The 57671-nt window shown below is 39.4% G+C and carries 50 protein-coding genes and 4 tRNA genes (1 of these 54 running past the window's edge); 28 read left to right on the top strand and 26 right to left on the bottom strand.

What is annotated here, in order from left to right:
* The 3 genes in view from K5Q58_RS08770 to K5Q58_RS08760 are tightly spaced (at most 6 nt apart) and all read left to right on the top strand, a layout consistent with a single transcriptional unit that may run on beyond the window.
* Window positions 1-2502, top strand: partial view of a pilus assembly protein gene (locus K5Q58_RS08770; RefSeq protein WP_220753563.1) — the 3' portion only. Its footprint begins 1038 nt before the window's first position; the window shows 2502 of its 3540 coding nt (coding positions 1039-3540); the start codon falls outside the window, past its left edge; it ends in the stop codon at window positions 2500-2502.
* Window positions 2503-2508: 6 nt separating this feature from the next.
* On the top strand, window positions 2509-2904 hold the full coding sequence (locus K5Q58_RS08765) for a type IV pilin protein (protein WP_220753562.1): 396 nt from the start codon (window positions 2509-2511) through the stop codon (window positions 2902-2904).
* Complete coding sequence (locus K5Q58_RS08760) at window positions 2904-3200, top strand: TapY2 family type IVa secretion system protein (RefSeq protein ID WP_220753561.1); 297 nt, start codon at window positions 2904-2906, stop codon at window positions 3198-3200. Before K5Q58_RS08765 ends, K5Q58_RS08760 begins: the two co-directional genes overlap by 1 nt.
* Window positions 3201-3272: 72 nt before the next feature.
* Here K5Q58_RS08760 and K5Q58_RS08755 read toward each other — a convergent pair whose 3' ends face one another.
* Window positions 3273-3761, bottom strand: coding sequence for a GspH/FimT family pseudopilin (locus tag K5Q58_RS08755; RefSeq protein ID WP_220753560.1), 489 nt, complete (start codon window positions 3759-3761; stop codon window positions 3273-3275).
* A gap of 104 nt (window positions 3762-3865) precedes the next feature.
* Window positions 3866-4384, bottom strand: coding sequence for a GspH/FimT family protein (locus K5Q58_RS08750; protein ID WP_220753559.1), 519 nt, complete (start codon window positions 4382-4384; stop codon window positions 3866-3868).
* A 224-nt stretch (window positions 4385-4608) separates the two neighbouring features.
* Here K5Q58_RS08750 and K5Q58_RS08745 point away from each other — a divergent pair, with 224 nt between their 5' ends.
* Window positions 4609-4947, top strand: coding sequence for a P-II family nitrogen regulator (locus K5Q58_RS08745; RefSeq protein ID WP_220753558.1), 339 nt, complete (start codon window positions 4609-4611; stop codon window positions 4945-4947).
* A 113-nt stretch (window positions 4948-5060) separates the two neighbouring features.
* On the opposite strand, the gene K5Q58_RS08740 is transcribed toward K5Q58_RS08745, so the two are convergent.
* Window positions 5061-6071 carry a LacI family DNA-binding transcriptional regulator gene (locus K5Q58_RS08740; RefSeq protein ID WP_220753557.1) on the bottom strand — a complete coding sequence of 337 codons (1011 nt, stop codon included), beginning with the start codon at window positions 6069-6071 and terminating at the stop codon, window positions 5061-5063.
* 443 nt (window positions 6072-6514) lie between these two features.
* Here K5Q58_RS08740 and K5Q58_RS08735 point away from each other — a divergent pair, with 443 nt between their 5' ends.
* The 8 genes from K5Q58_RS08735 (at window position 6515) to nagX (ending at window position 20013) form a co-directional block, all read left to right on the top strand.
* Window positions 6515-9112 (top strand): TonB-dependent receptor, encoded by a 2598-nt coding sequence (locus tag K5Q58_RS08735; RefSeq protein WP_220753556.1) that lies wholly within the window; start codon window positions 6515-6517, stop codon window positions 9110-9112.
* A 113-nt stretch (window positions 9113-9225) separates the two neighbouring features.
* A complete protein-coding gene (locus K5Q58_RS08730; RefSeq protein ID WP_220753555.1) occupies window positions 9226-10794 on the top strand; it encodes a tryptophan halogenase family protein in 1569 nt (522 codons plus the stop codon).
* Window positions 10795-11040: 246 nt separating this feature from the next.
* Entirely contained in the window at window positions 11041-11745 is a 705-nt protein-coding gene (locus tag K5Q58_RS08725; RefSeq protein WP_220753554.1) for a SapC family protein, read from the top strand.
* 619 nt (window positions 11746-12364) lie between these two features.
* The gene (locus K5Q58_RS08720) at window positions 12365-15058 is read left to right on the top strand and encodes a family 20 glycosylhydrolase (protein WP_220753553.1); all 2694 of its coding nucleotides are present in this window, start codon (window positions 12365-12367) and stop codon (window positions 15056-15058) included.
* A gap of 370 nt (window positions 15059-15428) precedes the next feature.
* Complete coding sequence (nagK, locus tag K5Q58_RS08715; protein ID WP_220753552.1) at window positions 15429-16334, top strand: N-acetylglucosamine kinase; 906 nt, start codon at window positions 15429-15431, stop codon at window positions 16332-16334.
* 213 nt (window positions 16335-16547) lie between these two features.
* Window positions 16548-17546: a glucosamine-6-phosphate deaminase NagB-II gene (gene nagB-II / locus K5Q58_RS08710; protein WP_220753551.1), complete on the top strand. Its 999-nt coding sequence runs from the start codon at window positions 16548-16550 to the stop codon at window positions 17544-17546.
* A 66-nt stretch (window positions 17547-17612) separates the two neighbouring features.
* Entirely contained in the window at window positions 17613-18806 is a 1194-nt protein-coding gene (gene nagA, locus K5Q58_RS08705) for an N-acetylglucosamine-6-phosphate deacetylase (RefSeq protein ID WP_220753550.1), read from the top strand.
* Between the two features lie 34 nt (window positions 18807-18840).
* Window positions 18841-20013 carry a transmembrane glucosamine N-acetyltransferase NagX gene (gene nagX, locus K5Q58_RS08700; protein WP_220753613.1) on the top strand — a complete coding sequence of 391 codons (1173 nt, stop codon included), beginning with the start codon at window positions 18841-18843 and terminating at the stop codon, window positions 20011-20013.
* 277 nt (window positions 20014-20290) lie between these two features.
* On the opposite strand, the gene K5Q58_RS21135 is transcribed toward nagX, so the two are convergent.
* Window positions 20291-20425, bottom strand: a complete 135-nt coding sequence (locus K5Q58_RS21135) for a hypothetical protein (RefSeq protein WP_259651295.1) — start codon at window positions 20423-20425, stop codon at window positions 20291-20293.
* Window positions 20426-20561: 136 nt separating this feature from the next.
* Here K5Q58_RS21135 and nagP point away from each other — a divergent pair, with 136 nt between their 5' ends.
* Complete coding sequence (nagP, locus tag K5Q58_RS08695) at window positions 20562-21866, top strand: N-acetylglucosamine MFS transporter NagP (protein WP_220753549.1); 1305 nt, start codon at window positions 20562-20564, stop codon at window positions 21864-21866.
* A gap of 99 nt (window positions 21867-21965) precedes the next feature.
* Here nagP and K5Q58_RS08690 read toward each other — a convergent pair whose 3' ends face one another.
* The 5 genes from K5Q58_RS08690 to K5Q58_RS08670 all read right to left on the bottom strand — a co-directional run bounded on the left by K5Q58_RS08690 (window position 21966) and on the right by K5Q58_RS08670 (window position 24418).
* A complete protein-coding gene (locus K5Q58_RS08690) occupies window positions 21966-23507 on the bottom strand; it encodes an arylsulfatase (protein WP_220753548.1) in 1542 nt (513 codons plus the stop codon).
* A 323-nt stretch (window positions 23508-23830) separates the two neighbouring features.
* Window positions 23831-23906: transfer RNA gene (locus K5Q58_RS08685), tRNA-Thr, on the bottom strand.
* A 6-nt stretch (window positions 23907-23912) separates the two neighbouring features.
* Window positions 23913-23988 (bottom strand) — tRNA-Phe (locus K5Q58_RS08680).
* Between the two features lie 272 nt (window positions 23989-24260).
* Window positions 24261-24336 (bottom strand) — tRNA-Thr (locus tag K5Q58_RS08675).
* A 6-nt stretch (window positions 24337-24342) separates the two neighbouring features.
* Window positions 24343-24418 (bottom strand) — tRNA-Phe (locus K5Q58_RS08670).
* A 509-nt stretch (window positions 24419-24927) separates the two neighbouring features.
* Here K5Q58_RS08670 and K5Q58_RS08665 point away from each other — a divergent pair.
* Both K5Q58_RS08665 and K5Q58_RS08660 read left to right on the top strand, forming a co-directional pair.
* Window positions 24928-25479, top strand: a complete 552-nt coding sequence (locus K5Q58_RS08665; RefSeq protein WP_220753547.1) for a cytochrome b — start codon at window positions 24928-24930, stop codon at window positions 25477-25479.
* A gap of 111 nt (window positions 25480-25590) precedes the next feature.
* The gene (locus K5Q58_RS08660) at window positions 25591-26166 is read left to right on the top strand and encodes a YceI family protein (RefSeq protein WP_220753546.1); all 576 of its coding nucleotides are present in this window, start codon (window positions 25591-25593) and stop codon (window positions 26164-26166) included.
* 143 nt (window positions 26167-26309) lie between these two features.
* On the opposite strand, the gene K5Q58_RS08655 is transcribed toward K5Q58_RS08660, so the two are convergent.
* From K5Q58_RS08655 to mutY, 6 genes are all read right to left on the bottom strand, one after another.
* On the bottom strand, window positions 26310-27197 hold the full coding sequence (locus tag K5Q58_RS08655; RefSeq protein ID WP_259651294.1) for a CBM9 family sugar-binding protein: 888 nt from the start codon (window positions 27195-27197) through the stop codon (window positions 26310-26312).
* A gap of 267 nt (window positions 27198-27464) precedes the next feature.
* Entirely contained in the window at window positions 27465-29843 is a 2379-nt protein-coding gene (locus tag K5Q58_RS08650; RefSeq protein WP_259651293.1) for a GH36-type glycosyl hydrolase domain-containing protein, read from the bottom strand.
* Window positions 29844-29912: 69 nt separating this feature from the next.
* Entirely contained in the window at window positions 29913-31313 is a 1401-nt protein-coding gene (locus tag K5Q58_RS08645) for an MFS transporter (RefSeq protein WP_259651292.1), read from the bottom strand.
* A gap of 293 nt (window positions 31314-31606) precedes the next feature.
* Window positions 31607-33409, bottom strand: coding sequence for an aryl-sulfate sulfotransferase (locus K5Q58_RS08640; RefSeq protein WP_220753544.1), 1803 nt, complete (start codon window positions 33407-33409; stop codon window positions 31607-31609).
* A 334-nt stretch (window positions 33410-33743) separates the two neighbouring features.
* Window positions 33744-34022: an oxidative damage protection protein gene (locus K5Q58_RS08635; RefSeq protein ID WP_220753543.1), complete on the bottom strand. Its 279-nt coding sequence runs from the start codon at window positions 34020-34022 to the stop codon at window positions 33744-33746.
* Window positions 34023-34042: 20 nt separating this feature from the next.
* The gene (gene mutY, locus K5Q58_RS08630; RefSeq protein ID WP_220753542.1) at window positions 34043-35140 is read right to left on the bottom strand and encodes an A/G-specific adenine glycosylase; all 1098 of its coding nucleotides are present in this window, start codon (window positions 35138-35140) and stop codon (window positions 34043-34045) included.
* Between the two features lie 296 nt (window positions 35141-35436).
* Between mutY and trmB the strand changes: the two genes are divergently transcribed.
* The 5 genes from trmB (at window position 35437) to K5Q58_RS08605 (ending at window position 40144) form a co-directional block, all read left to right on the top strand.
* Window positions 35437-36153: a tRNA (guanosine(46)-N7)-methyltransferase TrmB gene (gene trmB / locus K5Q58_RS08625; protein ID WP_220753541.1), complete on the top strand. Its 717-nt coding sequence runs from the start codon at window positions 35437-35439 to the stop codon at window positions 36151-36153.
* A 62-nt stretch (window positions 36154-36215) separates the two neighbouring features.
* Entirely contained in the window at window positions 36216-36542 is a 327-nt protein-coding gene (locus K5Q58_RS08620) for a 50S ribosome-binding protein YggL (protein WP_220753540.1), read from the top strand.
* Between the two features lie 8 nt (window positions 36543-36550).
* The gene (glsB, locus tag K5Q58_RS08615; RefSeq protein ID WP_220753539.1) at window positions 36551-37465 is read left to right on the top strand and encodes a glutaminase B; all 915 of its coding nucleotides are present in this window, start codon (window positions 36551-36553) and stop codon (window positions 37463-37465) included.
* A gap of 370 nt (window positions 37466-37835) precedes the next feature.
* A complete protein-coding gene (locus tag K5Q58_RS08610; protein ID WP_220753538.1) occupies window positions 37836-38663 on the top strand; it encodes a YggN family protein in 828 nt (275 codons plus the stop codon).
* Window positions 38664-39202: 539 nt separating this feature from the next.
* A complete protein-coding gene (locus K5Q58_RS08605) occupies window positions 39203-40144 on the top strand; it encodes a LysR family transcriptional regulator (RefSeq protein WP_220753537.1) in 942 nt (313 codons plus the stop codon).
* 679 nt (window positions 40145-40823) lie between these two features.
* On the opposite strand, the gene K5Q58_RS08600 is transcribed toward K5Q58_RS08605, so the two are convergent.
* From K5Q58_RS08600 to K5Q58_RS08565, 8 genes are all read right to left on the bottom strand, one after another.
* A complete protein-coding gene (locus K5Q58_RS08600; RefSeq protein WP_220753536.1) occupies window positions 40824-42671 on the bottom strand; it encodes a DUF885 family protein in 1848 nt (615 codons plus the stop codon).
* Between the two features lie 249 nt (window positions 42672-42920).
* Window positions 42921-44060 carry a radical SAM family heme chaperone HemW gene (gene hemW, locus K5Q58_RS08595; protein WP_220753535.1) on the bottom strand — a complete coding sequence of 380 codons (1140 nt, stop codon included), beginning with the start codon at window positions 44058-44060 and terminating at the stop codon, window positions 42921-42923.
* Between the two features lie 5 nt (window positions 44061-44065).
* The gene (gene rdgB, locus K5Q58_RS08590; protein ID WP_220753534.1) at window positions 44066-44662 is read right to left on the bottom strand and encodes an RdgB/HAM1 family non-canonical purine NTP pyrophosphatase; all 597 of its coding nucleotides are present in this window, start codon (window positions 44660-44662) and stop codon (window positions 44066-44068) included.
* A 201-nt stretch (window positions 44663-44863) separates the two neighbouring features.
* The gene (locus K5Q58_RS08585) at window positions 44864-45310 is read right to left on the bottom strand and encodes a DUF4426 domain-containing protein (RefSeq protein WP_220753533.1); all 447 of its coding nucleotides are present in this window, start codon (window positions 45308-45310) and stop codon (window positions 44864-44866) included.
* Between the two features lie 142 nt (window positions 45311-45452).
* Complete coding sequence (gene yggU / locus K5Q58_RS08580) at window positions 45453-45755, bottom strand: DUF167 family protein YggU (protein WP_220753610.1); 303 nt, start codon at window positions 45753-45755, stop codon at window positions 45453-45455.
* 25 nt (window positions 45756-45780) lie between these two features.
* Window positions 45781-46347, bottom strand: coding sequence for a YggT family protein (locus K5Q58_RS08575; protein ID WP_220753532.1), 567 nt, complete (start codon window positions 46345-46347; stop codon window positions 45781-45783).
* A gap of 149 nt (window positions 46348-46496) precedes the next feature.
* Window positions 46497-47315 (bottom strand): pyrroline-5-carboxylate reductase, encoded by an 819-nt coding sequence (gene proC, locus K5Q58_RS08570; RefSeq protein ID WP_220753531.1) that lies wholly within the window; start codon window positions 47313-47315, stop codon window positions 46497-46499.
* 168 nt (window positions 47316-47483) lie between these two features.
* Window positions 47484-48173, bottom strand: coding sequence for a YggS family pyridoxal phosphate-dependent enzyme (locus tag K5Q58_RS08565; protein WP_220753530.1), 690 nt, complete (start codon window positions 48171-48173; stop codon window positions 47484-47486).
* 35 nt (window positions 48174-48208) lie between these two features.
* On the opposite strand from K5Q58_RS08565, the gene K5Q58_RS08560 reads away from it, so the two are divergent.
* The 4 genes from K5Q58_RS08560 to hemH all read left to right on the top strand — a co-directional run bounded on the left by K5Q58_RS08560 (window position 48209) and on the right by hemH (window position 52546).
* A complete protein-coding gene (locus K5Q58_RS08560) occupies window positions 48209-49246 on the top strand; it encodes a type IV pilus twitching motility protein PilT (protein WP_220753529.1) in 1038 nt (345 codons plus the stop codon).
* A gap of 11 nt (window positions 49247-49257) precedes the next feature.
* Window positions 49258-50370, top strand: coding sequence for a PilT/PilU family type 4a pilus ATPase (locus K5Q58_RS08555; RefSeq protein WP_220753528.1), 1113 nt, complete (start codon window positions 49258-49260; stop codon window positions 50368-50370).
* A 459-nt stretch (window positions 50371-50829) separates the two neighbouring features.
* Window positions 50830-51375, top strand: a complete 546-nt coding sequence (locus K5Q58_RS08550) for a glutathione peroxidase (protein ID WP_220753527.1) — start codon at window positions 50830-50832, stop codon at window positions 51373-51375.
* Window positions 51376-51532: 157 nt separating this feature from the next.
* Window positions 51533-52546 (top strand): ferrochelatase, encoded by a 1014-nt coding sequence (gene hemH / locus K5Q58_RS08545; protein WP_220753526.1) that lies wholly within the window; start codon window positions 51533-51535, stop codon window positions 52544-52546.
* Window positions 52547-52666: 120 nt separating this feature from the next.
* On the opposite strand, the gene ruvX is transcribed toward hemH, so the two are convergent.
* From ruvX to yciH, 3 genes are all read right to left on the bottom strand, one after another.
* Window positions 52667-53092: a Holliday junction resolvase RuvX gene (ruvX, locus tag K5Q58_RS08540; protein ID WP_220753525.1), complete on the bottom strand. Its 426-nt coding sequence runs from the start codon at window positions 53090-53092 to the stop codon at window positions 52667-52669.
* 190 nt (window positions 53093-53282) lie between these two features.
* Entirely contained in the window at window positions 53283-53843 is a 561-nt protein-coding gene (locus K5Q58_RS08535) for a YqgE/AlgH family protein (protein ID WP_220753524.1), read from the bottom strand.
* Between the two features lie 78 nt (window positions 53844-53921).
* Window positions 53922-54251, bottom strand: coding sequence for a stress response translation initiation inhibitor YciH (yciH, locus tag K5Q58_RS08530; protein ID WP_220753523.1), 330 nt, complete (start codon window positions 54249-54251; stop codon window positions 53922-53924).
* Between the two features lie 283 nt (window positions 54252-54534).
* On the opposite strand from yciH, the gene K5Q58_RS08525 reads away from it, so the two are divergent.
* From K5Q58_RS08525 to K5Q58_RS08510, 4 genes are all read left to right on the top strand, one after another.
* Window positions 54535-55095, top strand: a complete 561-nt coding sequence (locus tag K5Q58_RS08525; RefSeq protein WP_220753522.1) for a DUF4136 domain-containing protein — start codon at window positions 54535-54537, stop codon at window positions 55093-55095.
* 294 nt (window positions 55096-55389) lie between these two features.
* Window positions 55390-55881, top strand: a complete 492-nt coding sequence (gene rfaH / locus K5Q58_RS08520) for a transcription/translation regulatory transformer protein RfaH (protein ID WP_220753521.1) — start codon at window positions 55390-55392, stop codon at window positions 55879-55881.
* A 415-nt stretch (window positions 55882-56296) separates the two neighbouring features.
* Window positions 56297-57340, top strand: a complete 1044-nt coding sequence (gene wecA, locus K5Q58_RS08515) for a UDP-N-acetylglucosamine--undecaprenyl-phosphate N-acetylglucosaminephosphotransferase (protein WP_220753520.1) — start codon at window positions 56297-56299, stop codon at window positions 57338-57340.
* A gap of 51 nt (window positions 57341-57391) precedes the next feature.
* On the top strand, window positions 57392-57671 hold a 280-nt coding region (locus K5Q58_RS08510), incomplete at its 3' end, for a hypothetical protein (RefSeq protein ID WP_220753519.1).

Here is a 57671-nt window from a genome sequence, read left to right as displayed (position 1 = left end):
GGCGGAGCTGTAACCTTTGGTAATAAAGATAGTGCTGGCCAGGGACAAAGTAAACTTGATTGGTACACTCCAAATGACCCTCCTAGTATCATTAGTTCTGGAAATTACACTACGCCTTTGAAAAAGTGTCCAGATACAGCATATATTATCTATATTACAGATGGTGCTCCTACCCTAGACCACTCTGCTGATACTTTAATTACTTCGCTTACAGGTGCCGCTGAAGAAGCTGCTGATTATTCTGTATTTGAGTTTGGTAACTCTAAATCTAGTTATCTACCTGCACTAGCAGCATATATGGCAAATAATGATGTTGTTAAAGGTGTAGTGGATTCAAATGGTGTGGATAATAGGCAAACAGTGAAACTTTATACCATCGGTTTTTCTGATGGCGCTGACGCTGCGGCTGAATTATTAGAAGAAGCTGCGTTTAGAGCTGGTAGCCCTCGTGATGCTAATGGGGTATCAGAAGGATACTTTAAGGCATCAACGGGGTTGAGCTTATCAGCAGCAATCAGTTCTATTTTAAATAATATTTTAGAAATTAATTCATCATTTACTTCACCGAGTATTGCCAGTAATAACTTTGATAAAACAGAGACCTTTAACTCTGCTTATTTTGCAATGTTTTACCCTGGTGGCGGACCAAGATGGAGTGGTAATTTAAAGAAATTAAAAGTTAATTCAAGTGGTGAAATAGTAGGCCCTGGTGGTACCACAACAGCGATTGATTCTGATGGTAATATTGCCTCAACAACTTGTACTTATTGGAATACGTGTAGTGCTGGCAATATTGACGGTAATAAAGTCAATTCAGGTGGAGTTTTACCACACTTAAGGGACACCTTAAAAAATCGAAATATTAAAACAACTTCTGGAAGTAGTTTGATCGATATTGACGGTTCAAGTTTTGTTGGTAGTTACTCACAAGAGGATCTTGACTGGTTATATGGTGTCGATGTCGATGATGACAATAATAATAATTCTACGTCCGATGCTCGTGAAGATATTATGGGCGATCCACTTCATTCTAAGCCTCTTGCTATTAATTTCGGTGATAAACCCAATGAAAGTGGCACTGAAAATTTAGATGTACGAATATTAGTGGGAACAAACCAAGGTTTAGTTCATATGTTCAAAGATTCTGACTCTGGAAGCGATGATTTCTCAGTAGGGTCGGTACAAGAAACATGGGCATTTATTCCGCAAGAACTTTGGAGCAATATCCCTGTACTAAGAGAAAATCAACAAACTGGTGTTCACAGTATATATGGTATGGATTTATCTCCGGTAGCATATACCGAAACAAACTCAAGCGGCAAAGTTAATAAGGCTTGGGCATATATGGGGATGCGAAGAGGTGGAGCATCGTACTATGCACTAGATATAACAAATCCGGATTCACCTTCCTTCAAATGGTCTATCAACTCTACTACACCAGGTTTTGAAGACCTTGGTCAAACATGGTCTGAACCAACCGTTACGTTTGTACCTGGTGTGGATAGTCCTGTATTGATATTTGGTGGTGGTATGGCGTCCAGTGATGGTAACGGTGAAGCCATTTATATCGTTAATGCGGATACAGGACCTAATGACAGTATTATAAAAACGTTTACCGCTACGGCTATGAGCAGTGTGGCGACTAAAGTTGCTGTTCTTGATAGTAATAATGATGGCATTACCGACAGAATTTATGCTTCTGATGTTGGTGGTAAGGTTTGGCGGATGGATATGCCTTCTGCAGACAAATCGACTTGGAGCATTTTTGAATTTGCATCTATAAGTAGTGGTTCATCACCTGATGATCGAATGTTCTTCTCTGAGCCGACAGTAGCGCAGACTCAGTTTAATAATATTCATAGTACAAGTGGAGTATTGAGTTATCAAAATATTCCTTATGATGCAGTAGCAATTGGAACAGGTAACAGAACTAATCCTTTAGGTGAAACAACTAATGATATGTTCTACGTGTTCCAAGACAGAAATGTTGTGACCAAAACTTTCTCAGCAACGGATGCTCCTGCTAGTTTGGGCCTATCAGATTTATATGATGTGACTTCTGATTCTCCGACTACGGAAACAGAGAACATTTCCTTTGGTACGAAAAGAGGCTGGTACTATGATTTCGTTTCAACAGGTGAAAAGAGTTTATCATCTTCATTAATATTTGATGGGAATGTCTATTTTACCTCTTTCCTTCCCCCATCAGATCAAGAGATTGACTTAGGAGCAGGAGTTTGTGATTTTTCTGGGCAAGGCAGGTTATATGTTTTAGGTTTACATAAAGGTACCAGAACATACAGTGAACTTTACTATGAACTTGGAGAGCGTGTTCCAGATACACCACAAATTGTTATCCCATCACCGGAAGAAGGTGAAGAAGCGATTGCGTATATCATTGGTGTTGGTAAAGGGGAATGTGAGAATGGTGAATGTAAAGGTACTGCAACTTTAGGCTCAGGTTTGAGCACAAATAGAATTTATTATCATATTGAAGAGTAGCGCTTAATGAATACAGTGAAACGAAATGGATTTACGTTAATTGAAGTAATGATTGCCGTTGTGATTATAGGTATATTAGCTTCCATTGCTTATCCTAGCTATACAGACTTTGTGATAAAAAGTGCTCGTTCTGAAGGGGTTGCAGCAGTAATGCGAGTCGCAAACCTGCAAGAGCAGTTCTATATTGACAATCGCTCTTTTGCTGAAGATATGACTTCACTAGGCTTAAATGCAGACCCTTTTGTAACTGAATCGGCGTTCTATTCAGTTGACTCAGCTGGTACCAATGATTATTTAATTACTGCTACTGCAATAGGTGTTCAAGCGGCCAGAGATTCTACTTGTGCAACAATTACTCTTACAGCAGCCGGTGTAAAAGGTCCTTCAGAGGAGTGTTGGTAATGAAAAAATTATTTATAGTCATCCTATGTTTGATGCCGTTTTATTCTGTTGCTAAAGCAAACGAGAAGCAGGATTATAAATGTCATGTCACTACATCATCCGAAGACAGAGTTATTTTTTTCCGTTGGAAAGCAAGTGAAGCCGATAACAAAATGGCTAGATTAGCGGGTAGAAAAATGAAAGATTATCAAAAGAATAGAAAATATTTCATCCGAGAAGTTAATGAGTGCTTACCTCTAGATGCAATATTTTCTACCAGTTTAGGCCGGGAAATCGATAACCGAACACTCCGCTAAACTTGGTTAGCTTTATAGGTGTTAAATTTAACACCTATTTCTAGGTAAAGAAGCTGCTAATTATTTTTGTAATTAGCAGGTTTTTCCATCAGGCCCATAAGAAATTAATCCTCCACCACTCACGGTTATACTTCTAGAAGAGTCACTTTCTCCTGCAGGGCAATAAATAAACTCGCCAGCAGAAGATAAACCATCCGCAGAAAATGTCATTACTCCAGCAGGACCTTTTACTGAGTCATTGTCATTAAAGCCATCTATTGCTCTTAGTTCAGTATCAGCGCCATTTGCATTGATAAAAACTCTTACGCCATTGCTCCAGTCTGTTGTCGAACCACAGGAAGTAGCACTTGCAAAAGGGCATACACTTACAGTGGCACCATAGCTCACAGCTTGATTTCGAGCGAAAGAAACAATATTTTGAATGACTTCAATATTGCTTCTAACTCGCTGTTGTTCATAGAACGTTTTAAGAGAGGGTATAGCTACAGTTATTATTACTGCTGCGATAGTTACAGTTACCATTAACTCAATTAATGTAAATCCTTTTAAAGCTTGTTTCATGTTAAGTTCCTTGTACTTATTGATTTAAGTATAACCAAGGAAGCTGTTAAATTCAGTGATTAATTGATTTTAATTAACTCAATTAATGTACTTGTTAGTGCTGATTATTGTTTACAAGATATATTATTTTTTTTCGAAAACCTTATGCGTCCAGCTTGATTAATAATTACTGCTTTAGAGTGCTGACTATCAAATGTTACAGGGCAGTATGTAAGTGTGCCATTAGTGCCGGAGGCTAGGCCTGTGCTTTTAAATCGGATTGAACTACGGTTATATTGAACAATATCATCGTAATGGAATGGACTAACCTCATGTAAGATTAGATCTGCACCATCGATAACATTTTTTTGTCCAGTATCAGTAAAAATAGTAAACCCCGATTGCCAATTAGATGCGCATTGATTTTCTAAAACGGGGCAAACTGTTACGTTTACTCCGTAGTTGATAGCTAAATTTCTACCAAGCTGTATAGAAGATTGAATCGTTCTGATACTGCTAGCAGCGCGAATACTTTGGTTTAAAGAGGTAAGTTGAGGTGTTGCAATCAGTATTATTATGCTTGCTATTAATAATACTGTGACGAGTTCAATTAAATTGAACCCGTGAGTTGATCGGTAAGACATTACTATTCATCCATGTTGGTGTAAAAGTCACTTCCTGTGACAGTGGTATGAGTATAGTCATTAATTTATTTTTTGACTTTTTTAAGTTTAAAATAATAAATTATGTAAGTAAGTGAATGATGTTTCAGGTAAACTGTGTACTGAAATTTTAGTTGATAGCTGAATTAACTTACAAAGTAAGTTAGCGCAAGTTGTGCCCCGTCGAAATTTTACAGGAGTGATTGATGAAAAAAGTAGAAGCCATTATTAAACCATTCAAACTTGATGATGTGCGTGAGTCACTTGCGGAAATAGGTATCACTGGCATGACCGTGTCAGAAGTTAAAGGCTTTGGTCGTCAAAAAGGTCATACTGAGCTTTATCGTGGTGCAGAATATATGGTCGACTTTCTTCCTAAAGTTAAAATCGAATTGGTTATTCAGGATGAGCAATTAGATCAGGCTATTGAAGTGATTGTTGATACTGCACGAACAGGTAAAATTGGTGATGGTAAGATTTTCGTCACTGATATTGAACGCGTTATCCGTATTCGTACTGGTGAAGAGAATGAAGAAGCGGTGTAAAGCATTTCGTTTCTAGCCCCAAGCTAAACCCAGATAATAGAAAAGCCTCTAACATTTATTGTTTAGAGGCTTTTTTGTTGCAGTGTCACTTCAGTAAAAGCTTTGGCTTTTTGTTAACGATTCGCTGAAGAGTCCCGAATAACAGGCTCTGGGGTAAACACCATTGATTTCTGTTCTACAGTTGCTTTGCTATTTGCAATAAGCAACTCAGTTGCTACCTTGGCAATTTTAACATTGGGCTGATGCACTGTGGTGAGTTTTGGCCAAGTTTGGCGAGAGAAAGGGCTATCTTCGAAGCCAACGATTGAAAGGTCTTTAGGTATATCTAACCCAGCTAACCTTGCCGCAAACAAGGCTCCTGCAGCGATTTCATCGTTACATGCGACAATTGCAGTGGGGCGCTTAGATAAGTTAATTAATTTATTTGCACCTTCCACGCCAGATTCAAAAGAATACTGCCCGTCTAATATCCAGTCATTAACGACAGATAATTGGTTTTGAGTTAATGCGTCCTTAAAGCCTGTTAGACGTTCCTTGGTTGATTCATGGTGCTGATCACCACTAAGAAACCCTATGTCTGAATGCCCCATATCAATAAGGTGCTGGGTGATTTCTAGTGCGCCATGCTTATCATTAACTAAGACCGTTAAGCCGTTTTCTGATTCAGTGTTTTCACCTGCAATAATACGGACATAATTAGCATCAATTTTATCTAATGCAGCAAGAATTTTTGGATCTTCAGACATAGGTGGTGTCAGGACTAGGCCAGATAAACGTGAATGCTTGACCATTTGGGTGAGCTCTTCACAAATATCTATAGATTTTGCATCACAAGGGTGGATGAGCAGTTCATAACCTGTATCTTGGCAAGCTGACAAAATACCTTTTTGCATATCAATGACATAGTAAGCATTGGGATTATCATAGATAAAACCAATGACATATGATTTTGTACTCGCTAAATTTCTAGCAGCTAGATTAGGTTGGTAGTTGAGTTCGCTAATTGCAGCGTTAACTTTATCAATTGTTGCCTGTCTTACAGATGACTCTTTGTTGGTCACTCGTGAAACAGTTTTGATCGAAACGCCTGCATGCTTGGCGACATCATTGATGGTTACTTTCATTATAATTTTGCTCTTTGATTCAGGCGACTAACTTAGCAGATATTTATCTCTATTTGATGACATTTATCCCCCAATAAATTGTGATCAAAGCGTCTATTAGATGAAATCAGATAAGTTGAATATGACTAATAGTGCTTATTTTTGACGAAATAGGCAATGGCCGATTGTCTTTCTGGTTGGATGAGTACCTTTAGAAAAATAAATGTAGCAAAAATGATGCAGGAAAAGTTTTTTGGTAAACCACTGATTTTATTTATTTATGTGAAAAATGTAATACTAGTCATTACTGTTTTTTGAACAGAAATATCGCGCTTAAGTTATTTTGTTGTGGCAAGCCTGTTAATAATTGTGTAATGTTTGTTCTAGACATGACAGCGTTGTCATTCCGGTTGGAATGGTTATGTATCCAAAAACGATAATAAAGTTATGGAAGGGAAATGAAGATGCGACCTATTAATTTTAAGAAAAATGTTTTAGCAACTAACATTGCTATCTTACTTGGCAGTATGGTTTCAGTTGGTGCTTTAGCAGCCGATGCTGAAACTGCAGATGAAAACATCGAAAAAATTGAAGTTAAAGGCATGCGTGCCTCGATGAAGGCTTCAGTTAATGATAAACGTTTTTCTAACGCTGTAGTTGATGCCGTTACTGCTGAAGATATTGGTAAATTTCCTGATGGTGACGTGGGTGAGTCATTAGGACGTATACCTGGTGTTGCGGTTAGTCGTCAGTTTGGTCAAGGGCAAGGTGTTTCAATTCGTGGCGCTTCAAGCAGCTTGACTCGTACCTTATTAAATGGCCATTCAGTTGCTTCAACTGGTTGGTTTGACCAACAGTCTATTGACAGAAGCTTTAACTACAGTTTATTACCATCAGAAATGGTGGGTGGTATTGAGGTGTACAAATCGTCTCAGGCTGATTTACCTGAAGGCGGTATCGGTGGCACAGTCATCGTTAAAACGCGTAAACCATTAGATTTAGATGCAAACTCTGTATTCGTTAGTGCTAAAGCAGACTACGGAAGTGTTTCTGAAGAGACTGATCCTGAGTTGTCAGGCTTATATAGCTGGAAAAATGAGAACGAGAACTTTGGTTTCCTACTTTCAGCGGCAGTATCAGAAACAAGTTATCAACGTAATGGCATTGAGTCATTAGTTGGTTGGGGCGATATTGTTCCTACTACATTTGAACAAGACCGTGAACGAACTGCAATTAACGGTGCATTACAATATAGCCCAACAGATAACTTAAATTTTGGTCTAGATTTCATGAGTCTGGATATGAAAGCAAATAATGCCAATACGTCATTATTTGTTATGTTCCCAGATGATAAAGATGAAGCTTGTGAACAGCGTAATTCTTTAGGAACTTGTACTTTCTATCGTCGTGATGGCAATGGCGCAAATCCGGGTTGGGCACAAACTTGGGCTCGTCAAGCTAGCATGGACTCAAATACTTATGATTTTAATTTCGATTATGAAAATGATAACTTCAAAGTAGAAGGTCGTGTTGGTAATACTAAATCTGAAGGTGGTACAGAATTAACCTCTAACTACGGTTTCTGGTTAGGTACAGCTGCAGATTATGCCGGTACATATGATGCCACTGGTGAAGTGATTAATATTGATGTCGCTAATAAAAACTTCACCGCTGAAGACTTTGGCGGTCAATTGTCTCCTGCAGGTTGGGCGCTTAAAAAGCAACCTAACTCAGATGAAGAAACATATGCACAAGTCGACTTTACAATACCAACAGATTTAGGTGCAATCACCGCATTCAAAACGGGTATTCGTTATGCAGACCATGATGTTAGCATGCTGACTTTACCTGCTAATGTTAGATCTGATATCACTGCAAAAGATGCATCTGCTTACTACAGCGGTCAAATCTCATCAGGTGCGGGTTATACCTTACCTAAGCCTAATATGGATGCCATGCTAAAGGATGCAAAAGCAGCTATTGATGGTTTCTCAACTGAAGGTCCGGTATATAAGTCAGGTTACGGTACCATCAACGAAGAAAACTTATCTTTATATTTAATGGCTAATTTTGAAGCTGACGGCATGCGTGGTAACTTCGGTTTACGTTATATCTCGACTGATGCAACTTCTGATTACTTTGCATTACAAGCTGATGGTTCATATGCTGATAATTTAAGTACAGCAGATGCAAGCTACAGCGATGTACTACCAAGTGTGAACATTGCCTTTGACGTTGCACCAGACGTTATTATTCGTACTTCTGCATCGCAGGTGATTTCACGTCCTAATTATGCTGATATGTTTGCTTCATCTTCTTTAGTGGGTTATCAAGATGGCACAGCAGGTAACGAAGTCGTCAATACAGGTAATATTGCTCTTGAGCCATTTAAAGCCACTCAAGCAGATTTAGGTGTTGAATGGTACTTTAGTCCTGATGGATTAATGAGTGCAGCATACTTCATTAAAGATGTTAGCTCGTTTGTTACTTCTGAACAAAAGTTAGATGAAAGCATCGGCATTACTGACCCTGATTCAGGTGAAGATAGCTGGACTGTATCGAGTAAGAAAAATGGTACAGGTGGTCAAATCCAAGGTATCGAGTTGCAAATCCAAGATGGTTTCGATAACGGTTTCGGTTACTCTGCGAACTATACTTTTGCAGATTCAGATGCTTCTGCTGAGAACTATCCTGATGAAGTGAGTGTTTTCTCAGACTCTTCAAAGCACACTGTTAACTTAGTGGGTTATTACGAGATGGAAGACTTCTCTGCACGTGTTGCTTATAACTGGCGTAGTGAATACATGATGCGTGAATTACCAGGTTTCTACGGTAACCGTGAACATCAAGATTTTGGCACACTTGACTTAAGTGCAAATTACAACATCACAGAATACTTAGGTATCACTTTTGAAGTTGTAAATTTACTCGAAGAAGACAGTGTTCAATTAGGTGTAGCACCTGATGATGCTGAAGTTAAACCTGAACTTAAAGGTGGATACCCAGCATGGAGCTTCGAAGGTGAAGCACGTTACAAAGTGGGTTTAAACTTACGCTTCTAAACACTATTTAGTATTGATAAGTTGATAAAAAGCCTAGCTAATTGCTAGGCTTTTTAATGTAAGATGCTAAATAAACTAATAATAAAAATGAAAGCTAACAATTTGAGGTCGATATGATTGAGGTCGATAAGGTCAATAAAGAAGTACAGCGTATTGTCATTATTGGTGGCGGCACAGCTGGGTGGCTAGCGGCTAATCATATTGGCATAGCGGCTCAATTACTGCCTAATGTTACCGTGACACTAATCGAGTCTCCTGATATTCCAACCATTGGTGTAGGAGAGGGGACTGTTCCAGCGATTAAGCAATCTCTGCAAAGCTTTGGCATTCGTGAAACAGACTTTATTCGAGACTGTGATGTAAGTTTTAAGCAATCTATCAAATTCTGCAATTGGTTAGATAAAACCAAGCACGGAGAGAATAATAGTTATCATCACTTATTTGATGTGCCAAGCCCGTTAGGGGCTGATTTAACGCCACAGTGGCTTCATCAGCAAGCAACTCATTCAAACTCATCAACGTCCTATTCGCAAAATGTTTCCCCGCAACATTATATCTGTGAAGCGTTAAAAGCGCCGAAATTAATCACTACGCCAGAGTATGGCGGTAAAGTCAGTTACGCTTATCATCTTAATGCTGCTAAATTTGCCAAATTACTCGCCAGTAATGCAACTAGTAAATTAGGGGTTCAGCATCTACAAGCAAATGTGCTTGATGCTGATATTGATGATGAAGGCAATCTTACTCAACTTAAAACCGATAAGCTTGGAGAATTGGCATTTGATTTTTTTATCGACTGTAGCGGTTTTGAGTCGATTTTATTAACTAAAAAGCTTCAAGTTCCGTTTGTCGATAAGTCTAAACAATTATTTGTTAATAAGGCTATTGTCGCTCAGGTTCCTATCACTGAAGAGTATGCTATTCCTCCCTATACTATTGCCACAGCTCACCAAGCTGGTTGGGTGTGGGATATTGCTTTACCTGAGCGTCGTGGTACTGGATTTGTTTACTCAGATAATCACATGACATCTTCAGAAGCTGAGCAAAAGTTTGATCGTTACCTTGGTGGTAAGTTAGCTAGCTTAGCTTCGAGGGAAATTCCGATGAAGGTAGGGTATAGAGAAAAGTTTTGGTTCAAAAACTGTGTGGCATTAGGCCTTGCGCAAGGTTTTTTAGAGCCCATAGAGGCGACTTCTATACTGCTTACTGATTTTGCAGCAGGTTATCTTGCTAAACGTTTACCGCAGACCATGGCGCAAATGCCAGCATTATCTGAACGTTTCAATAACACCATGACGTATGCATGGGAGCGAGTCGTTGAATTTGCCAAGCTGCATTATTGTATTTCTGATAGAACTGACTCTGACTTTTGGATTGATAACCGACATCCAGAGTCTATTCCTGAGCCATTAAAGCACAAAATGGCGCTATGGCAGAATTACAGCCCTCTTACTGATGATTTATTTTCCCGTTTCGAAGTATTCAACATCGATAATTACCTTTACGTGCTTTATGGGATGAAATATCAAACTAAAGCCGCTAATTTATCGGAGTCATATCATCACATAGCACAGCAACAAATAGCTCAGATTGAAAAGATCGGTAAAGGCTTAGCTGCTGAATTGCCAGAGCATAGAGCATTATTAAATAAAATTAAGCAATTTGGCTTGAAAACAATCTAATACACCCCAATAAAACTAGTAAGCTGGTGGTACTTTATTTCTCAATACGGTAACGTTAGCAACAGATAAATGATAGTGAATGGTTCACATAGGCATTCACTAAGTCGCTATTCATGCAGCATCATTTAAAAATTGTGGAATTACATTTTAATCTGCAAGCGAAATTGTAATACGGAAAATTAAACTAAAAGGGATTTGAATCCCAATTTATATTTTTATTGATTAGAAGCGCCTGAAGGAGCCAAGATGTCTAACCAAATTACGTTACTTGAACATGCAAAGCACGGTGATTTAAAAATCACTCCAACAAGCTATAACCATGTTGCAGATCAGCATATTGTTCCAGTAACTTTGCACGAAATTGGTCGTGCAGCAACTGAATACCCGATTGTATTCGTAAAAAATAGTGACAATGGTGAGTTTCAAGCTGTTGCTATGCTAGGCCTTAAGCCTGGTCAGAATTTAAGTGTTAAAGATGGCAAATGGCAAGGGCTTTATATCCCGGCTGTCGTGCGTGACTATCCACTTGGTTTAGTATTAAACCCTGATGTAAAAGATAAAGTTTGGATTGGTATTCGCGAAGAAGCAGCTGAAGTAAGTAAAACTGAAGGCCAAGCATTATTCGAAGGTGAGAAAGAAACTGAATACCTAGAAAACCGCAAGAAAGCACTAATTGCTCATTTTGAACAAGATCAAGCCAGCCGTAACATCTTAGGTTTCTTAGCCGAAAAAGAATTACTGACAACTCAAACGCTTACAGTTGATGTAGCGGGTGAGAAGCGTAACATCAATGGTCTATATTTAATTGATGAAGCTAAGCTTAACGAATTATCTGATGAAGATTATTTAGAGCTTAGAAAACGTGGTTTATTAGGTCCTATTTATGGCCACCTTTCATCATTGAATCAAGTTAACCGTTTGGCACGTACAGAGATTATGTCTAAAGCATAATCTTGGGGGACTGATAGCCCCTTAAGGCCGACTCAAGTAAACTTGATGGTCAAATAAAGGCATTATTCGCATGGTATAAATCACCTTATCGCGATTAATGCCTTTTTTATTGTCGCTAATCTTAAGATTAACCTCTGGGATACGTCACTTTTCTTAACATGGTTCAGTTTATTTTAAGAATGGCGGAAGGGTTAACTGTCTGTTTTATAGAGTAAATAATTAACATTGTTAATTATCTGTAGCTAAAGATTAAAAAAGTGTAGAAATCCAAAACATTATTCTGTAGATTATAAATGACAGCGTTGTCATGGCTTGTGTGATTCGTTGTTTTAAGGTCCGCATGGGTAAGGAAGAGGTCTTTTATCCATGTCATTGATTGTGCTTCGGTCGGGCGAGGCACAATTGATTTTATACTTTTAGTCTCTCCCCAGAAACGAGTATAAGCTGGGTTCATCCTATGGTTCCCAGCTATTTTTTTGTCTTTTTTATACAAAATCTTTATGCCAGCTTGTTTATTCTGATAAAAAATAAAGAGATAGTTAAAAGTCATTTTTTACCACTAATTCAAATACACTGAACTGTTAGCGTTAGTAATAACAAGGAATAAACTGAGGAACATATGAATAAGACTATCATCGCATCAGCATTATTATTGTCGTTAGGGGTTGCTGGTTGTCAGCATTCATCTTCAGAAATTCAAGCCCAAGCTAACATAGACTCAAGCTCAGAGACTCAACCATCGTTGAAAACTGAAAGTGCAACTCATAGTTGGACTCAAGCTGCGCTTAATCAATTCGCTGAGCAACTGAATGTGACTTATCGTATGGTGAGCAATGTCCCGCAAGAAGCCTGCGCAGAAGAACAGCAAGATCAACGTTGCTTTATTGCTGAAATAGATTTTACTAGCGCTCAGAATATTTCAGATAGAAATTGGTCAATTTTTTACAGCCAAATGCGCCCGGTTCAGCAAGTGTTAAACCCCGAGTTTAAGATTAAGCGAGTACAAGGTGATTTACACCAAATTACACCAACCAAAAATTTTACTGGTTTTAAAGCTGGTGAGACTAAAACGCTCAACTTTAGAGGTGAGTTATGGCAGTTATCTGAAACCGATCCTATGCCTAACTACTACATTGTTGTCGAAGGCTTAACACCTGCAGTCATTGATAGCACTAAAGTGACCATCGATACTGAAACAGGAATGGAGCAGCGTCCATATGTTGAAGCTTTCACTGATGCTAAAAGACAATATCGTCGCACTGAAAAAGATCAGCTTGTTTGGGCGAAAGCTGAAGTGTTATTTGATGCAAACCAAAATGTATCGTTTAGTCACGCTCTAGCTGAAAACCGAATAATTCCTACTCCAGATAGTATTTCTGTCACCTCATCAGACAAAGTGGTTGATTTAACAAAAGGGATTAATGTTAGTTATAATCAAGTAAACCCTGAAGCGGTTGCAGCGGCTCTGGCAAGATTATCCCGCATAGGGGTTGCATCAAATAACAGTGGTTTAGCATTACAGTTAGTCACTGATTCACAAATTAGAGTTGGTGGGAGCTATCAGCTTGAACTAGCAGCGGATGAAATTACCATAACTGCTACAGATGAAGCAGGATTCTCTTACGGTATCGCATCGATTGCGGCGTTAATTACACCAGATGAGTTGTCACTCAATGCCCTACAAATAAAAGACAGCCCGCGTTATGACTTTCGTGGCATGCATGTGGATGTCGCTCGAAACTTCCATAGCAAACAAATGATCTTAGATTTAATCGACCAAATGGCTGCTTATAAGCTCAATAAATTGCACTTACATATGGCTGATGATGAAGGTTGGCGTTTAGAAATTGACGGATTACCAGAACTAACAGATATCGGTAGTAAACGTTGTCATGATTTGACCGAAACTACCTGTCTTATCCCACAGTTAGGTAGTGGCCCTTTTGCTGATAGTAAAGTTAACGGTTATTACAGTAAAGCCGACTATATTGAAATACTACAATATGCCACAGCCCGTCAGGTCGAAGTGATTCCATCAATGGATATGCCTGGACATTCTCGAGCGGCAATAAAGTCTATGGATGCACGATATCGCCAATTTATGGCAGCAGGAAACGAAGTTGCTGCTAATGAATATTTATTGTCAGACGCTGAGGATAAAACCGTTTATTCATCAGTACAATATTACAGTGACAATACATTGAATGTTTGTATGGAGTCGACATTCCATTTTGTAGATAAAGTGATTAGCGAAATAGCAAAGCTGCATCAGCAAGCAAACCATCCGCTACATCGTTACCATATCGGCGCAGATGAAACCGCTGGGGCATGGAAGCAATCACCACAGTGTTTGGCATTTGTTGCAAGTAATGACAGAGGCGTGTCTTCGGTTGATGATTTAGGCGCATACTTTATTGAGCGATTATCAAACTCGATTGCAGCCAAAGGTATTGAACCCGCTGGGTGGAGCGATGGCATGAGCCATACTAACCCTTCAAATATGCCAGCTAAAAGTCAAAGTAATGTTTGGGATGTAATATCTCATGATGGCTATAAGCGTGCCCATAAACAGGCAAATCTTGGCTGGGATGCGGTGCTTTCAAATCCTGAAGTACTTTATTTTGACTTCCCTTATGAAGCAGACCCAAAAGAGCACGGTTATTATTGGGCAGGTCGAGCACTAAATAGCCAAAAGATTTTCAGCTTTATGCCAGATAATTTACCAGCTAATGCTGAGCAGTGGCAGGACATCGAAGGCAATGACTTCGTTGCAGATGATAGGGTTAAAAAGGATGACAAGGGTAACTTAATATCTGGCCCTTTAGAGAAAGGAAAAGGCTTTAGCGGCATACAAGGTCAAATTTGGAGTGAAACCATACGTAGTGATGATGTTGCTGAATATATGATGTACCCAAGAGTATTAATGCTAGCAGAGAAAGCTTGGCATAAGGCTAAATGGGAAGTGCCTTATCAATATAATGGCGTTTTATACGATGCTAACTCAGGTTTCTTTACGGCGGAATTACGCAATAAACAACAGCGACAATGGAATGAGCTGGCCAATACACTTGGACAGAAAGAATTAGCCAAGCTGGATATAGCCAATATTGCTTATCGATTACCAACAGTGGGCGCAAAGATTATTAACGGTAAGCTACATGCCAACGTTGCTTTTCCTGGTTTGCAGATTGAATATCGCGATGACAATGCAGTCTGGACTCGCTATGAGCAGCCTATTGAAGTGTCTGGCACAGTTGAGGTTCGTTCAGTCGCACCAGATGGAAACAGAAAAGGCAGAAGTTTGAGCTTATAAATAGATAACGTATTAATAAACTCAGTTTGATAGGTAAAGCAAAAATTCTAATTAAACAGCTGAATCTATTCAAAAACAATATTAGGCGTTAAACACTATGTTAACGCCTTTTTTATATTCAAAATAACAATGAAATTCATATTTAGATATTTATTTTAAGCTTAGTATTCATTTTAAAACAATATGTTAGTGATTGTTTGTAAGTGATTTAATCAAGATGGCCAAAAATTAAATGACAACGCTGTCATTTTTGGTGTAACATAAAGTTAACTTATTCAATAAGCCAGCAATAGCGTGAGTTTTATTCGAATATCAACGTTATTTTAAAGTTCATTATCACGGCTTAAATAGAAGAGATAAGAGGGATGTCATGGGCGTTAATATGCAATCTGAATCACAGCTTTTTATTGGCATCGACGGCGGTGGCAGTAAATGCCGCGCTACAATTTTTTGTCCCAACAAAGGTGTTCTCGGAACGGGAGTCGCAGGACGAGCCAATCCATTGCATGGCTTAGAGCAAACTTTTGAATCTATTCTTGCTTCGACTGAACTGGCTATCGCAGACGCCAAACTCACCTCTGAAGATGTTCACTCCTTGATTGCTGGTCTTGGACTTGCTGGGGTAAATGTTCCGCGTTTATTTAAATTAGTGACTCAATGGCAGCACCCATTCGCAAAAATGTACCTTACCACTGATTTACATACTGCCTGTATCGGCGCCCATGAAGGTAACGATGGTGCAGTGATAATCACAGGTACCGGCTCTTGCGGGTATGCTCATGTAGGTGAACAAAGTTTGTTAATTGGTGGGCATGGTTTTGCGTTGGGTGATAAAGGCAGCGGAGCATGGCTAGGTCAGCAAGCAGCTGAGCATGTGTTATTGAATCTTGATGGTTTTGCCCAAGACACTGGCTTAACTCAGCCTATTTTAAATCATTTTAATGTGACAGATGCGATGGGGATTGTAGAAAACCTAGCGGGTCAGTCTTCTAGTACTTATGCCAAGTTAGCACGAATTGTATTACAGCAAGCAGAGCAGGGCGATGAAGTAGCGACATTAATTGTAAAACAAGGCGCTCAATATATTAGTGATATGGCTCGTAAACTATTTGCAATTAACCCTACTCGTTTTTCGATGATCGGTGGCTTAGCTGAGCCTTTATATAAATGGCTAGACGAAGATGTCGCTGCCCGGGTTGAGCTTGCTATGTCTCCACCGGAAATCGGTGCCATTTTGTTTGCTCAGCAAGAGTTTGCCAAACAGCTTTCTCAATAACAATTTGCGCAATAATTATTGAAGTAAGCACAACTGATTAAGTAAAAAAGCTTCTATAAAAGGTTTGTTTGCTAAAAGAAACGTTTAAATACTAATTAATCAGGAAGGGTTTCATCGAGTCGCACTTGGAAAACCTAACTCAACTATTTTATCCAAACATCAGTGAGTTGCAATTTTGCATCTTAACTAACAACATTTAATAGGGTTAAACCGATGACAGATACAATTATGGAGCTAGAAGCTCGCTCTGCACCACAAAAAATTGCTGAACAACTTGCTGCGAATGCTGGTTTAACAAAAGAGCTGGGTGAAAAGCTACGAGCTTTTAAGCCTAAGTTTGTGATGATTGTTGGCCGTGGTTCTTCAGATCATGCTGGTGTTTTTGCCAAGTATTTGTTTGAGATTGAAGTGGGCATTCCTACTTTTGCTGCTGCACCGTCAGTTGCCAGTGTATATGGTAAGTCATTACAACTTGAAGGTGGTTTAGTCATTGTTATTTCTCAATCAGGTCGTAGCCCTGATATTTTAGCGCAAGCGAGAATGGCTAAAAATGCAGGTGCATTTTGTGTTGCACTTGTGAATGATGAAACTGCGCCAATTAAAGATATCGTCGATGTGGTATTGCCACTTCGTGCAGGAGAAGAAAAAGCAGTTGCTGCTACCAAAAGTTATTTAGCAACCCTCTCTGCTATTGTGCAATTAACAGCAGAGTGGACACAAAGTGAATCGCTTGCAACTGCAGTAGACTCTATGCCTAAAGCATTACAAATTGCTGTAGATTCAGCGCCTCAATTAACACCAGAGTCATTAGAGGGTGTTAACAACCTAGTGGTACTAGGTCGTGGTTTAGGTTATGCGGTAACTAAAGAAATTGCGTTAAAAATGAAAGAGGTGTGCTCTATTCATGCCGAGTCTTTCAGCAGCGCAGAGTTTTTACATGGCCCAGTAACATTAGTTGAGAAAAAGCTCGCTATTGTTGATGCCTGCATTAATGATGAGTCTTATGAAAGTCATATCGAACAAATTGAAAATGTGAAGCAGCGTGGTGCAGATTTAGTTCATTTGAATCAAACATCAACTCAGATCCATCCACGTGTTGCCCCATTAGCGCTATTACAACGTTTTTATATCGATGTTGCGGCAGTTGCAGTTGCACGTGGTATTGACCCAGATCAGCCTGAAGGGCTTAAAAAGGTCACTCAAACTTTGTAATTGATAAAAATCAGATAGTTAAAAAGACAGTTAAACAAAATATATAAAGCCGTAAAGAGACACATTATGAAGCAAACTCTGATTGTAGATAAATATTTTGATGGCGAGCAATTCATGCCTCGAGCTGCAATAACAGTCGATAATGGCGTGATTTCAGCTATCAACCTAATAGCCGAAAAAGGCTTGGATCTTCAATTGGTAGACAAGTATGAGCTTGAAAACGTGACTCATTTACAAGGTACATTAGTGCCAGGCTTTGTTGATGTGCAAGTTAATGGCGGTGGCGGGGCATTATTCAATGCTCAGCCAACGTTAAATTGTATTAAAACCATAGGTGCAGCGCATTCACGCTTTGGTACCACAGGTTTTTTACCTACTCTTATTACCGATCAAGTTGAAGTCATGGCTCAGGCTGCTGACGCAGTAGCAGAAGCCATCGCATCAAAAACTGCTGGCGTTTTAGGAATACACTTTGAGGGCCCGCATTTAAGTGTGCCCAAAAAAGGTGTGCACCCTCAGTCATTTATTCGCAGTATTTCAGATGAAGAACTCAGCATATTTTCTCGTAAAGATTTAGGCATTAAAGTCGTAACGTTAGCACCAGAAAACGTATCAGCTGAGGTCATTAAAACCTTAGTCGCTAATGACGTTAAGGTTTGCTTAGGTCATTCAAATGCCGATTACGCTACGGTTGTTGCAGCATTAGAAGCTGGGGCTGACGGATTTACTCATTTATTTAATGCAATGTCAGGTTTCGGTTCAAGAGAGCCTGGCATGGTGGGGGCGGCATTAGAAAGTGAACAAGCTTGGTGCGGATTAATTGTAGATGGTCATCATGTTCACAGCGCCACAGCAAAAGTTGCAATTAAAGCCAAGCCACAAGGCAAAGTCATGCTAGTAACCGATGCCATGCCTCCAGTCGGTATGGATGATAATGCCAGTTTCGAATTGTTTGGTACTGAAGTTATCAGGCAAGGTGATAGGCTGAATGCAAAATCGGGTGAGCTTGCTGGATGCGTATTGGACATGGTTGGCGCAGTTAATAACAGTGTCAGTATGTTAGGTTTAAGCCATGAAGAGGCGTTAAGAATGGCATCATTGTATCCTGCTCAATATCTGGATAGGCAGAATTTAGGAACAATTACAGTCGGTCAACAAGCCGATTTTGTTTTGCTAAATAATAAAAATACAGTGAGCCAAACGTATATCAATGGCGAGTTAGTCTTTTCAGTGACATCCGACTCACAGCAAGAGGCTTAACAGGATGTCCAATGAAGCATCAAATGCTGTTGGTATGTCTGGCAGCACCTCTAAGATTACTGCAAAAGAATCAAAACCGATTAAGAAACGTCTTATGTCTCTGGATGCACTTCGTGGTTTTGATATGTTTTGGATATTGGGTGGTGAAGGACTGTTTGCAGCACTAGTGCTTTTAACTGGTTGGAGTGGATGGCAGTGGTTTGATGGTCAAATGCACCACAGTCAATGGCATGGCTTTACTTTCTACGATGTTATTTTTCCGTTATTCATCTTTTTATCGGGTGTTGCCCTAGGCTTATCACCGAAAAGGTTGGATAAGCTACCTTTAGCTCAGCGCATGCCTCTTTATCGTCACGCCATAAAGCGCTTAGGGTTATTGATTATTTTAGGCGTGCTTTATAACCACGGTTGGGGCACAGGCGCTCCTGTTGACCCTGAACAAGTAAGGTATGCAAGTGTATTAGCAAGAATTGGTTTTGCTTGGTTTATTGGTGCAATGCTGGTTTGGCACACAAGCATGCGAACTCAAATTATTAGCGCCATAACAATATTAATCGGTTATGGATTGCTGCAATTATATGTGCCATTTCCTAATGGTCAGGCTGGGCAGTTTACTCAGGCTGGAAGTATTAATGCATATATCGATACTTTATTGCTTCCTGGTATTTCATACCAAAACCGTCCATTAGACCCTGAAGGTATTTTATCAACCATACCAGCAGTGGTTAATGGCTTAATAGGCGTATTTGTTGGGCAATATTTAGTAAAAGAGCAGGCCGCTATAAGTAAGTTTTCTGGTGAATGGGTTAAGGTCATTTCTCTAGTGTTATTTGGTGCTTTATTTTTAGCTTTAGGCTGGCAGGTGGATGTAGTCATTCCTGTTAATAAAGATTTATGGACCAGTAGCTTTGTTTTAGTCACCTCAGGCTGGAGCATAATTTTACTAGCTGTCTTTTATAGCCTAGTTGACGTGCTTAAATGGCAAAGATGGTCATTTGTTTTTGTGGTGATAGGTACTAATGCCATCATTATATATCTTGCATCTAGCTTGATGAATTGGCATTACTTTGCGCAAAGTTTATTTGGCGGGGCAGTCAATGCCGCTCCCCAGAGTTGGCAGCAATTACTTGCTGTTATTAGTTTACTAGCTGTGCAATGGTTAGCATTGTTGTGGCTATATCAACGTAAAATATTTATTAGAATTTAGGACCTGTTGTTCTTTGCTGGTTAAGTTTCGTTCGAAATGAAAGCGTTTTAATTGAGACGGATGGATTGATGCCTAGTCATCTAAGCACCTCTTTATTCACAAAGACTCATCCAACAAAGAGTCAAACGCTTTTAGTCGAACCCTTTGGGCAGAGTTTGTTAGCGATTTTTACTGCATTATCGACTTTTTATGTAGGTGTAACTACACCACAAAGTCTCTGCCTTGTATAAGTGGCCAACAACTCTGTGCTAAAACAAACTTGAAAGAACAACAGATCCTAGTTTACCGATTGACCGCGTAGTTTTAAGTGTTTGGCTTGATGGAAGTTTTTAAAGCCTGATTTTTCACTTGTTATGGTTGTACCAGTTAATGGAATGACAGCGTTGTCTTTGGGGTGTTTATGTTTTAACATGAATCGCGTAATTACTATGAAATGAATTAACAATTCGGCATCATGGTACTGCTAAAAACCTCAATAACAATAAGACTCATATGGGGCAATAATCTTAGATTAATGCCAGTTATTAATGATAATAAGAAGCAGGTTTATGGAAACTACAATGAACAACAGTCAGCAAAAAAGCAGTTTACTGCCAATGGCGATTGTCGCTATTCTCTTTTTCGTTCTAGGTTTTGCGACTTGGCTAAACGGCTCTTTGATGCCGTATCTAAAACAAATTCTTCAACTCACTCCGTTTCAAGCTTCACTTATCTTGTTCTCATTTTATATCGCAGTGACCTTTACAGCGTTACCTTCTGCTTGGGTTATTCGTAAAGTGGGTTATAAGTCTGGAATGGCATTGGGTATGGGGATCATGATGGTCGCTGGTTTAATGTTTATACCAGCCGCTAAGACCCAAATATTTCCATTGTTTTTGTTAGCGCAGTTGGTGATGGGAACAGGGCAGACGTTATTACAAACCGCAGTTAATCCATATGTGGTTCGTTTAGGTCCTGAAGAGTCTGCCGCAGCCCGTGTGAGTGTAATGGGGATTTTGAATAAAGGTGCAGGAGTTATTGCGCCTATGGTATTTACCGCACTCATTCTTGATAGTTTTAAAGATCGCGTCGGCACTACGCTAACTCAAATTCAGATTGATGAGATGGCCAACAGCTTGATTCTTCCTTACTTAGGCATGGCAATATTCATAGGTGTGTTAGCTTTTGCTGTTAAGAAGTCTCCTTTACCAGAATTAGAGCAAGAAGCTGAAGAAGCATCAGGCAAAGGCCAAATTAAAGAAGCGTTAGCACGACCTAACCTTGCTTTAGGTGTGGTTGCATTGTTTGTTTATGTGGCGGTAGAAGTTATTGCTGGCGACACTATCGGCACATACGCATTAACCTTAGGTGTTGAAAATTATGGTGTGATGACGTCATACACTATGGTTTGTATGGTAATTGGTTATAGCTTGGGGATTATCTGTATTCCACGATTTATATCTCAACCAAATGCCTTGTTAATAAGTGCTGTGCTGGGTGTTATCTTATCGCTTGGTATTGTGTTTGGTGATAGCGAGTCCTTCACGGTTGCTAACATGATATTGGTGCCATTTGGCGGCGCTCAATTACCAGATACCTTATTGATGATTGCTTTCTTAGGTTTAGCTAATGCGATTGTTTGGCCAGCAGTATGGCCATTGGCATTATCGGGTATGGGTAAGTTAACCAGCACAGGTTCTGCACTATTAATTATGGGTATTGCTGGTGGCGCATTTGGTCCTGTGTTCTGGGGACTGACAAGTTCTGCAACGTCTTTAGGCATGCAGGGCGGGTACTTAGTGATGATCCCATGTTACTTATTCATTTTATTTTATGCCGTGAAAGGTTATAAAATGACTAGCTGGAAATCCTAAGTCAGTTGCAATGGGTTTAACCGTTATAACTTATTTTCCCAATAAAAAAAGCCACTCTGTTGAGTGGCTTTTTTTTATCTTGAAAGCTAATTTATATCATTAATGATTCGATGGTTGTTCTAGCTTTTCCATAACCTGTTTTAAGCTAAAGCTTGCCGCTTTTTGTCTTGGTGGGTATTCCTTAAATGTCTCTAAGAATGTCGCCACATACGCCTGTGCTGGAACTAACAGATATGCTCGGTCGATTAACCAATCATAATAAGTATTAGAGGTGCGGTCAGCTGTTTCGTATGGATCCATACGAAGATTGAAAATCTTAGGTAAACGAAGTTCAACAAAAGGTTCTGCCCAAATCTGTAGAGTACCTGTTACGCGTTGCTCTAAGAAAACAGCTTTCCAGTTTTTATAGCGAAGTGCCGCTAAATCACCATCATCAGTGAAGTAGAATATCTCTTCACGTGGACCAACTTTCTCTTTACCTGTTAGGTAAGGGAGGAAGTTATAGCCATCAAGGTGGTTTTTAAACTTTTTACCGTTGGCGCTGTAGCCTTTAAGGAGTTTATCTTTGATTTTAGTATCACCTGCAGCCGCTGCAAATGTTGGCAGCCAATCCATGTGATGCATTATTTCATTCGACACACTACCTGGCTCAATATTACCTGGCCATCTCACCATCGCTGGTACGCGGAATGCACCTTCCCAACTGGTGTTTTTCTCACTTCTAAATGGTGTTAAACCAGCATCTGGCCAAGTATTCATGTGTGGGCCATTATCAGTTGAGTAAAATACGATGGTATTATCTTTGATGCCTAAATCATCGACTTTTTTAAGCAGCTGACCAACATGGTTATCATGCTCAACCATACCGTCGGCGTAATTACTTAGGCCACTTGAGCCTTGTAGTTCAGGTTTTATATGAGTACGGAAGTGCATACGCGTGCCGTTCCACCATACAAAAAATGGTTTTTTAGACTTAACGCTTTTCTCCATAAAGTCGATAGCTGCTGAAACAGTTTCATCGTCAATGGTTTCCATTCTCTTTTTATTGAGAGGGCCAGTATCTTCAATCTTTCCATCTGCTGATGATTTAATCACCCCACGAGGACCAAATCGTTTTAGGAATTCAGGGTCTTTTGGATAATCTATATTTTCTGGCTCTTCTTCTGCGTTGAGGTGATAAAGGTTACCTAAAAACTCATCAAATCCATGTGCTGTTGGTAAAAATTCATCTTTATCACCAAGGTGATTTTTACCGAATTGGCCAGTGGCATACCCTAATGGTTTTAATACCTCTGCAATGGTTGCATCTTCGGCCTGTAAGCCTATATCAGCACCAGGAAGGCCAACTTTACTAAGACCTGTTCTGAATACACTTTGTCCTGTAATGAAGGTTGAGCGACCAGCTGTACATGATTGTTCCCCATAATAGTCGGTGAACATCATGCCTTCTTTAGCGATGCTATCGATACTTGGGGTTTGATAACCCATTAAACCAAATGTGTATGCACTGACATTCGCTTGCCCAATATCGTCGCCCCAAATAACTAAAATGTTAGGTTTACTCGCCGCATTCGCGCTGGCAGATAGTAAACCTAAGGTAACGGCAGCTGTTACGCCTAGGAACTTCTTCATTCTAACCATGTTTATTTCCCTATATGACTGAAGATTTAAGTTTGGTGAAAAAAACACCAGTAATGAACGTAGCAGCTAAATTAGTAGTTAAGCAAGTAGCCGTTAGGTTTGTTTACAATTAGTAATGGTGTTTTTTAGTATAGACACTGATTCTGTGATTGCTTAAAACTAAACCAATTTAAACAATAACTAATACAGTGAGATGACAGGTAAGGATCAAACTTTTTATTTAGTATGGAGAAGTTGAGGTTATTATTTGGCAATTAAAGGGGGGAGTCTTTAGTGAATTTTAGACACAAAAAAGCCACTCTATTGAGTGGCTGTTCTGTATATGGTGCCGGCACCAAGAGTCGAACTCGGGACCTACTGATTACAAGTCAGTTGCTCTACCAACTGAGCTATGCCGGCTAAATATGGTGCCCGAACCCGGAATCGAACCAGGGACACGAGGATTTTCAATCCTCTGCTCTACCGACTGAGCTATTCGGGCAACTAAACTAAGCGTTAGTTTGCTACTTCAAACTAGATGCTAACGTAACTTATTACTAAGTTGTTAGAGCCTATGTCGTTTGGAGTGCGCACATAGTATAGAGATGGTTTTGATCGCGCAAGTGCTTTTTTAGCTTTTATTGCGAATGGATAACTGCATGTTGCATTAGTGAGCAATTACAAGGTTATCGTAAACTTATTCGCAGGATTCATGACTCTATAACTGAAAATAAGACACAAAAAAGCCACTCTATTGAGTGGCTGTTCTGTATATGGTGCCGGCACCAAGAGTCGAACTCGGGACCTACTGATTACAAGTCAGTTGCTCTACCAACTGAGCTATGCCGGCTAAATATGGTGCCCGAACCCGGAATCGAACCAGGGACACGAGGATTTTCAATCCTCTGCTCTACCGACTGAGCTATTCGGGCAACTAAACTAAGCGTTAGTTTGCTACTTCAAACTAGATGCTAACGTTACTTATTGCTAAGTTGTTAGAGCCTGTGTCGTTTGGAGTGCGCACATATTATAGGGATGGTTTTAATCGCGCAAGTGCTTTTTTAGATCTTTTTAGTTGTTCGGCTAGTTAGTATCCAAAATGGGTGTTTTTTAACGTTATAAACTAGGTTAAACGCCTTTATGCTGCGATTGGGAGCCACTATTACACATTTAAAGCTTGCTGGAGCTGTTTATTGGCGGTGTTTACTTGTCCATTTGGGCTCGGAAGTTACAACGTCAGGGTTAATCGCTACAGTTATTGCCGTTGTTTTGTTCTGTTATTCAACAGTAATCACATTAAATCCAAGGTCGATGTTAGCCTCTTGGTGAGGCATAAATTAAACCTTTCTATTAAATCGAAAGATTTTGACTTAATTTTGCGATTTTATATTATTATTTGATCTATAAAATCAATTCCATATTAATCAAAGGGACAAGCTTGATGTTAGCAAACTCGAAAATGGGATATGGGTTAATAAGTATCCTAATTCATTGGATTAGTGCATTAACGGTAATTGGTTTATTTGGCCTAGGTTTGTGGATGGTTGATTTGACTTACTACAGTAGTTGGTACAAAACAGCGCCAGATATCCATAAGAGTGTAGGTATTTTACTGTTTGGTTTGACTTTGTTGAGGTTAGTTTGGCGTTTCATTTCAGTTAAACCTCAAGCGGATTCTGCTCATAAACCATGGGAGCAGCAAAGTGCAAAATGGGCTCATCGAGGGATATACCTGTTAATGCTAGCTATTATGGCGAGTGGTTTTCTTATTTCAACGGCTGATGGTCGCGGGATTATGGTTTTTGATTGGTTTGAAGTGCCTTCATTAGGGAGCTTTATAACTAATCAAGAAGATATTGCAGGGCTTGTTCATGAGTATCTAGCTTACAGTCTAATTGGATTGGTGATAATCCATGGGGCTGGGGCAATTAAGCATCAATTTATTGATAAAGATAACACCTTAGTCAAAATGATAAAGCCAGTACGAAAATAGATATTAAAGCTTTATGTGGCTAAGAATTAACAATCTAGATTTTACGTTTTATTTAAGATTTACCCATTACCAAAACTTACTGACAAAGTGAATTTAATAAGGAAATACCAAATGAAAAAGCAACTTATCGCTACCTTAATCGGTTCTGCACTGTTAATGCCGTTAAGCGCCAATGCTGCCGACTATGTTATTGATACTCAGGGTGCTCACGCTTCAATTCAGTTTAAAGTTAACCATTTAGGTTATAGCTTTGTCGCTGGTCGTTTTAATGATTTTGGCGGTAACTTCAGTTACGATGCTGACAAAGTTACCGATGCAAAAATTAATGTCACTATTAATACCACGAGTGTTGACTCTAACCACGCCGAACGCGATAAGCACTTACGTGGTAGTGACTTTTTAAATACAGGCAAATTCCCTGAGGCTAATTTCGTATCAACGGGCGTTGAGGATAAAGGTAATGGTCAATTTGTATTGAATGGCAATTTAACGTTAAACGGTGTGACTAAGCCAGTAGCAATAGACGCTGAGTTTATTGGAGAAGGTAAAGATCCTTGGGGCGGTTACCGTGCCGGTTTTGTAGGAACTACTGAATTTGCTATGAAAGATTTCGGCATAAAAATGGACTTAGGGCCTGCTTCTGCCAATGTGACTCTAGATCTTATTGTTGAAGGTATAAAGCAATAGGTTTGAGATTGATGCCATAAGCCGACCGCTATCTGGCTATAAAATAATGCCGCTTAACTTTACCTAAAACAGTAAACCTAAAACAGTAAAGTAATAGCGGTATTTTTGTGTCTGTTATAGGTATTTAAAACACCAGATAACAGCTATTTAATCAGTTTGATTTTACCGAATACGTCAGCATTTTTATAACCTCGATTCATATCACCATCAACTGCTTTTATTGGATGAGAGCCGATAAAATTCTCTCTTTGTTTAGAACCGTCATTGTCACAATAAGCCAGCATGAACCCCATGACTTTACCCGCAGATAACTTAACCGGTGATACTTGGTTAGCTTGCTCATGTTTAAGAGGGAAGGCACTTAGACTATCATCATAGCTGTCGGGAAAGATGTGAATAGCCATTTCCCAGTATATTTTTTTAGGATCAATAGCATCACGAGCCCAAACTGTTTCAATATGTTCGTTAAAGGTCATGGCTTGTTTAAGAGTGGAGAAGTCAGCGACTTGTCTATCTAACGCGACGTGATATGCGAAAGCATTATGATTAAACTGATGTTCGCCACCTGAGGCATCTTCATCTAAAAAAACTTCAACCGTATCATCGTCCCAATAAAGCACAGTAGGATCTGCAGTTTGGTCATATAAAACATCATCTACGATTTCAGTGAGTAAATAGAGTTGGTCTTCTCGCCATAGCAGCTTGTAACGACCACTAAAGTCATTAGCTGAAACTTCTGGGCCTAAAATCATGTGATCTATCGGGTGCCAATTCGCCTGCTGCCAATCGGCTTCATCAGGTTTACCATCAATAATTATGTCATTAGCCGCGTAGTTGACTTCAATTGTCTCATGTTGATGCTCAACATGTTTTGAATCTTCCGCTGCTATAGCTAGATCACTAAACATTGCCGACATGATAAGCACTGTCATTAATGGTTTAGCCTGACGAAGTTTAAAGCTTAAAAGCTGTTGCGTTTTTATAGGTATAGGTAAACCATGCGATATCTCTTTGAACCATTCCTTAGCCATTTTCACTCCAATATGGATTTTACTTAATATTTATTAGCTACCTCAAGAGCTATAACTCACGCTATAACGAATGCTATAACTGCAGCAATAGGTAGCTTATGAAATGTGTAATCTCGGTACTATGCAAGTTTGTCTAAAGTAGCAGTATAAGCTACGAGTCTATAGCCAATTATTTTCACGTCGTTAAAATGACATGTATTTGCAATGTTGCTTTTATTGACAGTACTGCTGAGTTTATTTACTAAACAATTTACTCATAAAAAAGACTTAACCTGCAGGCAATAACACCTGTACTTGATAAATCTTGTTAGCTTCAACCGCTAATACAAACTCACCTCGTTGATCCTGTTTTAGTGAAATACCATCTATCAAGACTTGCTGACTCGAAACTGACTTACTTCGTTTTATTGTCAATTCGATGGTAGCTTTGCGAAATTGACGAGTAACTTCGATACCGTTTAATGATTGAGGCAAATGTGGCTTTATTAATAATCCGTTACTAACGCCCTTTAAGCCAACTAATTGCTCTATGATAATACGATATATCCAAGCTACAGTACCTGTATTGAATAACTGGCTTGATTTACCTGCTTCCTCTGGATATTGAAAATAAGCGCCGCGATAATAATTGGGGATAAATACTGGCAGTTGTCCGCGAGTGAGGGCGTCTGTTTCAGATTCGGCGCAAATCATGGTATGTAATAACTCAAATGCCGCTTCTGTCTCGCCACGTTCGAAAAGGGCATAAATGTAGAAAGCACCAGCATGATTATAAACAGAACCATTTTCTCCAGTACCTGGAAATTTTTGAGTTAGTCTGCCGACTTCTTCATGCATATGGGTATAACTTGGCGCAAGCATCATCATCCCAAATGGGGTTTGCAGTTGTTGTTTAATTTGCGGCTTCATTAATTGCCATTGTTGCTCGGTTATGGCGCCAGATAACATCGAGAAACTTTGAGGGTTTAAGTAAATTCGACCTTCTTCATTATCACTGACGCCAAAACACTTGCCTGTATCAGTAATCCCTCTTGCAAACCATTGACCGTCCCAGCAGTGCTGATTGACATCTTTATTGAGAGTTTGAGCTTGGCTTATTTGCTTATCTGCATCGGCATTATGGCCAGTTAGAAAGCAAATTTTTGACCACAAGTTCATGGCATAGGCACTGGCTAAACTTAGCCAACTTGATACACCTTTACCTTGATAACCGACCATGTTCATCGGATCGCACCAATCTCCTTGATTGATGTAATTAAGCCCTCGGTTATCACGTTGAGACCATAAAAAATCTAATGCTAGATTAATATGTTCAAAAACACTGAGGCCAATTTCATCATCAATAAAAACTATCTGTTGTTTTAAAAAATCAAAGTCAGCAGTCTCATTCAAATAAGCATCTATACATATCACTAACCATACACAATGATCGGTATGGGGAATTTGGTTAATGTATTTAAGCTCTGAATCTGGATTGAGCAATATGCCATCAGGCATTTCGCCACTTTTATGTTGCTGCGATAGTGCTTTAATGAAGGCTGCTTTGGTTTTTTCAGGGGCGATATACATCATCCCCATAGCATCTTGCAGGTAATTGCGGGTTTGTGGGTCGGTACTTAAGCGATTGACGTCTCCATGGTAAAACACCTGTCTGGGGAGCCAGTGATTTACAAAGTTATCAAAGGCTTGAGTACCTGTTTTGATTTTAAGCTGGTAGTCAGCTTGAGCTATGTACTGTTGATAATCCTGTTTAGCATCGCTTAATGCTTGAGGTGAAACTAAGTACTTTTGTTTTAGGAAGGCAGCCTCATTGGCATCTTTTACTGGTGCAAAAACAAAATTAGCTTCAATTGACTCATTGGCCGTTAGGGCAATCGCAAACTGCATAACTGCTGCAGGTGTTTGGTAATGTGCGGGTTTAGAATCAAGTTGTGAACTTTTAATTGCATCAGGATTATTGAGTCCACCTTCACCTTCAAATACCGATTGCCTGGTTTCAAAACTTATCGGGGTTAAATCACTGAGTAATACCGTGGTGTCTTTGAAGTCTTGTTGAATAAAATATTGTTCAACTTTTTGATAGGGCGTTACTGACTCACATAAAATGGCATTTAAGCTTTCATCAAAACGAGCAGATTGATTCATCCACGACATATAACCAACGGGAAAATAACTATAAACACTTAAGTCGCGTTTTTTGCTGCCTTGATTATTTACCTTAAGTTGCCAAAGCTCAGCGGTATCATTGGTACTTAATGATAGTGATAGCTCACATACTAAATCTAAGTGATTTATTTTCCAGCTAATTTTATGTTTATCTACGATGAACTCAAAGCTTGTCGGCATTTGCTTTACAGGAGCGTAGGGCAGTGAAAACAACTCGCCAGTTTGATTGTCTTTGATGTAAAAGAAACGCCCTGGGTGATGACTAAAGTAAGCATGTTCTGGCTGCATAAAAGTCTTAGCTTCAAGGGCAGGTCCATGAGCATATTTTGCTGGTTCAGGCTGCATAAACTGCGCAACTGCATACCCACGACAATTCATTTGAATCATCATGTTTTTATTCCACAAAAAACCGCATGCATTTGGCATGCTAGTTGGACTATTTAGGCTTACAGCGCCATTTTGCTGATGGTAAGTGATCACTATCTTATTCCTGAACTTGTGTCTGATATGAGCAATTTAATTGTGTATTTGGATTGTTATTTATGAATACTATTTTTGGCTATTAGTTACTGGCTCTGCCACATTCGTTGGATACAAACTTTGATTGATGTGCTGCATTTTTTGCTCATCTAGGCTGTAGTGTTTAACAACCCATACTGCTAATAGTGCGAATGCGGCAGGGATGAGAGTGTTAAGCAATAAAATCCCCATCAATGAATCGGGAGACTGTTGCTGGTTTGCCACATAACCCATTGACGACAGTAGCCAACCAATCATGGCGCCAGCAAATGCACCGCCTAGTTTTTGTGAGAATGCTGCAGCAGAGAAAATCATTGCGGTAGCCCGGCGGCCATTTTTATACTGCGAGTAATCGGCGGTATCAGCGTACATTGAAAATACCAATGGCGATTTGGGGCCAAGGCAAAAACCAATCAATGCTTGCATGATAAACATCATGGTTAAATTATTAGGTGGGATTAAGTAAAAGCCTGCGGAGAATAATGCCACTAGGCTCATTAAGCCTATCAATAAACTGCGTTTATCAAAGTAGCGGCTCAGTAATGGAGTAGAGGCGGCGCCTATTGCCAGCGAAATCATATATACAGCGGTGAAAGTACCAATGAGGTCTTCACGACCGACATAATATTTGAAATAAAATGTGCCCGTGCTGGCTCTAAGGGTGATGGTAAACATGATAATCAACGCCAGTGAAAACAAGATAAGCCAAGGCTTATTCTTGGTTAAATCCATAATGTCTTGTTTGATGCTGGTTTGCTGATTTTTCGGTGGTGCGATACGTTCTTTAGTGGCTAAAAAGGTTAGGGTGAAAAGCACTGCTGAAATTAAACCGTAGCATCCCATTGTTAGCTGCCAACCTAAGGCTTCATTGCCGTTGCCAAGCATGTTTACCAGCTCTGGTGTCATGTAAGCAACTAAGGTACCGCCAGAAAAGGCTCCGATAAAACGGAAACTGGTTAAGGTGGTACGCTCTTGGCTGTCAGCTGTAACAACGCCTAGCAATGCACCGTATGGGACGTTAATGAATGTATAAGCTAACATCATAAAAATGTAGGTACCGTAAGCCCAGATTAATTTTCCATCATCACCTAAATCTGGAACGGTGAAGGTTAGCACTCCCGCTGCGGCAATCGGTAAAATACCCAGTAAAAGGTAAGGCCTGAATTTACCAAAACGTGTTGTGGTTCTATCTGCTAATGCGCCCATTAAAGGATCTGATACGGCATCAATAATTCGCGTCACTAACATCATGGTACCGACAGCTGCGGCAGAAATACCAAATACATCGGTATAAAAGATGAAAAGGAACACGTCAAACACTCGCCAATAAAAATTAGATGCCACGTCCCCAAGGGCATATCCCACTTTTTCTTTTAGCGATAATTTTTCAGATAGAGGTGTTGCAGGTGACATTTTGGGTTCTTGAGCCATTGTTACTATTACCTTAGTTGATTCCATCCAATTGGGTATTTATGGCGACTTTCCAGCTAACTGATTTTTAGCAATATTTATATTTAACAATTAGTGTAAGCGCTTACATTGTTGTTAGAATGTAAATGATTAATCATTTTTTGACCAGTGTTAATTTAATTATGATTCAATTTGAAACAGGTTTATTGAAGAGCAGAAAGTAGAAAGGAAGCTAAACTTTAGCCAATAAAAAGCCCCGCAAATTGCTCTGGGGGGCGTTTTGTAAAACTTTTAGTCGTGTTTAATTAAAGTATTTACTTGAGCATTTCTTGCAGGCGGATAACTTGAGCGCGATAGCCTGTAGCAAACATATCGTGGCTATTAATATTAATCCGCACAGCAGGTTTGGTTTCGCCATAACGATGTTCAACTAAAATTGACTGCACTTTGCCTGTGGTGTCATCCATTTTAAGGTTACCGTAGCCACCACCTAACCCGAACAAGCCTGCAGAAGCAAAATAGCTCATCATGCTGTCTTTGTCTTGTTGATACTTAACAATAGAGGTGACTGGAGAATAGCCTTCATAACCCAGCTCATCTTTACCGTATTCCCACACTTGTTGCACCGTTAGGTTTTGCTGATCAATTTTGTATTCGACTGAGCGAGAATACTTTTCGCTAGCAAACATTGGTTGACCTAAATGACGGCCATCACCATTATCAAAAACGGTTAAGGTACCTTTTTCAGGCACTAAATACGCAGTGTGTGAGGTGTAAGAGAAATCAAAGTCAGTGCCGCGACAAAGGCCTTTTTCATTACAGTTTAGCTTGTTACCTTTATTATCTACTGGTGTTAGCAGTTTATCGGTAAACTTTTCAGACCAGCCTTGTGATGGGCTTAAAATCCATTTCACTTGCTTGTCACGACCAATTTTAATTACGGCGGATTGGTGACGTGAACTGATGATAATACTGTCGTCAGTGGCATCGTAATCTATAGAGTTTACATGGATCCAATTACGGCCTGTTTCGACACCATGGATGTCGCCATAAGGAGCATTTTGTAAGTCTTCTAAGGTTGTTTGGTGTCCAGCTTGTGCTGCATTGATATTAAGGCATACAGCGCCAGCATCCAACGACAACAAGGCGTCATCGCGCATAGGATCTAAAATGCTGTTTAAGTCCCAGTAATCAACGAGTTTCCCTGTAGTATCGACTTCGATAATTTGGTCACGGATGGTGTTAACTAACTTACCATCTGGGCGGCGATAATCTTTGGCAGCTGCGCGAATAAAGATATTGCCGTTTGCGCCTTCAATACCTTCATGTGATGCATCAATAAAATTACCGGGCAGGCTATGCTCAGAAATCATTCTGCCCATCAGAGACATCTTTTTCCAGCCTTGGCCTTGCACCCAAACCATGTTGCCATCTTCGGTGACGTTCATCCCCATGGCGTAACCCGCATTATCAAAAGATTTTGAATCGTGGGTGGTGTAAGGGTTTAAATACCAGCGGATATCACCAGCAGTATCTATGATAAAAAATCCAGGCTTACCATCCCAAGAAAATGCCCCCGGTGCATCAGGGTTATTATGGGCAAGCTGGCCAGTTTTACCGTCCGGATTCGTCCAGTTTAGAAAATATAGGCGGTCTGTAAAGTCGGCATCAACATGCTTAACTTCGACAAGGGGCGCTTTAGCCCATTGGCTTTCTGAAAAGCCCATGTCGATGTCAGGGGTTAGCATTTGGTAATCATGGCTATGTTGCTTGCCATTTTCTGTCCAATTAACCGTGAAGTGATTCATGAGAGCAGGGTATAGGCCAAAAATCGGGACGCCACCTTCACTCATTACGCGCATATCATCAACTTGATAGTGAATGCTTACACCTGTGTCGTCTTTGGCATGAACAGTTACTTCAACATTTGAAATTGTGTGGCCATCTAAAGTGACTAATGCTGTTAGTGGTGCGTTTTCATAAGGGTTATGAACTAGGTAGCCTAAAGGTGCATCAGGTACCGGAAAGGGTTTCATTCCAAGTGGATCTGCACTAACCATAGGGATTGATACACTAAGGCTTACTGCCAATATGGTGTAAATGAGTGGCTTAATCATCAGTATTCTCTTTAGAAACAATTGCGATGAGTATAATCGTTATCTTTTTTTATTATTGTTGCTTAGCTAACAAAGAACTGACTATATTTCTGATTTTTAAGAAGAGTCACGAATATGAAATTTCTGTCAAAATTCGGGAACTTTTTGAATGTTTAACTTAAATAATCAGATGTTATCTTTAGGCAAGGCAGCTATCAGATGTATGCTTGCAGGATACAAAAATAGCCCGTCATCAATAATCTGCACTAAATAAAGTTAGGCGATATAACGATGATACGAGCTATTCAAGAGAAGCTGAGTCAGGTTGAATATTAACTCATGCTTTGTTTTACTTTTATTCGTCTTCTGCAGGTGGGACGTAACCTTCAATTTCTACGTCTTTACCTTCAAATAAAAAGTTAACCATTTGCTCTTCAAGAAATTTTCGGTCATCAACATTCATCATGTTGAGTTTATTTTCATTAATTAGCATGGTTTGCTTTTTCTGCCAAAGTCCCCAAGCTTCTTTACTAATAGTATCAAAAATTCGCTTGCCAACTTCACCTGGGTAAAGTTGAAAATCTAAACCTGGTGCTTCTTTATTTAAATATGCGCAATTAACATTACGAGCCATGATGTTTCCTTAACGGGACCCTAAATAGGATCTGCTGCTGAAAGTGCGACTAAGTGAGATAAAATCCGCTCGGTTGCTGCGGCTAATCCGACTTTAGCTGGATGATGTATGTTATACCAGAGAGTCTGGTTTTGTTCCATTACACTGGTTTCAAATTCTGCTAAATCTTGAGTTGATTCAATATCAATCAACATTGGCTGAATGTCTAAGTGGAAATGGCTGAAGGTATGCCTAAAGCCTGCGAGCCATTCAGTTTCTGTGTGTGTTATTTTCTTATCGGTAAACTCTGATGAAACATGGGCATGTAGCTCAGCTTCAGTTTCAAACTGAGGGAAACACCAAAGCCCGCCCCAAATACCCGCTGGTGGTCGTTTATTTAATACAACTTGACCATCTTGTTTGACGACTAACATCCAAGCAGACTTTGTTGGAATAGTCTTTTTAGGTTTTTTACCAGGGAATTCAGTTTGTCTGCCAGCAAGTTGCGCTTTACAGTCAATAGCAACGGGGCATTCATCGCAACGTGGTTTACTGCGAGTGCAAACGGCAGAGCCGATATCCATCATTGCCTGGTTAAACTTGCGGACATTGGCTTTTGGCGTTAGGGAATCAGTTAGTGTCCATAACTTTTGCTCAACAAGTTTCTGCCCCGGCCAGCCTTCAATTGCATCATGTCTTGCAAGCACTCGCTTAACGTTGCCATCTAATATGGAATGATGTTGTCCAAGTGCTAGTGACAGTATTGCGCCAGCAGTTGAACGGCCAATACCTGGTAATGCAATCACTTCATCTAAAGATTCAGGAAATTGTCCCTTATGTTGCTCACAAACTGCTTTGGCAGCTTTATGTAGGTTTCTGGCGCGGGCGTAATAACCTAGCCCAGTCCAATGGTGCAGAACATCATCTTCACTCGCATTTGCTAAGGCTTCGATGGATGGAAAGCTTGCCATGAATTTTTCATAATAAGGGATGACGGTTGCTACTTGTGTTTGTTGCAGCATGATCTCAGAAACCCATACTCTATATGGGGTTTTATTCATTTGCCAAGGTAATGTTTTGCGGCCATGAACATCGTACCAAGCGACGATACGCTCGGAAAAGGAGTTAACTTTTTTCATTGGCGCAGTGTATATGGCAAGGGGGGGATTAACAAGTCAGCTATATTGTGGCTGCGCTATTTACGTTTAAGAATTACATGCTAAATAAATGGATAATTTAATCTGATTTAAAACAGATATTGAGTTAAATACATTCATCTTGGAGTAAAAAAAGTAAATATGCGCAACAAACTTCACTTCAAGTTGTGTTAACTACTTTAGTCAGGCTGAATTTGCGATATACTTACCGACTATTTTATGAATTTGAAGTGAAACATTGGGTCACTTTTATAAAGCACCCAATTGATGAGGCAAACATGAGCGACGTGACTACCGCTGAATTTAACGAAGATGGTAAATATATTCGTAAGATTAGAAGCTTTGTATTGAGAGAAGGACGCCTAACAAAAGGCCAAGCTCAAGCAATTGAATCATACTGGCCAACGATGGGATTAGATTACACTCCTGAGGCGATTAATCTTACTGAAGTATTTAATCGTGAGGCTGACACTGTATTAGAAATCGGCTTTGGTATGGGCGCTTCATTAGTTGAAATGGCGCAAGCTGCCCCAGAATTAAATTATATTGGTATTGAAGTTCATAAGCCGGGTGTTGGTGCTTGTCTTGTTGATGCAGGTAAAGCGGAAGTGACTAACCTACGTGTTTATCACCATGATGCAATGGAAGTGCTTGAAAACAGCATTGCAGATGGTTCACTGAGTCGTGTGCAATTGTTCTTCCCAGATCCATGGCATAAAAAGCGTCATCATAAACGTCGTATCGTCCAAGCTGAATTTGCTGAACTTATTCGTCGTAAGCTTAAAATTGGTGGTGTTTTCCATATGGCAACAGACTGGGAAAACTACAGTGAACATATGCTTGAAGTGATGTCTGGTGCAGAAGGTTATAAAAACCAATCTGAAACCAATACAGTGGTTGAACGCCCTGAACATCGCCCATTAACAAAATTTGAAGCACGTGGTCACCGTTTAGGCCATGGCGTTTGGGATTTAATGTTTGAAAGAGTAAGCTAAGATAGTTTACTGTTGATTTTACATAATAATTTTTAAACGATAATACAAACTAGGATATAAACATGGCTAAGAATCGTACTCGCCGTTTACGTAAAAAATTACGCGTTGATGAGTTCCAAGAACTTGGTTTTGATGTGGTCTGGACTTTTGAAGAGTCAATCTCTGAAGAAGACATTGATAAAACTGTTGATGAGTTTATCGATCAAGTTATCGAGCCTCGTAACTTAGGTTTCCACGGTGGTGGCCACAAAATGTGGGAAGGCATCATTGCTACACAGCAAATTGGTAAATGTACCGAAGAAGATGTTGCTGCTGTTAAAGCATTTTGGGAAGCAAAGAAAGTTTCTGAACTTGAAGTCAGTGCTTTATATGACATCTGGTGGGGCTAATTCAGCCAATGCCTGAGCAGATATTGCTTGAAGAAGTGGTCGACAAAGTTCGGCCACTTATTGGTTCTGGGAAGGTCGCAAACTACATTCCAGCACTTGGAAATGTCGATCCTAATAAAATTGCGATTGCTGTTACTACCGCTGATGGTCAAACCATGGGCGCTGGTGATTACCTAGAGCCATTTTCAATTCAAAGTATTTCTAAGGTTTTCAGCCTTACGCTAGCGCTTAGCCTATATAGTGATGACGAAATTTGGAGCAGAGTGGGCAAAGAACCATCTGGTCAGTCTTTTAACTCGCTAGTTCAAGTTGAGTTAGAGCGCGGTATTCCTCGTAATCCCTTTATCAATGCTGGCGCGTTAGTGATTGCAGATCTAATTCAGGCAAGGCAAAGTGCGCCTAAGCACCGCATGCTTGAAGAGGTTAGAAAACTCAGTGGTAATTCACATATATGTTTTGACAAAAATGTGGCGAATTCAGAGTTTAAATTTAGTGCCAGAAACGCATCCATTGCATACCTGATGAAATCATTTGGTAATTTTAATGGCAATGTCGATACGGTATTAAAAAGCTATTTTCACTACTGCTCGTTGAAGATGAATTGCGCTGATTTATCAAAGGCAATGTTCTATTTAGCTAATCGTGGTAAGACATTGCAAAATGAGCAATTAATCACGCCAGTGCAAACCAGACAGTTGAATGCATTATTGGCTACTTCTGGCTTATATGACGGTGCTGGTGAGTTTGCTTATCGAGTTGGTATGCCAGGAAAAAGTGGAGTAGGTGGCGGTATTATTGCGGTAATACCAGGTGATATGTCTATTTGCGTGTGGTCTCCTGAGCTAGACCAAAATGGCAACTCTTTGGCTGGTACTCGTATGCTTGAGTATTTATCACAGTCTTTAGGTCGTTCGATTTTTTAACCGCTTGCTTTATTAGCAGCCCAGCAAGTTTCTAACGTGAGCAACTAACGTAAGCAACTAACGTAAGTAAGCAACTCAGTTAGTCGTTCAGTCTCCCCATTTTTTAAACTCTTCATTTTGGAATATTACCAATGAGTGAAATACACCACTTTGTTGTTTATTTCACTCATAGTCGGTTAACTTTCTAATTTTATATTGTTCTCTATTTAAGGTTGATCCTACTTATTTACTGAAATAAAAGGTTTTTTCATTATTGGCACGACCTGTGCTTTATCTAGTGTAAGTTTTACAAAGAACACAATTGATAACCAAATTAAAAATTCAGTCTATACATTAATGACTGGCTTTATTAACAGCTAAGGAAGAGCTAATGAAAACTCAAACTAATTTCACCAGCGGATTGATTAAAGGTATTGCTTTGTCAGGACTTATTTTTACAGCAGGTGCTATGTCACCAGCTATGGCAAAGCTGTCTATCGATGATGAACAATGTAATGTCACTTTAAACTATGACGTAACCGTCGAACCCAAAAAACTGCTTATTAGCGAAAAGGGCGAAGAGTTATATCGAGTTGAGATGGGCGAGCTGTATGTTGAAGGTAGTAAGATCAAATTAGACAGTAAGCAAAGTAAACTGTTAAACGACTATTCAGAAGAGTTATCTCAACAAGTTCCAGAAATTATTGACCTAGTAAATGAAGTGGTGGTGCTTGCCACTGACGCCGTTAGTTTAGCCTTAACTCCAATCTTTGGTGACGCAACAGGCGCCAAGTTAGATGAATTACTAACAGGTATTCAATCTCGAGTAGATGAAGCGGCTTATCAGCAAGGCGACAAGTTTTATTTAGGTGCTACTGAGTCTTCAATTGAAGATGCATTTAATGAAGACTTTGAAAAAGAAATGGAAGCGATGATAGCTAATTCGATGGGCAGTTTCATGATGGCAATTGGCGCTGAAATGATGTCATCAGAAGGTGGAAGTTTCGAAGAGAAGATTGAAGCATTTTCTACCAAAATGGAAAAAGTAGGTGAAGACATTGAGCTTCAAATTGCCGACCAATCGCAAGCTATTGAAGAAAAGGCCGAAAAAATCTGTGCTGACTTTGAGGAGCTTATGGTTCTAGAATCTGAAGTTCGTCAGTCAATCCCTGAGCTTTCTTCATACGAATTAGCAACACTTGATAACCGTTACGAATAAGTGGTCTTAGTAAATTTAGTTGAATTGAGCTCAATGATTGTTTTTGAGTCTAAAGCTAACAGGTAATGGTATTAGTTTAGTAAAAGTAACCCCCTATTTATTATTACTAAACTCATTATCTCGATTGTTCAATTTCTAGCATTGTCAAAATGCACCTGACCTTCCCCTGTATCTATATGCAGGGGCTTTTTCGTTTTTAATGCCCTTAAAATCCTAATTCAACTGCATTTATGAATAACTAATGATTTGTTCTGATAAAAAAATTGTATATTATAAATATAGAGCCATTTGTGATTTTTTTGGTATACTCCATAAAATTATAAAACTGCATAGCTAATTTGATTAACTTATTGTTTTAGTTTTGATTGGTTATACAGGATAACGGACTATCACAATTTAATTTCTTTTTTGGTAAATAGTGCATTCATTTTTGCACCGTTATATCGCTTAAATCTTGTTCGGTTTTGTTTCGAGGAGGTTACAGTGATTGGCATTCCAAAAACTATTTTTAATGTCGTAAACAGCTTAAGGCGACTCCCATGTTAGAACTGTTAGAACCTATTGCTATTTTTACTCATGTTGCCCGCGCAGGAAGTTTTAGCGCCGCAGCCAGAAGATTGAGTATATCTAAGTCGAAAGTAAGTACTCAGGTCGCTGATCTTGAACATAAACTTGGGGTTCAACTTATTCAACGTACTACGCGTAGTTTGAGTCTGACAGAAGCAGGTAACTTGCTTTATATTCAAGGTGAAGAGTTGCTTCGCGATGCTGAACAAGCTGTCGCAAGTGTTCATAACTTAAATGATGCCACTCGCGGTGTATTGAAAGTGGGTATTTCCCAGTCTTTCGGTACTATGCACATCATTCCAGCTTTACCTGAGTTTATGGCTAAGCACCCTGAACTTGAGCTACAAGTAAGCTTACTTGATCATAAAGTTGATGTAGTAAGTGAAGGCTTAGATTTATTATTAACTATGTCTGAGCAATTGCCTCTAGGCATGGTGGCTCGTCCATTGATGAAGTGTCAATTTTTACTTGCGGCATCGCCTGAATATATTGCCCAAAATGGCACTATTTCACGTCCTGAGCAGCTAGTAGATCATAACTGTCTTGTGTATCAAGGCGAATGGCATGAACACAGCATGTGGCAGTTTAAGAAAGGCGAAGACTACTGCGAAATTGGTGTATCAGGTAACTTCCGTGTCGATAATGCACCAGCGCTGAAATCAGCAGCTGTTAGTGGACTGGGTATTGCGTATCTAGCCAGTTACTTGATGGAAGATGAAATCGAACAAGGAACTTTAGTTCCCTTGTTGCCGGATTGGCAGTTAACCAATAACTTGCCGCTTCAAGCGGTTTACCCTCGCCGTAAGCATCTTGCACCCAAAGTGAGTTCGTTCATTGACTTCATTAAAGGGCATATTGGTAGTACTCCATATTGGGATACTAAATATGACCATTTATACAAATTGCGTAAATAATTACCACTGTATGTCGTTAAATACGTAAGAATATATGGAAACATTGTTCAAATTTTAAAACAAAACCGCATTTATATATGCGGTTTTTTTATTTGTTTAATTAATACAAAGGGTTAATTGTTTGTGGTTGAAAATTGTTCAGGCTGAGTTTGTCTTAGAATAAAAACAATCAATGAAATGCATCTTGAACTATGTTCTGAAATCAATACAATAGATTTCAGTTGATTCGGAATGGTTTGAGTCACGCATCTTGTTGAGAAATGACCCCTTTTCATCAAAATGTGCAAACCAGCAACTTCGCAAATTTTGAATCACTGCTGGCAACGGTTTTAAAACTAGAACAATGCCGGCTTTGAAACCATCATCCTAGTTTATATTGGTTTACCCCAGACACTGTTCTGGGGTTATTTTTATCTCAAATAAAAAACCGCCGTATCGAATTGTTTGTTGATTTCAGATCTTTGCTTATGGACTATGGCTTAAATTGCAATGGTTCCAATTTAGTTTTTCCCCCTCTATTCCTACCCAGAATATACGTTTGATATGAACGATATCTGCTTATGTTTTGTTAGTGCCACGATGACAATTAGAATTGGCGAACACCTCTAAGTAGATACAAAAAAGCCACTGGTTACAGTGGCTTTTTTAATCTTAGAGATATGAAATATCTTAATTTTGACTATTTAGTCGCGTTAACCCATTCAGTGACTTTATCCTCTAAAACATCTAAAGGTAGTGGGCCGTTTTCTAATATAAGCGTGTGGAACTGGCGAATATCAAACTTATCACCTAATTGCTTTTTAGCATCTTCACGTAATTCTAGAATCTTAATCATACCGACTTTATAAGCGGTTGCTTGACCTGGCATGACAATATGACGCTCAACCATCTTCACAGCGTCAGATTCAGCATTTGGGGTATTATCAACGTAGTATTGAATACCTTGCTCACGGGTCCACTTTTCAGAATGAATACCAGTATCAACTACTAAGCGACAAGCGCGCCATAACTCCATCGCTAAACGACCAAAGTCAGAGTAAGGATCGGCATATAAGCCCATCTCTTTAGGGAAGTATTCAGTGTATAAGCCCCAACCTTCAATATAAGCGGTATAGCCGCCATATTTACGGAACTTAGGAATACCTTCAAGCTCTTGTGCAATGGCAATTTGCATATGATGACCCGGAATACCCTCATGGTATGCTAACGCTTCCATTTGGTATGTAGGCATGGCTTTCATGTCATAAAGGTTAGCGTAGTATGTACCAGGGCGTGATCCATCAGGTGCAGGGGCATCGTAGAACGCTTTACCAGCTGACTTTTCACGGAATGCTTCGACTTGTTTAACAATAAGCTGCGCTTTTGGCTTGATGTTGAATACTTCATCAAGACGAGACTCCATGTTGTCAATTAAGTCTTTGGCTTCAGTCATATATCGAGTTTTACCTGCATCAGTTGCAGGGTAGTAAAACTGCTCGTCATCACGCATAAATGCCATGAATTCTTGTAAATTACCTTCAAACTTCACTTTCTTCATGATGTCACGCATTTCATCATGAATACGTGCCACTTCTGATAGACCTAATTTGTGAATAGTTTCGGAGCTCATGTCCGTTGTGGTGACACGGCTTAAACGCATGTTAAAGAAATCATCACCTTCTGGTAATTTCCATACACCGTCACGGGTATCGGCTTTTTTCTCAAGCTCGTTTAGGTAAGCGATTAGATCGTTATATGCTGGTTGTACGCTGTTGATTAATGCTTTTTTTGCATCAGCAAGAAGTTCATCTTTCTTTGCTTGTGGGGCATCTAACGCAGCGACTTTTTTATTGATATCGGCCCAAAGAGTGCTTTTTTCTTCAGTGTCACTAAAAGGTGCGCCGGTGATGATATTTTGGCTGTCAGATATGACATAAGGGAACACAAACTTAGGTGCAATAATACCTTTATCAGCGCGCAGTTTTAATCCATCTACAAGCTGCTTACTGGCAAGCTTAACGCCATTTAAACGACTAATGTAAGCTTCTGCATCACTAACACTCGAAACTTGGTGTTGGTTAATTAAGAATGTCGCAATAAAAGTATGGCTTCCGTACATTTGATTTACTGGATAAGTGTGGTGACGCCATTTGTCATCAGCAATATCTTGTTCTAAACCTTGCTTCATTAGCTTGTAGCTTAATGCGGTTTGCACATCTAACTTACTAACATCAATAGATTCAAGTTGCTTTAGGTGCTTCTTAGCGCGAACTAAATCTTCATCTTCAGCTTTTTCACTAAAGTCACCCCATTTGTCGTAATCAGTTTTGATACGCATGTAGGTTTGCGAAATTGGGCTTGCCATAACATTTTCCATGAAAATGTTCTCAAATAATTCATTGGCTTTTTCTGATTCAGTCACCGCTTGCTTAGTCGTTTTAGCAGTGGTTTGTACTGGATGGCTGTCCGTTCCATGAGCCAAAACAGAAGTTGATAATAAGCTAGATAATGCAACGGCTATTAATGTCGTTTTAGTATTTAGTAGCATAATGGGTTTCCGTAAACGAAGGGTAGAGTTAAGCGTTTATTAATATTGACTGATATCCTAATGGAGCACAGGGGAAAAGGGTAAAGTGAAATGTTAGCAATTGTGTCTTAAATGTTGCTTAAACTTGTTGGTGAAGTAGTAATTTGTTTTAAATGACTATTCTGTCTTAAAAAGAAAAACCACTCATTGATTTCAATGTAGTGGTTTTAGGTTTAGCGACTAGAATGTTTAAGTTACTTATTGGCTAGGTTAATCGATAAATTGCGATAACAGATCATTGACGAACATGTGACCTTTTGATGTTAACTGCCAGTGGTTCTCTGACTCAGTCAACAAACCTCTTGAGATAGATTTTTTCATTCCGTCAGCAAGTACGTCAGCAGATAAACCAGTGCGTTGTTCAAACTCTACTTTCGGGATCGGCGTCATAAGACGTAAACGATTCATTAAATATTCAAGCGCTCTATCTTCAGGTAATACTTCTGAGGTTTCAAAGGTGTAATCTTGAGTATTTAAGTAACCTTTAGGGTGCTTAATCTTTACTGTCCGCGTTATGACATTTTGTTCTGGTTGAGTAATTTTTCCGTGGGCGCCGCAGCCTATGCCCAAGTAATCACCAAATTGCCAATAATTGAGATTATGACGACATTGAAACCCAGGTTTTGCATACGCTGATATTTCGTATTGCTCATATCCTAATGCCGCTAATTTTTTTTGCCCTTGTTCATAAATATGCCAAAGGTTTTCATCGTCAGGTAATTGTGGCGGTTTTGAGTGAAAAAGCGTATTGGGCTCAATAGTGAGTTGATACCAAGACATGTGCGGCGGCATTAATTCCGCAGCGGTATCTATATCAGCCATGGCTTCATCAAAACTTTGATTGGGAAGTCCATGCATTAAGTCTAAGTTAAAGCTCTTATATCCAGCTTTTGAAGCGGTATTGGCGGCAGTGACAGCTTCATTTTCATCATGAATACGCCCAAGTAGGTTGAGTTTATCTTTAGAAAAACTTTGCACACCAATGGATAAACGGGTGACGCCCGCAGCTTGATACGCTGCAAAATCATCATGCTCTAAGGTGCCTGGGTTAGCTTCCATGGTGATCTCAATATCATCCTCAAAGCCAACGGCCTCTTTTGCGCCATCAAGAATACGTTTAATTTGTTTGGCTTCAAACAGTGAAGGCGTGCCACCACCAATAAAAATACTGTGAAGCTTACGGTTTTGTACATAAGCTAAGTCATTATGTAAATCTTGCAAAAGTGCTGCAACGTACTGCTCTTGAGGCAGCTCGCCTTGTTGCCCATGGGAGTTAAAATCGCAGTAAGGACATTTTTGCACACACCATGGTATGTGGATATATAGACTCAGTGGTGGCAGGGTTAACATAGTGTTTAAATAATCCCTTTAGCTTTCATGGCATCAACCAGTAAGTTTAACGCTAAGCCGCGATGGCTTAACTGATTCTTTTGCTCACTGCTTAGCTCTGCAGCTGAGCAATCAAACCCTTGAGGAACAAACACAGGGTCGTAACCGTGGCCTTGTTCACCTTGTGGCGTAGTCCCTATTTTACCTTCCCAAGCAGCTTGGCATACAATCGGCGTTGGATCTTTTGCATGACGCATGTAGACCAGCACACACTGAAAGCGAGCATTACGCTCAGTTTGGCCCTCAAGTTCATTGAGTAATTTAAGGTAACGGTCTTTCTCACTAGCATCTTCACCGCCATAACGAGCAGAGTAAATACCTGGTGCACCTTGCAGCGCATCAACTTCTAAGCCTGAGTCGTCAGCAATGGCAGGTTTTCCTGTAACCTCTGCGGCATGTCTTGCTTTGATAATGGCATTTTCAATGAAGGTGGTTCCCGTTTCAGCCACTTCAGGCACATTGAATTGATTTTGCGGTAATACTTGGATATTGAATTGAGACAACATTTGGTCGAACTCTTTAAGCTTACCTTTGTTACCGCTGGCTAAAACAATCTGCTGCATGGGAATACCTTAGTACGTGAAAACAGTACGTTAAAATAGTGCATGAAATGGCGCTTCAAAATTTGGCTAATGATACCTAAGCGATAAGATGATAGATAGCATCAATAGGCGATAATCGGTGATGGTTTATGAACTGCTAAAAATAAAGCCAAAACTTAATAGAATTGGCTTTATAGAATATTTTATTCGGCGCGGTTATAACTATTCCACGTAGAATTTTTGCTTAAATTTAAGCGAGGTATTTAGTTGGTTGCCGTGTTTAACTGCAATAGTGAAGTTAATTTCTTGGTCATCTCGATAAGGCACTTGAGCAATGTAATAAATGGCTTTACCTTCTCGAATTTCTTTAAAGTCCAACGTCATTCTGGCATCTAATAAATTATTAGCGACCCCTGAAATCTCGATTGCCACAGGTGGGTTGCCTTCTTTACTCGTATCTAGCACCGCAATATTCACGATGCCATTATAGTTACTTCTTTCGATGCCATAGGTTTTGGCAATACTCGGAGTAATAAACGTGCTGCTCAATGCCATGTAATGGATATCAAAATTGCCCACTTGCTGTTTTTGTTCTGCGAGTGCGTTATTTGCTAGCCCTAATGAAAGTCCTAAAACAATCACTAAATTAAAAATGATATTGCGAAACATAATCTGGATCCTTGATCGGCTCTGTTGAAGAGATGATTCACTAATGGAGTGTAATGCTAAGTATAGAGAATTTTAATCAAACTCACCTTAATTTCATCAGTATCGAAACCCGTTCAATGAGTTAATTTATGCATTTAGTACTTTACAGTAGCTGAGATATTTCAATTGGTATTTGTTTGGGACTGACTATTTTGACTTGTTTATGCCGACCTTGCAGCCCTTTTAATAGAATGACATCAGTTTTTGGCACTTTAAAGGCTTTAGCTAAGAATTTTACTAAATGGCTATTAGCTTTACCGTCGATGGGGGGCGCAGTAATTGCTATCTTTAACTCATCAGCGTGTAGGCCGATAATTTTATCTCTGCTGGCTTTGGGTTTAATATATAAATTCAGCAACAGGTTGCTCTGTTGCTGAATGATTGCAGGTTTATATGTTTTCTTAATCACAGGAAAATGCACATTTCTAGGTTTAGCGTGCAAAAACAATCTCTAAGCCGTTCCAAAATGGTATGTATTGGGCGAATAAGATATTAATAAAGTTCATTGCAATTAATACCAACATTACTGATAAATCTAATCCGCCCATTGGTGGTAAAATTTTACGAACAGGGCGTAAAAATGGCTCGGTTAATTGATCCATCACCATCACTATTGGGTTGTGGCCTTGATTAAACCAGCTCAGTAAAGCGCGGATGATTAATACCCAAAATAGTAATACACCAGCTTCTTTTATTACTGAAACAACTGACAGAATAATCAACGATATCGCATCGATTTTAAATTCTACGATTAATGTTAAAGCTAAAAACTTAAGCATCACAACAATCAAGGCAAGTGCGATAGATGCAGTATCAATCACTCCAATTGACGGAAGTACACGGCGCATTGGGGCAATTACTGGTTGAGTCGCTTTAACAACAAACTGACTAAATGGATTGTAAAAATCCGCTCTAGCAAGTTGCAGCCAAAAACGTAAAATTACCACCATTAGGTAGAGGTCAAATACCGTGGTAACGAGAAAGTGCATTGCATTCATTTTAAGTGCCTTGTTTAGTTGGTACGCTTAATGTGTATATGAGTTATCTATTCTTGCTGATAGCGAACTAATGCTATTACGAATATCTATGACTAATAACACTGATAAATATCTTTAATAACTAACAGTGTCGCTGAATCAGCATATTTTTAAAATGTTTTTGCCATTTCTTCTGCTCGTTTTATGCAGTTGGTCATTGCTTGGTCAACTAATCCACGTAAATCGCCTTCTTCAAAGGTTTCAACAGCTCTTGCTGTAGTCCCACCTTTTGACATGACATTAGTACGTAGTTTTTCTAATGATAGCTCAGGGTTTTGAACTACCATTTGCGCAGCCCCAAGCGCGGCTTGCTGAGCAAGGGCTCTGGCGGTGTTTTCATCCATACCTGTTTTAATACCATGTTGGATCATTGATTCAATAAACAAGAAGAAATAAGCAGGAGAGCTTCCCGCAAGTGCAATGACTTGGTTTAATTCGTCTTCTTTTTGTACCCAAACAACTTCGCCACCTGTTTTCATTAAGGTTTCGCAAATTTGTTTTTGCGCATCTGAAATCGAGTCATCGGCAAAAATACCTGTCATGCCCACACCGATTTGAGTTGGGGTATTTGGCATTGCGCGAATTAATTTAACAGGTTGTTTGAAATAATCTTGATAACGCGCCGCTGGAATACCTGCAGCGATAGTGATAAGTAACTTACCAGATAAATCTAAATGACTTAGCTGTTCGCAAACTGTCTGCATGAGTTGCGGTTTTACACTGAGCACAATGACATCTGCAGAGTTGGCTGCGGCAATATTATCGTGGGACACGTTAATATTAAAATCAGCTTTTAACGCATCTAATTTACCAACGCTAGGGTTTGTAGCATGTACCAGTGAGGCAGGATAACCATTAGTGACTAAACCGCTTATGATAGAGCGAGTCATGTTGCCGGCGCCGATGAAGCATACTTTTGCTTGAGTCATTTGTTTATTACCACTTTGTAGTTGTGTTAATTATTAATGGTGTTTAGGGCTATTTAATGCCAGTTAAGTATCGCTATTAGTATTTTAAATATATTTGGGCCGCAACTTAGAGTTTCAAGGCCGCTATTATAAATTATCCTTCATGAATAACAGCTTAATAAGCGACATTTACTTTCTAGAACCAAAGATGGCAGTACCAATTCTTACCATGGTTGAGCCGTGTTCAATGGCAATAGCTAAGTCATTGCTCATCCCCATTGAAAGGGTATCTACACTAGGGTATTGCTGTTTAAGTTCAAGATATAAGTGTTCAAGTTGACTGAATTCTTGTTTCTGCAGCCCAATATCTGTAGTTGCAGTAGGAATTGCCATTAAGCCACGTAAGGTCAGGTGAGGTAACGAGTCAATAACTGTAGCTAGTTGAGCTACTTCTTGTTTTGATACGCCTGACTTACTGGCTTCATCACTAATATTGACTTGAATACACACTTGCAATGGATTTTTATCGTCAGGTCTTTGGTCATTTAAACGTTTAGCTATTTTTTCACGGCTTAAGGTGTGCATCCAATCAAAGTGTTCAGCAATAATGCGCGACTTATTTGATTGGAGCGGGCCGATAAAATGCCATTCAATATCGGGGTATTCATTGCTTAGTGCAATAACTTTTTCTTCGCCTTCTTGAACGTAATTTTCGCCAAAACAGCGCTGACCAGCTTGATATGCTGCTACGATATCTTCAATAGGTTTGGTTTTACTTACTGCAAGAAGCGTCACTTCTTCACTATTACGTGAACAATTTTGCGCCGCTTGAGTGATTTGGCTCTGGGCGATTGATATTCGGTCTGCTATTGTTGTCATATTGTTTTTATTTGTTTAAATGGATGTCATTGACCATGGAAATAACTGAGTTACTTGCCTTTAGTGTAAAGCACAATGCCTCGGATCTACACCTTTCAGCAGGCGTTTCGCCAATGATCCGTGTAGATGGTGAAGTCAGAAAAATTAATTTACCAGCATTAGATCATCAGGCCGTACACGGTTTAGTGTATGACATCATGAACGATAAACAGCGTAAAGACTTCGAAGAACACTTAGAAATCGATTTCTCGTTCGAAGTACCTAACCTTGCTCGTTTCCGTGTGAATGCTTTCAATCAGTCACGTGGTGCTGGTGCGGTTTTCCGTACGATTCCTAGTGAGATTTTATCATTAGAGCAACTTGGCGCTCCAGAAATCTTTAAAACTATCTCAAGTTTCCCGCGTGGCCTTGTGTTGGTAACAGGTCCTACTGGCTCGGGTAAGTCGACAACACTAGCTGCGATGGTTGATTACATCAATAACGAGCGACACGACCATATTCTAACCATTGAAGACCCGATAGAATTCGTGCATCAAAATAAACAATGTTTGGTTAACCAACGTGAAGTACATAAGCATACTCATGGGTTTGATGCGGCGCTTCGAAGCGCGCTTCGTGAAGATCCCGATGTTATTCTTGTCGGTGAGATGCGTGACCTTGAAACCATTCGATTAGCAATGACAGCTGCAGAAACGGGTCACTTAGTATTTGGTACTTTGCATACCACCTCAGCGGCAAAAACCGTCGACCGTATTGTAGATGTATTCCCAGCAGGTGAGAAAGACATGGTGCGCACCATGTTATCTGAATCATTACAGGCTGTTATTTCACAAACCTTAATCAAAAAAGTGGGCGGCGGCCGAGTTGCAGCCCATGAAATCATGATGGGAACCCCGGCAATTCGTAACCTTATTCGTGAAGATAAAGTCGCGCAAATGTATTCAGCTATTCAAACGGGTATGGCTCATGGTATGCAAACACTTGAGCAATGCTTACAGAACTTAGTGAATCGTGGCTTAATCACTCGTGACGATGCAATGTCTAAGAGTTCAAATAAGCAAGCTAACTTTTAAGGGGTAATTGAATGGATGTACGTCCTTTTTTAAAGGTCATGGTTGACCGCAAAGCCTCTGATTTATTTGTTACAGCGGGCTTTCCGCCGAGTGCAAAAATTGATGGTGAATTAAGACCGCTTTCTGAGTCTAGCTTTAACCCTGAACAGTCGTTAGATTTTGTTGAATCGCTAATGACTGATGTTCAAAAACAAGAGTTTCATGACACTCGAGAATGTAATTTTGCATTTGCAGCAAAAGAGTTAGGCCGTTTTCGTGTCAGTGCCTTTTGGCAGCGTGAATCTCCTGGTTGCGTAATGCGTCGTATTGAAACCAAAATTCCTGAAGTAGAAGATTTAAAACTACCTCCAATTTTGAAAGATTTGGTGATGAGTAAGCGCGGTCTTATTATCATGGTCGGTGGTACGGGGACGGGTAAATCTACATCATTGGCATCTTTAGTCGGTTATCGTAATGCGCACGCACGTGGGCATATTTTAACCATTGAAGACCCTGTGGAATTTGTTCATAACCACCGTAAAAGCATTATTACTCAGCGCGAAGTTGGTATTGATACCGACTCATTTGATGCGGCACTTAAAAGTTCGCTGCGTCAAGCGCCAGATGTTATTTTGATTGGTGAGATTCGAACTCAAGAGACCATGGAGTTTGCGTTATCTTTTGCTGAAACTGGTCATTTATGTATGGCAACACTTCATGCTAACAACGCTAACCAAGCATTAGATCGTATTATGCATTTAGTACCTGAAAGCAAACATAACCAGTTATTATTTGATTTGTCACTTAACTTACGCGGTATTGTCGCGCAGCAGTTAGTGCCTAAATCCGATGGTTCAGGTCGTCGTGCGGCGATTGAAGTACTCATTAATACCCCTCGTGTAGCCAGCTTAATAGCGAAAAACGAACTGCATTTACTCAAAGAAACGATGAGTAAATCACGCGAACAAGGCATGCAGACCTTTGACCAAGCATTATTAGATTTATATTTGGAAAAAGAAATTACCTATGCAGATGCATTGCATCATGCTGATTCTCCGAATGACTTACGTCTAATGATTAAGCTTCAAAATAATGAAACCAGTGGTTCAGGTTTAATGGATGGCGTGACATTAGATTTAGGCTAATTGGGTTTGTAAATTAGTAAGCTGTTAGATTTTAAAAACCAAAGTGGCAGCACTTTGGTTTTTTTATGCTTGTGCATTAAATAATATTTACTCAAGTTTTTCGTGACTTATCTGAAATTTACTCTAGATAAGAAGTGCATATTAAGCAGCCCTTTGAACCGCTAACCGTGATGAATTCACTAGCATTAGTCACGCTATTGACGTGTTAGTTTGTCGCGTAAATTCGTGTTGTTTTCAGCGAAAATTCCAGTTTGATTGGCTGCGATTGAATATCTTAAATTTGCATCTCACTTATTCATATTTAAACCGAGTGAGATTAAATAGAAAAACGAATCGATTATTTACATAATTGATGATCTGCTTTTATTAGAACAACGTATAATCAGTTTAATAACTTAAGTGACAAAAACACAATAACTCGATACTCATTTAACATGAATTAAGTCGAAAGGAATCAATATGAAAAAGCTTCTACTAACTGCTGGATTACTTACTTTAAGTAGCGCTCTGTTACCGTCAACAGCTATCGCAAATAGCTGCCCTGATTACCTCAATGTAGAAGCAAGAAAACTACATTCAGACGAAGTAGTAGACTTGTGTGAAGTCACTAATGGTAAGCCCGTACTGATTGTTAACACTGCAAGTAATTGTGGTTTTACACCACAATTTGAAGCGTTAGAAGCATTGCACAAAGAATATGAAGATGATCTAGTGGTGATTGGTTTTCCATCAGATGATTTCTTTCAAGAAGAAGATGATGAAGCAAAAACTGCTGATGTTTGTTTTGTTAATTACGGGGTGACTTTTACTATGGTGTCAACATCTGCGGTTCGTGGCAGTGATGTTAACTCTGTATTTGCGTACTTAGGCGATAAAACAGCAGCCCCGAAATGGAACTTTTACAAGTACTTAGTCAGTGCAGATGGTGAAAGTGTGCAGCAATTCAACTCTCGAGTAAAACCGGATAGCGAAGAACTGAAAAAAGCGATAGAGTCTGTGCTATAAATTATCCATCGTTCATAAAACTAATTGTTTACAAGTTAGTCACTAACATTTTTGTGAATAAGAAATAGAACTAAAGATAGTTTTAGCATGTGACAGACTTTAACAATCAAGTGAGGTTTTATGCTCTCTTGATGATGAAACTTTTTCGGAGACAGTTTTGTATAAATTTTCTGGTTTGACTAAAGAAGACGGCCACAAATCACGCGGTAAAACTGGCGTGCTATTAATGAATTTAGGCACACCAGATGAGCCAACACCATCAGCTGTAAGAAGGTATTTAGCTGAGTTTTTAGCAGATCCTCGCGTTGTTGAAATTCCAAAACTAGTTTGGATGTGTATTTTACATGGCATCATCTTGCGAGTTCGACCAGCGAAATCAGCTGCCTTATACAAAGAAGTATGGACTAAAGATGGTTCACCATTAATGGATATCAGCTTGCGTCAACAAAGCAAGTTGGCAACCTTATTTGCTGAAAATGACGTTGACGCATCTGTTCATTTAGCAATGCGTTACGGCAACCCATCAACGCCCTCAGTGCTGCAAGCAATGCACAAGGATGGCATAGATAGAATCGTTGTTTTGCCTTTGTATCCTCAATATGCAGCGCCAACGACAGCATCTGCCTTTGATGCAATAGCAAAAGAGTTGTGTAAGTGGCGTTATATTCCAGCACTGCATTTTATTAATACCTATCATGACGACCCTACATTTATCGATGCATTAGCCCAATCTATTCAGGCTGACTTTGATGCTAATGGTAAACCTGAAAAACTGGTGTTGTCATACCATGGTATGCCAGAGCGTAACTTACACTTGGGCGACCCATATTATTGTTTCTGTGTTAAAACCACTCGATTAGTGGTTGAGAAATTAGGTTTAGATGAAAAAGAATACGTAATGACGTTCCAATCACGCTTTGGTAAAGCTAAATGGTTGCAGCCGTATACCGATGCCACTATGGAAGCGTTACCAGGTGAGGGTATTAATGATATCGCCGTCATTTGCCCCGCGTTTAGTGCAGATTGCCTAGAAACACTGGAAGAAATTAAAGGTGAGAATCGAGAAGTGTTTGAACAAGCTGGTGGCAAGAAGTTTCGCTATATTGAGTGCTTGAACGATAATGATGCTCATATCAATATGATGGCAAATTTAGTTAAACCTTATTTATAAGGTATATTGCTCGGATAGCAATAGTTTGGCGAGTAAAAGTTCAGCTAGCAAAAGCTAGCCAATAAAAAAGGAGTCTCAAGGACTCCCTTTTTATACTCAAAACTTAATATATTGGCCAATTTAATCAGCAAATTGATTTTCAAAATAGCTTTCGATAATTAACACCGCTGACACCGCATCCACTTGGCCTTTAGTGAGCTTCTTATAACCACCTAGCTCGAAAAGTCGAGCTTTTGCATCTGTGGTCGTCAGTCTCTCATCTTGGGTTGCGACTTTAACCCCAAAGCGGCCACTAATACGATTCGCGAACTTTCTGGCTCGTTGAGTCATTTCTTGCTCTGTACCATCCATATTAAGCGGAAGACCAACGACGACCAGATCGGGTTGCCATTCTTTTATTACAGCTTCGACTTCATCCCAATTAGGAATACCATCATTGGCTTTAATTGCTGAAACTGGCGCAGCGCTGGCAGTAACTTCTTGTCCAACTGCGACACCAATACTTTTTGTGCCAAAATCAAATCCTAAAACGGTTTTGGATTGCATTAATTTTTACCTTAAAGCCTTCATTAAAGGCATTTGGATATGACTTAGTTAACGTGAACATTATCTTCTAGACACTTACAACTGAAATGACAAAGGTCAACTAAAAGTGAATCGTATCAATAGTGACTAATTCGACAAAAACTAGCTTTAAAAAGACTAGCTTAAAAAGAGCTGGGCAGTAATAACGAGATCAGGAATGACCGACTTGGGAAGAAATTTGCCAAATATCAAACCCTAGCCTTTTGGTCGCTTCAGTCCAGAGTTCATCAATATCTTGGCCAAATAATAACTCAGATGTAGCGGGTATCGTTAACCAGGTATTATCAGCTAATTCTTGCTCAAGTTGATCTTTACTCCAACCCGAGTAACCCAGTGCTACCACAAACTGTTTTGGTGATTCTTTGGTTCCTAATGAGTTAAGCACGTCACGAGAAGTGGTTAGCATACAAAAGTCACTTATAGACTCACTATTAACCCATTGCTCTTGCGGTGTGTGCAGCACAAAACCGCGGTCAGTATCTACTGGGCCGCCAAGTAACACTGGGCCTTCAAGGTCTAAACTTAATTCAGACTCATTGGTTAAGCCAATTTGATCAAGTAACTCATCAATAACAATATTGGTCGCACGGTTGATCATAACGCCCATAGCGCCTTTATCGTTATGTTCACAGATATAGATAACAGAACGCTCAAAGAAGGTATCTTCTAATGAGGGCATAGCAATTAATAAATGACCTTGTAAGCTATCCATAATAAATCCTTGTGCTAATACGTAAATTGGATGCTGTTAATAGCAAGGTATACGTTTGATGCATCAATAAAGTGCAGATTATCCGCCAGCGAGCTTTACGGTATATTTTTGTTTTTCTAAAAGTACTTTAATCTTTTCTCTATCATCTGTTTGAACTTCAATGTCGAAGTCTTTTACTGTTCCGCCACAGCCGCATTGTTTTTTAAGCTTTTGCGCAAGGGCTTTAAGTTCCTTAGGAGCTAGGCCTAAGCCTTTTATCACACTGACGCCTTTGCCTTTTCGGCCTTTACTGTCTTTGTGAATCCTAACGATACCATCACCTTCAGGGATGGCTGCTTCAGCTTTAGGCTGGTCAATTTTACCGCCATCGGTGCTATAAACTAAGGATATATTCGGATCAATTCTCATAAAACAACAAAGTAAGAAAGTGTTATCAATAGTCTAGCAAACTAAATCACAGCGCTAAAGGCTGATAATGGCTAACTTATACAGTTGAGAGGCTAAATGGCACGCATTACATGTAGGGCTGATTAAAGAGTACCGAATGTTGATGGCCTGTAAAGAGACACATTTTGTTTATATTATCAGTTGATGATTAAGGCTTACCTAGGTAAGCTGAATTCAATATCAGATAAAATCATTAAATAGTAAATTAAAACAACTTGTTTGCTAGTTACCGTTTGGAGTTAATATGAAAAAGCTTTTAGTTGCAGCCGCCGTTTTAGCATTAAGTGCCTGTAGTTCATTAAAAACAAGTAGTGACTACGATCCAGCTGTTTCGTTTGAACAGTACAAAAGCTTCGCTTGGGTAGAAAAGAAAAACGAAGATACTACATACCATTTAGATGGTTTGATGGATCAAAGAGTCAGAGATGCGGTCAATTCTCAACTGACACAAAAAGGTTTATCGCAAGTTGACGCCGCACAAGCGGACTTATTAGTAAACTATCTAACCAAAGTTGATAAGAAAATTAATGTTGATACCTTCAACACCAGCTATGGCTACTACCCATATTATGGTCGTCGTGGCTGGGGCGGAGCAGGGATGAACACACAAACTACAGTACGTGAATACGAAGTAGGGACTTTAATTGTCGACTTAGTTGATAAAGAGAGCGGCAATTTAGTATGGCGTGGCAGTGTCGCAGATACCATTCGCGACCAAAACACTCCTGAAGAACGTGTTGAAATCATTAACCACGCAATTGGCGAAGTGATGATGAACTTTCCGCCAAAGCCAGAAACTAAGTAATATTAGTTTCGTTGTTAAAAGCAGCAGCTTTGTGCTGGTAAACTTGTAAGTTAGTTATTACTACTTTAAAACCACCTTACTTATGAGGTGGTTTTTTGTTTTGCATTCAAAAGTACTGATGTATCTTGAAGCTTTAATGACTTTTTATTGAGCTTTTAACCATGCATTTGTATCAATATTCATCAAATAGGGGCATAAACTCTAAAAGCCATTTCTTTACAAAAATAGCTTTGCTAAAATTAATAAATTGGTGATAACGGAAGTCACCACTGGATGATAGAAGAGTAATCAAAGATGAAGTCATGGTATTTGTTATATTGTAAGCCGCGTAATGAACGACGTGCTCAACAAAATTTAGCCATGCAACAAATTGAAAGTTACTTACCCATCGTTCAAGAAGAGAAAACCTCTCAAGGAAAAACCAAGCTTATCGAAGTCCCTTTGTTCCCTTGTTACCTGTTTATTTATTTTGATCCAACTGAAGTGAGCGTTAGTCGCATTCACTCTACTCGCGGTGCTTCAAGGATAATTGGTTGTCGTGAAGATATGACAGCAATTGATGACAGAATAATCCAAGGAATTAAGAACAGAGTGATGCTGCATAAGCCTGAAATTGATCAAGGTTTACAAACTGGCGATAAAGTAAAGTTCACTGAAGGGCCTTTTGTAGACTTAGAGGCTATTTTTGAAGAAACAAATGCTGAGAAACGCTGCTTTGTATTGTTCAATATTATGGGACAGCAAAAGCGAGTAAGTGTCGGGGTAGATAATATTGTTCTCTGCTAAAATAATATACATAAATAATTTGCAGGATATTGCAAAGTTAGCTTGTAGGAAATCAGCTATACATGATTAGTACATAAGTATATAGCATGTATTTAATGTCTTAGATTTATTGTTTTTTTATCAATGGTTTGTATGGTTTGTTGTAAGGGAGGTATTAACTGTGCTGTTAATCCACTCTATTTCAACTAAAATATTATTTTAAAGCCTAAATCAAATACTTTATTCGTTTGAATAAGGCTATAATGGATCACGTTCATAAAAACGACCATTTTATGAGTCTCGTCACACTTGTAATGTGTGATGATTTTTTTGTCAAAAAAGTAACAACAGCATGAAAGATATTGTGTATCGATTCTTAAACTATGCACCAACTTTGTTACTAAATGATTACAATTTGAATTATGGAGAATAAATAATGGATTATTTGCTCCCGTTGTTAATTAGTTTTGTTTTGTCGCTAATTACTATTGTTCTGTCTAGGCCAATAGCAATTAAGGCTGGTTTAGTTGATTTACCAAACGAAAGTAGAAAATTACATGACGGAGAAATCCCACTTGTCGGTGGGATTGGTATATACATTTCGATTCTGACTGCTTCGATGATGTTTTTTACCCATAGCCAGGTGCTAAATGTTTATCTAGTAGCTGCAGCTATGGTTTTATTCGTTGGCAGCCTTGATGACCGATATGATTTGAGTGTAAAAGTGCGAATCGTGGCACAAGTTTTAATTGCCTCTTTGATGATCTTTGGTACTGAGTTACATTTTACGACACTTGGAAACATCATTGGTTTTACAAATATTGAACTAGGTTTCTTAGGAGCATCGTTTACTATTTTAGCAATCATTGGCGGCATCAATGCTGTTAACATGATGGACGGTATTGATGGTCTAGCTGGTTCAGTAAGTTTGATAGCTTTTACTGGTATGGCTTTTTTACTTCACAGAGCTGATAGTGAGTGGGTGCTTTTGCCTATTTTGTTCATTCCTGCATTGTTAGCTTACCTAATATTTAATTTAAGTTCCCATATCTCGCTTACAAAAGTCTTTATGGGAGATGCTGGCAACATGTTTATCGGGTTGACGCTAGTTTGGCTTATGGTTATTGGTACTACTGGAGTTGAACCAGCATTTAGACCTGTTACAGCATTATACTTATTGGCTATTCCACTGATGGACATGGCTGCGATAATGTATCGAAGATTTAAGAAAGGCCAGTCACCTTTTAAAGCAGATCGGGAACATTTACACCATATTTTCGAAAGAGCAGGCTTTACTAGGGAACAAACCCTAGTTTTAATAAGCACCACTGGAGCTTTATTTGCAGTGGTAGGATGTTTGGCAGACGTTTATAATGTCCCTGAATGGATAATGTTTACAGCCTTTATATTGGTGTTTATTGTGTATAATTCTGCACTGCAAAATGTCTGGAGTGTCGTTAAGTTTTTTAGAAAAGCTTAATATCCTGTATAGACAATTTTTAAAATAAGAAAATTACTAAAAGATAAAAATATGAAAGTTCAGCTCGTGACCCTTTTACTCCTCATTTCACTTGGTGCTTGTTCGTCATCTCCTCCTAAAGTTGAGGCTACTAGGAGTATGGTTAAATATGATCAAGTATTAGAATCAGCAGAGCTGGTCCCAAAAGAGCTTTGGATTAATCTTGAAAATAAAAATGTAAATGATGTGACCCTTTTCAAAGACATTCAAATTACCTTTCGAGAATTATATTTTTCTGCATTGGGACTACAGTGTAGGAAAATTTTTGTTTCAAAAATAAATAATTTTGACC

It is taken from the genome of Shewanella sp. KT0246 (genome assembly GCF_019654955.1).
Lineage (GTDB): Bacteria > Pseudomonadota > Gammaproteobacteria > Enterobacterales > Shewanellaceae > Shewanella > Shewanella goraebulensis.
Note: the sequence above shows the minus strand (reverse complement) of the source record. Positions and strands in the feature narration are given on the sequence as shown.

Bases quoted from the DNA above. Each gene is read 5' to 3' on its own strand.
- K5Q58_RS08765 (WP_220753562.1), top strand. From the start codon at position 2,509: ATGAATACAGTGAAACGAAATGGATTTACGTTAATTGAAGTAATGATT.
- K5Q58_RS08760 (WP_220753561.1), top strand. From the start codon at position 2,904: ATGAAAAAATTATTTATAGTCATCCTATGTTTGATGCCGTTTTATTCT.
- K5Q58_RS08755 (WP_220753560.1), bottom strand. From the start codon at position 3,761: ATGAAACAAGCTTTAAAAGGATTTACATTAATTGAGTTAATGGTAACT.
- K5Q58_RS08750 (WP_220753559.1), bottom strand. From the start codon at position 4,384: ATGTCTTACCGATCAACTCACGGGTTCAATTTAATTGAACTCGTCACA.
- K5Q58_RS08745 (WP_220753558.1), top strand. From the start codon at position 4,609: ATGAAAAAAGTAGAAGCCATTATTAAACCATTCAAACTTGATGATGTG.
- K5Q58_RS08740 (WP_220753557.1), bottom strand. From the start codon at position 6,071: ATGAAAGTAACCATCAATGATGTCGCCAAGCATGCAGGCGTTTCGATC.
- K5Q58_RS08735 (WP_220753556.1), top strand. From the start codon at position 6,515: ATGCGACCTATTAATTTTAAGAAAAATGTTTTAGCAACTAACATTGCT.
- K5Q58_RS08730 (WP_220753555.1), top strand. From the start codon at position 9,226: ATGATTGAGGTCGATAAGGTCAATAAAGAAGTACAGCGTATTGTCATT.
- K5Q58_RS08725 (WP_220753554.1), top strand. From the start codon at position 11,041: ATGTCTAACCAAATTACGTTACTTGAACATGCAAAGCACGGTGATTTA.
- K5Q58_RS08720 (WP_220753553.1), top strand. From the start codon at position 12,365: ATGAATAAGACTATCATCGCATCAGCATTATTATTGTCGTTAGGGGTT.
- nagK (WP_220753552.1), top strand. From the start codon at position 15,429: ATGGGCGTTAATATGCAATCTGAATCACAGCTTTTTATTGGCATCGAC.
- nagB-II (WP_220753551.1), top strand. From the start codon at position 16,548: ATGACAGATACAATTATGGAGCTAGAAGCTCGCTCTGCACCACAAAAA.
- nagA (WP_220753550.1), top strand. From the start codon at position 17,613: ATGAAGCAAACTCTGATTGTAGATAAATATTTTGATGGCGAGCAATTC.
- nagX (WP_220753613.1), top strand. From the start codon at position 18,841: ATGTCTGGCAGCACCTCTAAGATTACTGCAAAAGAATCAAAACCGATT.
- K5Q58_RS21135 (WP_259651295.1), bottom strand. From the start codon at position 20,425: ATGTTAAAACATAAACACCCCAAAGACAACGCTGTCATTCCATTAACT.
- nagP (WP_220753549.1), top strand. From the start codon at position 20,562: ATGGAAACTACAATGAACAACAGTCAGCAAAAAAGCAGTTTACTGCCA.
- K5Q58_RS08690 (WP_220753548.1), bottom strand. From the start codon at position 23,507: ATGGTTAGAATGAAGAAGTTCCTAGGCGTAACAGCTGCCGTTACCTTA.
- K5Q58_RS08665 (WP_220753547.1), top strand. From the start codon at position 24,928: ATGTTAGCAAACTCGAAAATGGGATATGGGTTAATAAGTATCCTAATT.
- K5Q58_RS08660 (WP_220753546.1), top strand. From the start codon at position 25,591: ATGAAAAAGCAACTTATCGCTACCTTAATCGGTTCTGCACTGTTAATG.
- K5Q58_RS08655 (WP_259651294.1), bottom strand. From the start codon at position 27,197: ATGGCTAAGGAATGGTTCAAAGAGATATCGCATGGTTTACCTATACCT.
- K5Q58_RS08645 (WP_259651292.1), bottom strand. From the start codon at position 31,313: ATGGCTCAAGAACCCAAAATGTCACCTGCAACACCTCTATCTGAAAAA.
- K5Q58_RS08640 (WP_220753544.1), bottom strand. From the start codon at position 33,409: ATGATTAAGCCACTCATTTACACCATATTGGCAGTAAGCCTTAGTGTA.
- K5Q58_RS08635 (WP_220753543.1), bottom strand. From the start codon at position 34,022: ATGGCTCGTAATGTTAATTGCGCATATTTAAATAAAGAAGCACCAGGT.
- mutY (WP_220753542.1), bottom strand. From the start codon at position 35,140: ATGAAAAAAGTTAACTCCTTTTCCGAGCGTATCGTCGCTTGGTACGAT.
- trmB (WP_220753541.1), top strand. From the start codon at position 35,437: ATGAGCGACGTGACTACCGCTGAATTTAACGAAGATGGTAAATATATT.
- K5Q58_RS08620 (WP_220753540.1), top strand. From the start codon at position 36,216: ATGGCTAAGAATCGTACTCGCCGTTTACGTAAAAAATTACGCGTTGAT.
- glsB (WP_220753539.1), top strand. From the start codon at position 36,551: ATGCCTGAGCAGATATTGCTTGAAGAAGTGGTCGACAAAGTTCGGCCA.
- K5Q58_RS08610 (WP_220753538.1), top strand. From the start codon at position 37,836: ATGAAAACTCAAACTAATTTCACCAGCGGATTGATTAAAGGTATTGCT.
- K5Q58_RS08605 (WP_220753537.1), top strand. From the start codon at position 39,203: ATGTTAGAACTGTTAGAACCTATTGCTATTTTTACTCATGTTGCCCGC.
- K5Q58_RS08600 (WP_220753536.1), bottom strand. From the start codon at position 42,671: ATGCTACTAAATACTAAAACGACATTAATAGCCGTTGCATTATCTAGC.
- hemW (WP_220753535.1), bottom strand. From the start codon at position 44,060: ATGTTAACCCTGCCACCACTGAGTCTATATATCCACATACCATGGTGT.
- rdgB (WP_220753534.1), bottom strand. From the start codon at position 44,662: ATGCAGCAGATTGTTTTAGCCAGCGGTAACAAAGGTAAGCTTAAAGAG.
- K5Q58_RS08585 (WP_220753533.1), bottom strand. From the start codon at position 45,310: ATGTTTCGCAATATCATTTTTAATTTAGTGATTGTTTTAGGACTTTCA.
- K5Q58_RS08575 (WP_220753532.1), bottom strand. From the start codon at position 46,347: ATGAATGCAATGCACTTTCTCGTTACCACGGTATTTGACCTCTACCTA.
- proC (WP_220753531.1), bottom strand. From the start codon at position 47,315: ATGACTCAAGCAAAAGTATGCTTCATCGGCGCCGGCAACATGACTCGC.
- K5Q58_RS08565 (WP_220753530.1), bottom strand. From the start codon at position 48,173: ATGACAACAATAGCAGACCGAATATCAATCGCCCAGAGCCAAATCACT.
- K5Q58_RS08560 (WP_220753529.1), top strand. From the start codon at position 48,209: ATGGAAATAACTGAGTTACTTGCCTTTAGTGTAAAGCACAATGCCTCG.
- K5Q58_RS08555 (WP_220753528.1), top strand. From the start codon at position 49,258: ATGGATGTACGTCCTTTTTTAAAGGTCATGGTTGACCGCAAAGCCTCT.
- K5Q58_RS08550 (WP_220753527.1), top strand. From the start codon at position 50,830: ATGAAAAAGCTTCTACTAACTGCTGGATTACTTACTTTAAGTAGCGCT.
- ruvX (WP_220753525.1), bottom strand. From the start codon at position 53,092: ATGCAATCCAAAACCGTTTTAGGATTTGATTTTGGCACAAAAAGTATT.
- K5Q58_RS08535 (WP_220753524.1), bottom strand. From the start codon at position 53,843: ATGGATAGCTTACAAGGTCATTTATTAATTGCTATGCCCTCATTAGAA.
- yciH (WP_220753523.1), bottom strand. From the start codon at position 54,251: ATGAGAATTGATCCGAATATATCCTTAGTTTATAGCACCGATGGCGGT.
- K5Q58_RS08525 (WP_220753522.1), top strand. From the start codon at position 54,535: ATGAAAAAGCTTTTAGTTGCAGCCGCCGTTTTAGCATTAAGTGCCTGT.
- rfaH (WP_220753521.1), top strand. From the start codon at position 55,390: ATGAAGTCATGGTATTTGTTATATTGTAAGCCGCGTAATGAACGACGT.
- wecA (WP_220753520.1), top strand. From the start codon at position 56,297: ATGGATTATTTGCTCCCGTTGTTAATTAGTTTTGTTTTGTCGCTAATT.